The following is a 57671-nucleotide window of genomic DNA, read 5'->3' as shown; positions in this document are numbered from 1 at the left end:
GGCGATGCCGTAGAATTGGGCGATGAACAGGCTGGCCACCGCCGGATAGATGGCGGCGCACCCGTCCATCTTGGTGGTGGCGCCCAGCGGCACGGCGAAGGCGGCATAAGGGCGCGGCACGCCCAGCCGCTCGGTCACCGCCTCCGTCACCGGCAGGGTGCCGATCGAGGATCGCGATACGAAGCCCAGCTGGATCGCCGGCCAGGCGGTGCGGAAGAAGTGCGCCGGGCTCAGCCCGTTCAGCGCCAGCAGCGCGGGATAGACGCCCAGCAGCACGATCGCGAGGCCCAGATAGATCGCCCCGGCAAAGGCGCCGAGCTGGGCCAGCGTCGTCCAGCCATATTGGGCGACGGCGGTGCCCAGCAGGCCGATGGTGCCGATCGGCGTCAGCCGGATCACCCAACTCAATATCCGCCGGGTGATCGCCAGCAGCGAACGGATGAAGGCCAGGAAGGGCGCCGCCGCCTCGCCGGATCGCAGGGCGGCGATGCCGATCACGATCGATATCACCACGATCTGCAGCGTGTTGATGGAAAGGCTGGTGCTGGCGCCGCCATTCTCCAGCTTGGTGGCCGCCGTCAGCCCCAATATGTTGGCGGGCACCAGTCCTTTCAGGAAATCCAGCCAGCTCGCGCTCGATGCCGCATGGGCGGCGGCCGTCACCCCTTCGGCATGGGCGTGCGCGCCGGGCTGCAATATCGTCCCCAGCGCCAGGCCGATGGAAACCGCGATCAGCGCGGTCAGCGCGAACCACAGCAAGGTCTGGCCGGCCAGCCGCGCGGCATTCTTCATCTCGCCGAAATTGGCGATGCTGGCGACGATCGCGGTGAAGATCAGCGGCGGCACCAGCACCTTCAGCAGCTGGACGAAGATGCTGCCGATCGTCGCCAGCGTCTGCGCCAGCGCATTGGGCACGCCGTCGGGCGATCCGATCGCGCGCGCGATCAGGCCCAGCAGGACGCCGATCGCCATCGAAGCCAGCACCTGGGTGCCGAAGCTGGGGCGGAAACGGGCGCGGGTGGGTTGGGGCATGAAACTCATCAGATTCCGATTATTCGACGATGGCAAGCTCGGGCGCGGCGGGCAGCACCTCGGCGCCGGGCGGCACGTCGCGGGTCAGCCACACATGGCCGCCGATCACCGCGCCCCGGCCGATGGTCACGCGGCCCAATATGGTGGCGCCGGCGTGGATCACCACCTCGTCCTCCACGATGGGATGGCGCGGCTCGCCGCGCGCGGCGCCGGTCGCGTCGATCAACAGGCCGATCGCGCCCAGCGTCACCCCCTGATACAGGCGCACGCCTTCGCCGATCACCGCCGTCTCGCCGATCACCACGCCGGTGCCGTGGTCGATGAAGAAGCGCGCGCCGATCCGCGCGCCGGGATGGATGTCGATGCCGGTGCGCGAATGGGCGATCTCGGTGATGATCCGCGCCACCAGCGGCGCGCCCAGTTCGTGCAGGCGGTGCGCCAGCCGGTAATGGATCACGGCGGTGATGCTGGGATAGCAGATCAGCACCTCGTCCACGCTGCGCGCGGCGGGATCGCCCTGCCAGGCGGCCTGCACGTCGCTGTCCAGCAGCGCGCGCAATCCGGGCAGCGCGGTGGCGAAGCCGCGCAGGATCGCCTGCACCCGCGCCTCGATCGCGTCGTCCGCCGCATCCCGCTGGTGATAGCGCAGCTCCAGCCGCACCTGCGCCGCCAGCTGCAGCAGCGTCGTCTCCAGCGTCGCCTCGATGAAGGCGTCCTCGTTCGCCGGGTTCAGCTCCGGCGGCCCCAGCCGCAGCGGGAACAGCAGCGCGCTCAGCGGCGCCAGGATGCGGCTGATCGCCTGCCGCTGGGGAAAGCCGTGGCCGCCATGCTCGGCATGCCGCTCATGCGCCGCCCGCCAGCGCAGCCGCTGCGCGCGCAGGCCGGCGATGATGGGGCCAAGCTCCCGGCTGGGATCGAAGGGTTCGATGGCGGTCTGGGTCATCGGCGGCGGCTCCTCATGGATCGCCACCCCTGTCCGCTCCCGATGGCCGGGATCAAGACAACAATTTCTATTGATACGATAGAAAAACTGTAGGAAGGAACAATTCACGCTGGGTCCGGCATCTGCCCTGGGCCACGCAGACGATTTCCGGAGCCAGTGACCGGCAACTGTCAGGCGACCAGAAAGAAGGGCTGGCAGGACAGCAAAGTCCGAGGGCGGACTATCCGATGTCGGACTGCCAGCGGCGGGAGCGGCCGCTCAATCAACCCGTTTCTCAATGCCGACAAGTCTGATCGTCCCATCAAATAGCTCCGCGATGTAGGCCGAGATCGTGTCGGAAAATTCGTCCATAAGATTCAGGCCCTCGGGATCATAATTGTTCTCCGCGATCAGCCGGAGTTTTCCGCCGTCAAACGAACAAATCACGTTGTTCTCGTGGGGATAGTGAAGGCGGCACTCCCCTGTGATATCATGGGCCGCTTCCTCGCCAACCGTTGCGGGCACCCGCCACATTCCAAAGTTATGCGATATATGAAACGGGCCTCTAACTTACAAAGTCGCCCGATGTTTCGCTCGTGGGTTCTCCCAACTCCGAAACGAAACTTCTAAATATCTCTCGGATAGCGGCATCACGGTCACGTAGCCCTTCCTTGGCAAGGGCGTCGGCGATGTGATTGGCAACATCGGCAAGAATGATGCCCCACGCCGCGTCTTCGGGCAGCGGACCATTCTCTTCATACACACCAACCTTGATTGAGCAGTGGAGCTTTCGCTCCGCGACCCACACACGAAGGGGTTCCCAAGCATCGTTATCGCGTAGTGCTGCAGCAGGGATAAGCCGTTCGTCCATGATCACGCTCCGAACTCCGATCAACGATCGATCACACATCGTCCAAGCGGCCGCAATTAGGAAAGAACGAAGCTCTCGCGAATGGCCATAATGCCTCGTGTCCGGGCAGGCAGGCCGGCTTTGGTCAGAACCGCCGATGATCGAACCATCGCTGTCCAAACAGCCCAATTTGTCTATGTGTCCTGGTCATTGTTCACCGCCCGCCCCGCCGGCGCAGCCTGCCCGCAAAGGGAAGCGCCTATTTCATGCCGAACGGGTCGCTCACCGCCGGATTGCCGACATTGTTCCAGAAGTTTTCGAGCACGAACCCATATTCGGAAAGGTTCTGCTTGAAGGGCGCGAGCATCGCGTCCGCCGTCGGCAGCTTCCAGTCCGCCTGAAGCTCGCAGCCGAGCGCGAAGGTGGTGACCAGCTCGGCCCCCGCATTGGCCATGCGCGACATCGCCGCTTCGGCTTCGTAGCGGTTCCAGGCCCCACAGGCGTCGATCACCGGAAACACCTTATAGCCGTCGTTGAGCAGGGAGAGCGTCGGGAAGGCGCAGCAGGTGCCGATGGTCACGGCCGCGATGATGATGTGCTTGCGGCCCGTCGCGGCGACAAGGTCCTCAAATGCCTTGCGGAAGGTCGGGTCCTCATAGGCGTTGATGATCCCCGTGCGGCGATGGATCGGATGCTCGGGGAACAGTTCCTTGATCTCCGGCAGCGTATCGCCGTTCTGCCATTGGGCGTTGGAAGAGGTGATAAGGGTCGGGATATCCAGCGCCCTGGCGATCCGCGCCAGGCCGACGACATTGCTTTTATACTCGGCGGTCGAGGTGAAATCGCGAACCCCGGCCATCAGGCCGATCTGGTGGTCCACCAGAAGCAGGATGCTGTTCCGCGGGGTCGGCTTGTCATGGCCGAAGCGCCCGGCCGCCCGGGCATCGGCTGCGGAGACCCTGTTGGGCAGGATGGAGTCCGTAATCGGGCTGACGATGTCGGCGGGACGCGGGGCAGTGTCGCTGGGCATGGCAGGCTCCTCCACGGTTTGCCGGCCCCAACGCACATGGCGGCACATATTATCCGCCACCCTCCGTCCGTCGATAACTTCGCAAATCGGCATGAACCCAAGTCACTGAATTGAAACGGCAACGTCGCGATCCGGACGGCGCGGCCGCCATCCATGCCCGGCCCCCTGTTCCTCCCCCGTGCGTTCGTCGCGTCGATCGCCGGAAAATGGGTTGCCTCGCTTTCGCGGTGGCCGGAGGCCGGCCTTCCGCCACTTCCGCCCCGCATCGGCTTGCCTCTTGCCCCGCCGCGCACCATCTCGGGGCCGAACATGGCCGATAGCGGCTTGCCGCGTGCGAACAAATATGGAACATTTGCCCTCATGCTGACTCACATTTCCGTCCGTGGCGCGCGCGAGCACAATCTCAAGGGCGTGGATGTCGATATCCCGCGCGAAACGCTCACGGTCATCACCGGCCTGTCGGGCTCCGGCAAGTCCAGCCTCGCCTTCGACACCATCTATGCCGAAGGCCAGCGCCGCTACGTGGAATCGCTCTCGGCCTATGCGCGCCAGTTCCTGGAGCTGATGCAGAAGCCCGACGTCGATCATATCGAGGGCCTCTCCCCCGCCATCTCGATCGAGCAGAAGACGACCTCGCGCAACCCGCGCTCGACGGTCGCGACCGTGACCGAGATCTACGATTATATGCGCCTGCTCTGGGCGCGGGTCGGCGTGCCTTATTCGCCCGCCACCGGCCTGCCGATCAGCGCGCAGACGGTCAGCCAGATGGTCGATCGCGTGCTGCAATTGCCGGAAGGCACGCGCTTCTACCTGCTCGCGCCCGTCGTGCGCGGCCGCAAGGGCGAATATCGCAAGGAACTGGCCGAATGGCAGAAGCAGGGCTTCACCCGCGTCCGCATCGACGGCGAATTCTACGAGATCGAGGACGCCCCCGCGCTCGACAAGAAATACAAGCATGACATCGAGGTGGTGGTCGATCGCCTCGTCGTGCGCGAAGGCATGGAAACCCGCCTCGCCCAGAGCTTCGAGACCGCGCTGAAGCTTGCCGAGGGGCTGGCCTATGTCGATCTCGCCGACGGCGTCGTGCCGGGGCGCGAGGCGGAGGATGCCGGCGGCCAGATGAAGGGCGCGGGCGTGCCGGCCAACCGCATCACCTTCTCGGAGAAATTCGCCTGCCCCGTCTCCGGCTTCACCATTGCCGAGATCGAGCCGCGTCTCTTCTCCTTCAACGCCCCCCAGGGCGCCTGCCCCGCCTGCGACGGCCTGGGCGAGAAGCTCTATTTCGATCCCCAATTGGTCGTGCCGAACGAGAATCTCTCGCTCAAGCAGGGCGCGGTCGTCCCCTGGGCCAAGTCCAACCCGCCCTCGCCTTATTACATGCAGGTGCTGGCCAGCCTCGCCGCCCATTTCGGCTTCAGGCTCGATACGCCGTGGAACCAGCTCACCGACGAGCAGCGCGAGGCGATCCTCAACGGCACCGGCCGCACGCCGATCGTCCTCACCTTCATCGACGGGAAGAAGAGCTACCAGGTCACCAAGCCGTTCGAAGGCGTGATCGGCAATCTCAACCGTCGCATGCTCGCCACCGAAAGCGCGTGGATGCGCGAGGAGCTGGCCAAATACCAGTCCGCGGCCCCTTGCGAGGTGTGCCACGGCGCCCGCCTCAAGCCCGAGGCGCTGGCGGTGAAGATCGCGGGCGAGGATATCTCCCAGTCCACCCGCCGCGCCGTCGGCCCCGCGCTGGCCTTCTTCCGCGATATGCCCAACCATCTGAACGCCCAGCAGAATGCGATCGCCGAACGCATCCTGAAGGAAATCGTCGAGCGGCTGGGCTTCCTCGACAATGTCGGCCTCGATTATCTCAACCTCGATCGCACGTCGGGCACCTTGTCCGGCGGCGAAAGCCAGCGCATCCGCCTGGCGTCGCAGATCGGTTCGGGCCTGTCGGGCGTGCTCTACGTGCTCGATGAACCCTCGATCGGCCTCCACCAGCGCGACAATGATCGCCTGCTTATAACCCTCCGCCGCCTGCGCGATCTCGGCAACACGGTGATCGTGGTCGAGCATGATGAGGACGCGATCCGCACCGCCGATCATGTCATCGACATGGGGCCGGGCGCGGGCGTCCATGGCGGGGCGATCGTGGCGCAGGGCTCGCTCGCCGATATCCTCGCCACCGAAGGCTCGCTCACCGGCGACTATCTCTCCGGCCGCCGCGCTGTGGACGTGCCGAAGAAGCGCCGCAAGGGCAATGGCAGGAAGCTGACGGTCAGGGGCGCGCGGGCGAACAACCTGAAGGACGTCACCGCCTCCATCCCGCTCGGCACCTTCACCTGCATCACCGGCGTCTCGGGATCGGGCAAGTCCACCTTCACCATCGACACGCTCTACGCCACCGCCGCGCGGGTGCTGAACGGCGCCCGCATGCTCGCCGGCCATCATGAGAAGATCGAGGGGCTCCAGCATCTCGACAAGGTGATCGATATCGATCAGTCGCCGATCGGCCGCACCCCGCGTTCCAACCCCGCCACCTATACCGGCGCCTTCACCAACATCCGCGACTGGTTCGCCGGCCTGCCGGAGGCGCAGGCGCGCGGCTACAAGCCCGGCCGCTTCAGCTTCAACGTCAAGGGCGGCCGGTGCGAGGCGTGCCAGGGCGATGGCGTGCTGAAGATCGAGATGCACTTCCTGCCCGACGTCTACGTCACCTGCGACGTCTGCCACGGCAAGCGCTACAATCGCGAGACGCTGGAAGTCACCTTCAAGGGCAAGTCGATCGCCGACGTGCTGGACATGACGGTCGAGGACGCGGTGGAATTCTTCAAGGCCGTGCCGCCGATCCGCGACAAGATGGCGATGCTGGCCGAGGTCGGCCTCGGTTACGTCAAGGTCGGGCAGCAGGCGACCACGCTCTCCGGCGGCGAGGCGCAGCGCGTCAAGCTCGCCAAGGAACTCAGCCGCCGCGCCACCGGCAACACCCTCTACATCCTCGACGAGCCCACCACGGGCCTGCATTTCGAGGACGTCCGCAAGCTCCTGGAGGTGCTCCACGCGCTGGTGGAGCAGGGCAACAGCGTGGTCGTGATCGAGCATAATCTGGAGGTCATCAAGACCGCCGACTGGATCATCGACCTCGGCCCCGAAGGCGGCGACAAGGGCGGCGAGATCGTCGCCGCCGGCACGCCCGAACAGGTCGCGAAGGAACCCCGCAGCTACACCGGCCGCTACCTCGCCCCCCTGCTCGGCCTGCAACCGGCAGGAGAACAGGTCGCGGCGGAATGATCCCCTATCACCCGGAGTGAGGCCGCTTTGCGCGCTTTCGCGCGGGCGAGCGAAGCGCTCCGGGCATCGGGAGGGGAGCCGCCCGTGCTGGTCGGCGGTGCCGCCGTCGAGCTTTATTCCAGCAGTGCCGTCAACACCGGCGATTTCGATATCGTCACTCCGCGTCAGCAATGGTTCGAGGAGATTCTGCAGCGCCAGGGCTTCGTGAAGCCGGCCGGACCGGGCATGGCGACGCGGGGCTGGATACATCCCGATCTGAAGCTCGGTTTCGAGATCGTTTCATCCTCCCTTCTGGATGGTCTTGCCGATCGGGAGCGCATTCTCTTCCTCGATTTCGGAACCGAAGGGCGCGCGGCCATAATCTCGGTAGAGGATATCATTGCCGATCGCATGGGCCAGTTCGCCAGTGGTGCCGCACCGGAAATGTGGGAACAGGCACGCTCCCTTCTTGTCCTTCACAGCGATCTGGATCGCGCTTATCTTGATCGCCGTATTCGAGAGGAGACAGGCGGTGACTACGGCATCGCGGACATCGAAGGATAAGGCCGTCGCCTTCGACGATTTCGCACGCGACATCGCCCGTCGCCGCGCCGAAACCGGCCAGCCCGATCTCCCACACAACAGCGGCAAACGTCGCACGGCCAGCAAGAAGGCGTTGCTCGAGGCCGTCGAGCAGGCAGGCGGACGCTGGTAAGCACGCACCGGCTGGCAAGGCCGCCGCAGCGAGATAAGCTGCCCCCATCTTCTCCGGGGAGAAAATAAGCAAGGCCGCCAGCGTGCGCCCTCTGGTGCCCATCATCCGAGGGGACGCGCAAGAGAGTGCCCCCGACACCTGCCCACCGCATCGCGACTGGACGCCGAGCGCCAGTCCTCCTTCCTGGTCGCGGGCCGGGCAGGAGCCGTTCTCCCGCGCCGGCGCTCACCAACTCGCCCCGTCGACCTTCCGCACCTCGACCGCGTCTGGATCGAACCCGTCCAGCAGCCGCGCGTTCATCCCCATCTTGCCGAAATCCTCGCCCAGCGTGCGCCAATGGGTCAGGCAGCCGCAGACCGGGCAGTGGTGGATGCCGATCGTCCGGTCGCCCCACACATAGGCGCGGGTCTCGCCCGTCACCTTCACCGCGCCATCGGGATAATAGGCCATCAGCGCGCCCGTCCTGCGGCACAGCGAGCAGTTGCAGCTATTCACCCATTCAGGGGCGTGGGGCACGGTGAGCGTCACCGCGCCGCAGTGGCAGCTTCCGGTGATGGGCGTGGGGGCGGCTTCGGGCATGGTCGCAGTCTGATCCAATTTTCCTTGTCATCCCAGCGCAGGCTGGGATCGCTTTCCTCCATGTTTCGCCAAAAGCAGGCGATCCCAGCCTGTGCCGGGATGACGGCTGGAGGGGATGCCCTGTCCTACATATAACCATATAGGTTATCTTGCCGGCATGACCGACCTCGCCATCCCCTCCGCGCCGGCCGCCTCCCCGGCCGCCCCCGCAACCGCCCTTCCCCGCCGCGACGGCTGGACGCCCGAACGCCAGCGCGCCTTTCTCGAGGCGGTGGCCGAAGGCCATACGGTGGAGGCCGCGTGCCGGATCGTCGGGCTCTCCGTCGCCTCGGCCTACGCCTTCCGCCGCCGCGCGAACGGGGCGGCCTTTGCGCTCGGCTGGCAGGCGGCGGCGTTGCAGGCGCGGGAGAAGCTGGCCGATATCCTCCTCTCCCGCGCGATCGACGGGCAGGTCGAAACCGTCACGCGGGCCAATGGCGACGTGATCGAGCGGCATCGGTTCGACAATCGCCTCGCCACCGCGATGCTCACCCGCATGGATCGGCTGGCCGATGCCCGCGTGGCGGAGGGCACGCACCAGGCCGCGCGGCTGATCGCGCAGGAATGGGAGGCGTTCCTCGATCTGGTCGGCCGCGATTGCTCGCCCGCCCGCGCCGGCCTGTTCCTGGGCCTGCGCGTCGCCGATGGCGGGGAGGAAGGCGGCGCCGGCCATGATCTCGCCCCCGTGGTGGCGCTGGCCCGCGCCGATCGCTGGCTGCGGGGCGGCGGCGCGCTGGCGGGCGATGTCGATATCTCCGATCTCGACATGGACGGCCGGGCGGGCTGGACGGCGGACCAGTGGGCGCGGGCCGAGGCCGCCGGCCTGATCCGCGTCGCGGCGCCCGATGCCGGCCCCGACGGCGCCGATGGCAATCCTCAACTTCCTCAACTTCGCGATGGCGCGGACGCCGGCCTGGCGGCGGAGGACGAACCCGTCTGGTGGGATGCGGAGGAGGAAAGCTGGTTCACCCGCTTCCCGCCCCCGCCCGGCTTTCGCGGGCCGGAGGACGGCGAATATGGCGACCCGGATTATTGCCGCACCCTCTCCCGCGCCGAACGCGCCGTGGTGGAGGCCCGCCACCGATATTTCGTCGATGGCCGCATCGCCGCCGACGCGCCCGATCGCGATCGCTGGTTCGGCTTCGTCCCCTCCGGCCAGCCCGAGGAGGAGGAGGAGGAGGAGCAACCCGACGACCCCGAAGGCAATGCGGAGGATGCGCATTTCCGCCGGCAATGCGCGCAGCATGATGCGGCGGTGAACCGGCTCAATCGCCTGCTCGGCCTCTATGACGCGGACGAGGCGTGGCGCCGGGGCAAGGGGCCGGACCCGCTGGGGCTGGAAAATAGCCGCGCCATGTTCCCCGATTTCAACGCCGGGCCGCCAGCGGCGCGCCCGGCCGCGGCCCCGCTTGCTCCGGCCGGCCCCACCGGCACCGGCCCCGCCGCTTCCGGCCCCACGGNCCCCGGCCCGGCCCCATCCGGCAAGCCACCGCCCGACCAGCCACAGCCCGGCGCACAGGCCCCGCCGCGCGATCGCCCGCCCGCCGCCGTCCGCGCGCTCTGAACCGCGCCGTCACCGCCGGCGGTTCCAAGCCGCCCCGATTCGCCCTACAGCCCACGGGCAAACACAACCGCACCGATCAGGAGGATCCATGGCCGTCCGTCCCCGCCGCAGCGCGCTCTACATGCCGGCGTCCAACCCCCGGGCGGTGGAAAAGGCGCGCGCGCTCGATTGCGATGTCGTGATCCTCGATCTCGAGGATGCGGTGGCGCCCGATGTGAAGGCGGATGCGCGCGCCGCCGCCGTGGCGGCGGTTGCGGCCGGCGGCTTCGGCCGGCGGGAACTGGTGGTCCGCGCCAACGGCATCGATACGCCCTGGGGGTTCGATGATCTCGCGGCGCTCGCCGCCGCCCGCCCCGATGCCGTGCTCGTCCCCAAGGTGGATGATGGCGCGGCCGTCGCCCGCCATGCCGCCGCGCTCGCCGGCGCCGCCCCGCTCTGGGTGATGATCGAAACCGCGCGCTCGATCTTCCGGCTGGAGGAGATTGCCGCCGCCCTGGCCGATGCCGGTCCCGGCGGCGGCTTCGTGCTCGGCACCAACGATCTCGCCAAGGAAATGGGGGCGCGGCCCGGCACGCTGCGCGCGCCCTTCCAGGGGATGCTGGGCATGGCCGTCGCCGCCGCGCGGGCGCACGGGCTGGTCGTGCTGGATGGCGTGTTCAACGCGATCGACGACGATGCCGGCTTTGCCGAACAATGCGCGCAGGCGGTGGAATTCGGCTTCGACGGCAAGACCCTGATCCACCCGCGCCAGATCGCCGCGTGCAACGCCGCCTTCACCCCCGATGCCGATGCCGTGGCCTGGGCGCGCGCCATCGTCGCCGCCTTCGCCGATCCGGCCAATGCCGCGAAAGGCGCGATCCGGGTGGAAGGGCGGATGGTGGAACGGCTCCACCTCGCCCAGGCCGAACGCGATCTCGCCGTGGCCGAATGGGCGGCGGCGGGTTAATCCTCGCGGGGGTCGCCGCGCAGGGCGGCGTCCAGCGCCGGCTTGTCCAGCCCGCCCTCCCAGCGGGAAACGACGATGGTGGCCACCGCATTGCCGATGAAGTTGGTCAGGCTGCGGCATTCGCTCATGAACCGGTCCACCCCCAGGATCAGCGCCATCCCCGCCACCGGCACCGCCGGCAGCACGGAAAGGGTGGCCGCCAGCGTGATGAAGCCCGCGCCCGTCACCCCGGCCGCGCCCTTGGACGAAAGCATCGCCACCGCCAGCAGCAGCAGCTGGTCCCCCAGCGAAAGGTGGATGCCGGTGGCCTGGGCGATGAACAGGGCGGCCAGCGTCATGTAGATGTTGGTGCCGTCCAGGTTGAACGAATATCCGGTCGGCACCACCAGGCCGACCACCGCCTTGGGGCAGCCGGCGATCTCCATCTTCTGGATCAGCGCCGGCAGCGCCGCTTCGGAGGAGGAGGTGCCCAGCACCAGCAGCAGCTCGGCCCGCAGATAGGCGATCAGCCGGAGGATGGAAAAGCCGTTATATCGGGCCACCAGCCCCAGCACGACCAGCACGAACAAGGCGGAGGTGAGGTAGAATGTCGCCACCAATGCGATCAGGTTGGCCAGGCTCGCCAGCCCGTATTTGCCGATGGTGAAGGCCATCGCCCCGAACGCGCCGATCGGCGCCGCCCGCATCAATATGCCGACCAGCTTGAACACCGCCTGCGCCACCGTCTCCAGCAGGTCCACCACCGGCTGGGCGCGGCCGCCCAGCATGGTCAGCGACACGCCGAACAGGATGGCGACGAACAGCACCTGCAATATCTCGCCCCCGCTCAGCGCGCCGAGGAAGGTGTCCGGGATGATGTGCATCAGGAAGGCGACGAGCGACTGGTCGTGCGCGGCCCGCGTGTAGGTGGCCACCGTCCCGCTGTCGAGCGTCGCCGGGTCGATGTTCATCCCCTCGCCGGGCTGGACGACATTGGCGACGATCAGCCCCACGATCAGCGCGAAGGTGGAGAAAGTGAGGAAGTAGATGAAGGCCTTGAGCGCGACGCGGCCCACCACGCCCAGCTCCTTCATCCCCGCGATGCCGGTGACGATGGTCAGGAAGATGACCGGCGCGATCACCATCTTCACCAGCTTGATGAAGGCATCGCCCAGCGGCTTCAGCGACGCGCCGACCTCCGGCCAGAAATGACCGATGACGCTGCCCGCGAGGATCGCCGCCAGCACCTGGAAATAAAGCTGGCCGGCCAGTCTCCGCCGGCGCGGCGCCGCTTCCTCCGGCTGGCTTTCGACGACGATCATGGGTGCGGCCCTCTCCCCTCAACGGCCCTTCTCTGCCGCCGGAAGGATGGGAAGTCGAGGGGGGGGAGGCCGCGCCCGCTCAGCCCGCCTTGGCGATCACCTCGTCGGCGAAGCGGCGCAGATCGGCCTTCTTCTCGTCGAGCGGCTGGCGGTCCTCCTCCACGGCATAAAGGTTGCGGAAGGCGACCGCGATGTCGGTGACGCCCGCATCCTCGAGCTTGCGGACGTCGTCCAGGCCCAGCATCCCGCCCATCGCCGTGGTGAAGATGCGGTAGGGCCGCCCCGCCGTGCCCAGCTCGGCCCGATAGGCGGCCAGCTTCTCCAGCAGCGGCAGGGTCTGTTCATAGCTGCCGCCGGCGCACAGCCAGCCGTCATGCCTGGCCGCCCGCTTCAGCGCCGCGTCGGAATGGCCGCCGATCAGGATCGGCAGCGGCCTGGTCGGCACGGGATTGAGCTTAACCGGCGCGAAATCGTAGAATTCGCCCTGGAAGCCGAAATAGCCCCCGTTGGTGAGGCCGCGGACGATCTCGATGCACTCGTCGAACCGCTTGCCGCGCTTGGCGAAATCCACGCCCATCACGGCATAATCCTCCTCCCAGACGGAAAGGCCGACGCCGAAGTTGAAGCGGTTGCCGGTGATCGCCGCGACGGATGCGGCGAGCTTCGCCGAATATACCGGCGGCCGCACCGGCAGCTTCACGACATTGGTGGTGAGTTCCAGCTTCGTGGTCGATGCCCCCAGCGCCGTCGCCAGGATGAAGCTTTCGACGAAAGGCTTGTTCTCCAGGAACTCGCGCCCGCCGTCCGCCGTGTAGGTATATTTGCTGTCGGTTTCCTGCGGGTAGATCAGGCTGTCCGGGATCATGTAGCCGGCATAGCCGTGCGCTTCGGCATCCTGGGCCAGCGGCACCAGATTTTCGAACGGCGTCATCGATTCGGCGTGGTGGAAACGCATGGCGGCCGGCCCTCTCTATCCTGTCCTACGGCAGGCGGAGTAGCCGATGCCGCCCCAAACGACCAGAATCGCCAAGGCGCCAGCTTGGGCGGAAGGGACGCGGATCGATCAGCGAATCCGGTCCCACGCCTCGGCGATGTCGGCGATGATCGAGCGCGCGGTATCGAGCGGGGCGGCGTCATTGTCGTTCACCGCCCGCAGGATGAGCCGGCTGGCCTCGGCATAGACGGAAGCCAGCAGCGGCGCGACATCGCCGCCCTTGTCATGGTCCAGCCCGTTCTCCAGCGCGGCGAGGATCGCCAGCGACCGCGCCTGCGCATCGGATCGGCGCGCATGATCCCCGTTGACCAGCCCCGATTTGAGCAGGGCCATCCGGGTCAGCAGCTCCTCATACAGGATCGAAACCAGCCGATGCGGCCCCGCGCCCTCGATCCGCGTCGCGATATCGACGCTCTGATAGCGGGCACCGGCGGGGGCATAGCGGGCGCGGGCGGCGGAACCGAACATGCATCACTCTCCTGTCGCGGCGGGCGGGGCCGCGCGATGTTCCGAAACGAATTGAACCATGGAACCGGCGGCGGATCAGTTGTTGCCGCTGGTCCACATCTTGATCTGCTGGTCGAGGTAGCTCTGCGTCGCCTTGAACGCCGCCACCCGGCTGTCCATCGCGGTGAACTGGCGGACGAGCTGGTCGTGATAGGCGCTCTCGCGCGTCTCCATCTTCTCCCGATCCTTGGCGATCGTCTTGCTCTCGGTCGCCAGCCGGGCCTGCGTGGTCGCCAGCGGCCCGCCGGACGCGCGCAGCGCATCGCGGATCGCCTGCAAGGCGCCGCCCAGGCCGAGATCGACCGTGATCGTGCCTTCGGCAAGGTTGCCGAGCGGTTCGATCACGAGTCCCTTGGACTTGGCCGCGATCGAGGAACTCAGCTGGCTGCCCGATACGACGCCCAGGAACCCTCCGATCTTGCCCGAAGCCGGATCGCCGGCCACGAGATCGCTCACCGTATAGGTGCCGGGCTTCACCGCTCCATAGGGGCTGACGATCCGGATCAGGGGGCTGGACGCCGTCTGGCCGGGGTTGAACAATGCCTCGACGCCATCGGGATCGGAGGCGAGGATCGAGGCCAGGCGCGCGCCGTCGACGGCCAGGGTCCCGTCCCGCTGGGTGCGGACGCCGATTTCGGCGAGCGTCGCCGGGCCGCCCGCGCTCGACAGCACGGTCGTGGGCAGCTTGGCGAGCTGGCGCTGCATTTCCCGCAGGCCGACATCGCCGCGCAGCGCACCGGCGCCCGCCGCCGTCGCCGCGTCCAGCATCGACTTGAGCTCGTTATAGGCCGCGACGAAATCGCTGACCGCCTGCGAGATCGCAGCGGTCGGCCGCGACGAGCCGATGGTGATGACGGTGCCGGCGGCCGCCTTCCTGAGATCGATCTTCACGCCGGGCACCAGATCGGAAAAGCTGTTCGACGTGCGCGTGACCTCCACGCCGTCCACCCGCACGATCGCATCCTGGGCCGCCTGGGCGAGACTCATGCCGGATGGGTTGCCGGCATCATAGCTGGCCGGATCGAAGGCGAAGGCCTGCAGGCCGGCATCCGCGCTCGGATCGACCGAAAGGCTGAAGGCCTGCGCGGCGCCGGTCGCCCCCTTGATGACGAGGCGGGATCCGGTCGTGTCCTGGATCACGCTGGCCGTCACGCCCGCGCCGGCCGCGTTGATGGCGCGGGCGAGCCCCGCCAGCGAATCGTTGGCGGCATCGACAGTAATGGCGAAGCTGCCCTTCGCGGTGGTGAGCGTCATCTGCCCCTGCCCGATCGGCGAGGTCGCGCCGGCATAGCTGCCCGAGGCGATGGACTGCGCGGCGGCAAGCTGGCGGACCTCCATCTGCACGGAAAGATTGCCGATCCGGGAACCCGCCAGTGCGCTGGCGGCGACGACGCCGGTGTCGGACGACGTCGCCTGGGTGAAAAGCGAGCCGCCGGAAATCAGCGAGGAGAGAGCGGAGGCGAAGGAGTCGATCGCCGAGGAGATGTTGCCGAGCGCGGAAATCTTGGCGCTGTTCGCCTCCTCCCGCTTGGCGATCAGATCCTCCTTGGGTTTCTTCGATGCCGCCGCGAGCTGCTCGACGAGCGTCGCCGTATCGATCCCCGATCCCACGCCCAAGGTTGAAGCAATCGACGTCACTGGCCATTCCCCGCTGATCCATTCGCAGGAACGACCGGATGGAGCCGAGCTTTAGGGCCATCGGGAAATTTACCCGCGACCCGAACGACCTTTCCAGTGCCCGTTCCCGCTTGCAGGAGAATGGAACCGGCCTAACGAGAGCGAATGGCCGATCCGCATATCCTGATCCCCCGCCTGCTTTCTCCATCCGCGATCGCCACCCGGATCGCCGACGGCCGGGTGATCGCCCTGGGCGGCCGGACGATGGGGACGAGCTGGTCGGCGCGGATCGCGGCGCGGGCTGCGCTGCCGGATGCCGGGCCGGCCCTGCAAGCCCTGCTCGACCGGATCGTCGCGGAAATGAGCCATTGGGAGCCGACGAGCGATCTCTGCCGCTTCAACCGGCTTCCCGCCGGCGCATGGCAGGCCCTGCCGGCCGATTTCTTCACCGTGCTCCGCCGCGCGATCGACATCGCAGCCGAAAGCGACGGCGCCTTCGATCCGACGATGGGCCGGCTGGTCGATCTCTGGGGCTTCGGCCCCGCCCCCGCCAGCCTCGCCCCGCCTTCGGATGGCGACATCGCCGCGGCTCTGGCGGCATCGGGATATCGGCGGATGGCGATCGACATCCATGGCCGGCGGGCATGCCAGCCAGGCGGCCTCGCGCTCGATTTTTCGGGCATCGCCAAGGGCTATGCCGTCGACATGCTCGCCGATGTCCTGCGCCAGGCCGGCCACCGCCACTTCCTGGTCGAAGTGGGCGGCGAGCTGGTCGGCGAAGGCGTGATGCCCGACGGCCAGCCCTGGTGGGTCGATCTGGAGGCGCCGCCGGAAGCCCCCGTGCCGCCGGCGCGGATCGCGCTCCACGGCCTCGCGGTGGCGACGAGCGGCGATTATCGCCGCTTCTTCGATCATGATGGCCGGCGCTACGCCCACAGCCTCGATCCCCGCACCGGCCGGCCGGTGGAAAACGGCGTCGCGGCCGTATCGGTAGTCCACGCCCGTTGCATGGACGCCGACGCCTGGGCCACGGCACTCACCGTGCTGGGCATCGAAGCCGGCATGGCGCTGGCCACGCAAAAGCGGCTGGCAGCACGCTTCATAAGCAACGAGGGCCGGGAAGCCTTCTCCCCCGCCCTCGCCGAAATGCTGGACTGATGGCCCGCCCGGACTTGCCGGGCGGGTGACCGATCAGAAGCTGTAGAAGAGGCTGAGACGCGCGGAGCGTCCCTCGCCCGGCATCGCCCATCCGCCGCCTACGACGCCATTGGCCCCGAGATTGTTGCGGATATTGGTGTAGTATTTCTTATCGAAGATGTTCTGCACGTTAAGCTGCGCGGTAAGGCCATTGCCGAACGCATAGGAAGCCATAGCGCGGTGCACCCAATAATTGTCCGTGTTGTATTGGGTCGGGTTGTTCGCATTGGCAAAGTTGGTTGCAAAACTTCCCTGATAGGTAAAGCCATAACCCAGCTGGAGCCCGAAATCGAAGGCATAGGTTGTCCACAAGCTGCCGGAATGCTTCGGCGTCTGCGTCAGCCTGTTGCCGCGCTGCGGATCGACGACACCCTGCTCCAGATCAAAATCGGAAATGCTCTGCCGCACCTCGCTGTCGAGATAGGTGTAGTTGGCGAAGATCGACCACGCTTCGGTGATCCGACCAGTCGCTCCGAGGGCAATGCCATCCACGCGGGATTTGCCATCCAGCACCTGCAGGGTGGCAGGCAGGGACGGGTCGTTCGACGCGACGCGGAAATTGCTGCGTTCGTTGCGGAACAAGGCCGCCGTCAGCTGCAGCCCGCCACCCAGCACATCAGCCTTGGCGCCGATTTCGTAATTGCGGGCCTTTTCCGGTGCGACCGCACACGGATCTGCCGCGCCCGGCGCCGAAATCGTGCCGCAGCCCGTGCGCACCGTGGCTGACGAGGGCGTCTTCGAATTGGCATAGGCGATATAGATGCTGGTATTCTCGGTAGGTTTGAACACGCCGCCAAACCGATAGGAGAACAAGTTTTCGCTGTTTCGCTGTGTGGCAAGCTGCGCCGGCGTCAGCGGGGTCGTCCCCGGCGGATAGTCAATCGGCAAGTTGTTGTAGCGGCCCTTGTTATGCTCGTAACGAATGCCGGCATTGAGCTCGAACTGCCCCAACTCGACAGTATCGAAGGCATAAATCGCCTTGTTGCTCGAATGGCTCTTGGCACGTGCCGTCAACACATAATGCGGGTTCGCATATGAGAAGTCGGGATGGATATAGTCCACCTGCGGCAAGGTAGCTGCCGAACCGTCCGCGTTACGGATCATTGATCCGGTATCGATATTGTAATCTTCCCAGGTCAGCGCGCCGCCGACAACCAGCGTGTTGCGAATCCCACCTTCTTCGCCGCTGACGATCCGGAGATCCGTCTGGTTGTAGAAGAGCTGATTTTCCTGATCACGCACATAACCCCGCGGGCCGCCCTGCGCCCACTTTCCGGGTGCGAGGCCATTAGGGCAAGCTTGGCCGTTCGGCTGGACACCGCTCACGAGGCAGATCGCGCCCTGCGGAGCGCTCGTCACGCTATACTGCTCCACCCGCTGCCAACGCGTCAGATTACGGACGGAAATGGCATCGCTGAAATCATGATCGACGCGCATCGTCGCCTGATCGAACGTGATCTTCTGCTTATCCAGATTGACGATGCCATAATAATCCGAGGAATCGATACCGGCGATCGGTCCGTCATTCGTATCGGTGATGTAGAATGGAACGCCATAAGTAGGCGTGTTATTATCCCGCTGATGAACGTAGCTCAGCGTCAGCCGGGTCGGTGAATCGACGCCGATCGTAACGGACGGCGCGATGCCCCAGCGCTTATACTTCTCAACATCGCGATCCGGATAATCGTTGCGGTGGAACATGCCGTTCAGGCGGAACGCGACGAGATCGGACGCACGCACATTGCTGTCCACGGTGGCGCGATAGTAATTATCGGTGCCAATGCCCGCTTCCAGCACCGTAAGATCGTTCGCCTGCGGGGTCTTGGATACGAGGTTGATCGTGCCGCCAACCGAACCCGATCCATTGAAGACCGAGTTGGCACCGTTATAGACCTCGATCTGCTGGAGGTTGAACGGATCGGTCCGGCTATATTGGCCACTGTCGCGCACACCATCCTGAGTGATGTCGTTGTTGGCCGAATAACCACGCAGGTTGATGCTATCGCCGAAACCGCCACCGCCCTCGCCGGCGCCGAAGGTGATGCCCGGAATGGTCGAAAGCGCATCGCGCAGCGTGAGCAGGTTTTGCTGCCGGATCGTCTGATTGCTGATCACCGTGATCGTCTGCGGCGTATCCAGCAGCGGCGCCGTCGCCTTCGGCGATTCCACGCGATCGACCTTGATGCCTTCCTCGATCGCCTCTGCCTCGACGGTGACGCCGCCGAGCTTGCCGCCCTCGGCCGTGCCGCTGGACTGTGCTATAGCGGGCGCGGAGGCGATGAAGCCCACGCAGCCGAGGGCGATGAAGGCAGGCGTGGCTACGGAACTGCGGAAATCCGAACTGGCCATGGATGGCTCCCCTTTTGCGCCGCTCTGCGCGGCCCGAACTTATCGGGGGAGGCTATTGCTAGTCATTCTCAATATTGTCAACGTCGATTATTGAGATCGACAGGCACGTTCAAACAGCCAGACGCGGATGGCGCTGGCGAGGTTTGGAGGATCGGGATCGAGCACCCGATCCGCATCGATCCGCGCGACCAGGGCGTTGAGAGGGATATCCTCCGCCCGCGCGGCCGCGACGAGGGCATCCCAGAAAGGTGGTTCTAGGCTGATCGAGGTGGAATGCCCCGCGATCATCACCGAACGTTTGACCGGCCCCGACATCAGGGCCGTCCGGCGCGGATGGCCGCGGGGAAAAGGGCCGGTGCCGTCAATACATGTGCTGCCCGCCGTTGATCGACAGGGTGGAGCCGGTGATGAAGCCCGCATCCTCGCTGGCCAGGAAAGTGACGCCCCGGGCGATCTCCTCCGCATGGCCGAGCCGGCCCACCGGCACCTTGGCGACGATCTTGGCCAGCACTTCCTGCGGCACCGCAGCCACCATGTCGGTATCGATATAGCCCGGCGCGATCGCGTTCACGGTGACGCCGAATTTCGCGCCTTCCTGCGCCAGCGCCTTGGTGAAGCCGTGGATGCCGGACTTGGCGGCCGCATAGTTCACCTGGCCATATTGCCCGGCCTGACCGTTGATCGAGCCGATATTGACGATCCGGCCCCAGCCGCGATCCCGCATCCCGGCGAAGGTGGCCTTGGCCATGTTGAAGCAGCCGCCCAGATTGGTGCGGATCACCTCGTCCCACGCCTGCCAGTCCATCTTCAGCAGGGTGCCGTCGCGGGTGATGCCGGCATTGTTGACGACGATGTCGATCGGGCCGAGATCGGCCTCCACCTGCCTCACGCCGGCAAGGCACGCCTCATGATCGGCGACGTCCCACTGATAGGCGGGGATGCCGGTGCGATCGGTGAAGGCGCGGGCCCGTTCGCTGTTGCCGGCATAGTTGGCCGCAACCGTGACGCCCTTGGCCTGGAGGGCGAGGCTGATGGCCTCCCCGATCCCGCGCGTTCCACCCGTCACGATCGCAATTCTGGCCATTTGCGTACTCCCACGGCAATTTCGCGAAAGTCTAGAGGCCCGCCCGCCAGCCTTCAAGCTCGGCACCCAGGAGTTTTTTCAACATTTCGATGCCGGCACCACTATCGTTGAGGCAGGGAAGATAAGCGAACTTCTCCCCGCCCGCCGCGAGGAAGCCGTCGCGACCCCTGATCGCCAGTTCTTCCAGCGTTTCGAGGCAATCGGCCGCGAAGCCCGGCGCCACGATCGCCACCTTGCGGATGCCCCGGCCCGGCAGGGCCGCGAGCGTCGCGTCGGTGGCTGGCTCCAGCCATTTCGCCCGGCCGAAACGGGACTGGAAGGTGACGATGAGCTCGCGTCCCAGCGCCTCCCCCAAAAGCCGCGCCGTCTTTTGGCACTGGCAATGATAGGGATCGCCGAGACGGAGCGTGCGTTCGGGCATGCCGTGAAAGCTGGCGACGATCGCCTCGGGCACGAAATCCAGCGCCGCCAGCGCCCCCTCGATACCGGCCTTCAGCGCGGCGATATGATCCGGATGATCAAAATAGGGCGGCAGCGTCCGGATGGCGGGCTGGAACCGCATCGCCGCCAGGGTGGCGAAGGCGCGGTCATTGGCGGTCGCCGTCGTCGCCGCGCTATATTGCGGATAGAGCGGGGCGAACAGGATACGGTCGCAACCGGCCGCCACCAGCGCGCGGATGCGATCGCCGATCGCGGGGCGCCCATAGCGCATGGCATGATCGACGATGACATCCGGCCCGAAGGCGTCCGCCAGCGCCGCCGCCTGCGCCCGCGTGATGGCCGCGAGCGGGGAACCATCCGGCCGCCAGACCTGGGCATAGGCATGGGCCGATTTCTTCGGCCGCGTCGGCAGGATCAGGCCGTGCAATATCGGCTGCCAGATCAACCGGGGGATTTCGACCACGCGCGGATCGGAGAGGAATTCCCGGAGATAGCGCCGGACCGAGGACGCATCCTGCGCATCCGGCGTGCCGAGGTTGACCAGCAGCACGCCGATGCGCCGCTGGGGCACGGCGGGATGATCGGCGGGCGGGTTCACTGGCCGCCGATGGCCAGCGGCAGCGAGCGCAGGCGCTGCCCCGTTGCGGCGAAGATCGCATTGGCCACGGCGGGCGCCACCGGCGGCACCGCGATCTCGCCCACGCCGCCGGGCGCCTCCTTGCTTGGGATCAGCTCCACGCGGATATCGGGCGTGCCGGCCAGCAGCGGCAGGTTCAGCGCGTCGAAATTGCGCGCCTCCGCCATGCCGCGGGCGAAGCCCGTCGTCGCGCCGAAGGCAGCCGCCAGCCCCCAGACGATCCCGCCTTCGATCTGCTGGAGAACGATATCGGGGTGGATGATCCGCCCGCAATCCACCGCCGCCGCCACGCGATCGACGACGATGCGCTGATCCTCGCCGACATGCGCCTCCACCAGCATCGCCACATGGCTGCCGAAGCTGGAATGGCATGCCAGCCCCTGATTGCCGCCGGGCATGCCGCCATCCCACCCGCCCATCGCCGTCACCGTCGTCAGGCAATGGGCGAGGCGGGGATTGCCGCCCAGCATCTGCATGCGGAACGATAGCGGCTCGATCCCCGCCGATCGGGCAAGCTCATCGATGAAGCATTCGGTGAAGAAGGCGGTGTAGCTGTTCGCCACCGATCGCCAGATACCGGTGGGTATCCCGATATCGACCGGCAGGTGATCGATCGCGATCGCCGGAATGGCATAAGGCGGCAGCGCCCCTTCCACGGCGGACAGCTCCGCCTTCGCGCCCGGATCGCCGCCGCCGGCCATCAGCCGCGATTGCATGGAGGCCATGGCGGCGGGGGCCGCGATGCGCGCCTGCCAGCCGACCACCTCACCCCGCTCGCCCAGGGCCGCCGCCATCCGTGCGCGGGCGGCCGGGCGGAAGCGATCCTGCTGGATGTCGTCGCGACGCGACCAGGTGAGCTGGACGGGGCGCCGAACCTCCCGCGCGATGATCGCGGCCTGGACGGCGGCATCATTCTCGATCTTCCGGCCAAAGCCGCCGCCGACCAGCATGGGATAGATCGTCACCTGCCCCTCGCTCATGTCGAGCGCGCGGGCGACGGCGGCGCGGGCGAGGCCGGGCGCCTGCGTGGGCATCCACACCTCCATCCGGTCCCCGATCAGCCGCGCGGTCGCGGCCAGCGGTTCCATCGCCGCGTGGACGGCAAGCGGCACCGAATAATCGACCTTCAGCCCCTGCTTGCCGACAAAGGCCGCATCGACATCGCCGATGGCGACGAACCGCGTGGCCTCGCCCCCGTCGAGCGCGGCATTGAGCGCCTGATCGATCGAGTCACTGTCCGGGAAAGGGCCGTCGGTGGTGAAGCGGGGACGCATCGCATCCAGCGCGCGCTCGGCCGCCCAGCCATTGGTGGCGACGGCCCCGGCCCAGCCCGGATTCTGGACAACCGCGATGACCCCCGGCACCTTCTCCGCGGCCGCCTTGTCCACGCCCGTCAGCCGGGTGGCGCCGTGCGGGCCGTGGCGGACCGCCGCGAACACCATATCCGGCAGGCGCACGTCGCCGGCATAGCGGGCCGATCCGTCCACCTTGGAAGGCAAGTCGATGCGCGGCACCGAACGGCCGGAAAGCCCACCCGCCCCCGGCGCGCGCAGGGCGACGCCGCCCGGCGCGTCGAGCGACGCCGCCTCCGCCGCAAGCTCGCCGAAGCGCAGGCGATCCTCGCCGCGCGTGACGAAGCCGGCCGCCGTATCGCAGGCCCGCCAATCGGCATCCCAGCGCTTTGCCGCCGCCGTGCAGAGCAGGGCGCGGGCAACGGCGCCGGCCTCGCGGAAGCGGGTTTCGAACCCCCGGATCGAGCTTGATCCCCCCGTCACCATCAGCGCGGACCGGATGGCATATTGCCGCGCGGCCCAGCCGCCCACGCCCTTCAGCAGATCCGGCAGCATGCCCTGGGCGGCCTCGCCGATCAGGAAATCATTGGCGTAGAGCGGGCTGATCGGCGCGGGTTCGACCGCGATGGTCCGCCAGTCCGCCCCCAGTTCATCGGCCAGCACCTGCGGCAGCGAGGTCCACACCCCCTGCCCCATCTCCGCCTGCGGCACCACCACGGCGACATGGCCGTCCTCGCCGATCTTCAGGAAGGCGTTGAAGATCGCCTCGCCCGGACTGGCGACGAGATTGGGGCGATAGCTGCGCGGCCACAGCCCCCAGGCGAGGAGCAGGCCCGCCCCGGCGCCGCCACCGACCAGGAAATTGCGACGGCTTATCGCCATGGAAGGCCCCGAGATCCCATCATCACCCGGCTGAATAAGGAGGGCGCGCCGCGAACGCCAGTGGCTTGAGGGCGATCAGGCCGCGCGGGCGTCCGCTTCCATCTGTCTGGTGAAACGCTCCCGCAGCGCCCTTTTGTCGATCTTGCCGGTGCCGAGGCGCGGCAGGGGATCGTCCGAGAACCAGAGATGCGCGGGCAGCTTGAACCTGGCGAGGTGCCCGCCGAGGAATTCCAGCAAGGTCACCGCATCCACCGCCCCGCCCCGGCGCATCCGCACCACCGCGCCGACGATTTCGCCCAGCCGCTCGTCCGGCAGGCCGAACACACTCGCCTCGGCCACGTCGGGATAGGCGTAGAGCGCGGCCTCCACCTCGATGCAGGAGATGTTCTCGCCGCCGCGGATCACGATATCCTTGGCGCGATCGACGATGAAGAGATAGCCGTCCTCGTCCAGATAGCCGACATCGCCCGTCAGGAAATGCCCGTCCGCCGTGAAGGCCGCGGCGGTCGCCTCCGGATTGTTCCAATAGCCCCGGATGTTGGCCGCGCTGGCGATGCCGATCATGCCCCGCTCGCCCGGTGGCAGCGCATTGCCGTCGTCATCATAGATGGCGACATGGACGAAGGGCGCCTGCGCCGGACCGGTCGAGGAAGGTTTCGCGGCGTAATTGCCCCGGCAGTTGGTGCAGCCGACCGCGTTCGTCTCCGTGAGGCCATAGCCCATCATCGGGTTGCTCTGCGGGAAGGCCTCCATCAGGCGAGGCACATGCGCCGCCGGGCGGGGCGCGCCGCCGGCCGCGATGTCGAGCAGGGTGGAAAGGTCGTAACGGCCGCGATCGGGATGCTGCATCAGCTCCAGGCTCATCGTCGGCACGCCGACGAAATAGCTCACCTTCTCCGCCTCGATCAGCCTGAGCGCCTCGGTCGCATCCCATTTGGGCATCAGCACCAGCTTGCGCGCGATCACGATGCTGGCGACGAACACCGGTATCTCACCGGTGACGTGGAACAGCGGCACCGTCACCAGCGCCGCCGGCGCGCCCGGCAGATTGTTGCGATCCCCGCCATAGAACGCGCCCAACAGCGTGGCAGTGAGCGCCACGAAGCAATAGGTGGCGGTCGTCACCGCATGATGGGTGGAGACCGCGCCCTTGCACTGGCCGGTGGAGCCCGAGGTGAAGAGCAACGTGGCGTCGTCCTCGGGCGACACCGCCGGCAGATCGCCTTCGGCCACGCCGTCGATCAGCGGCGCCAGCGCCTGCGCGATCGGCAGGTCGATCAGCAGATCGGCCACGCGAACCTCGATGCCGGTATCGGCGATCCGCTGTGCGCGCGGGCCGTCCGCGATGACGAGGCTGGGGGTGGAAAGCTGCAGGCTGTGCGCCAGTTCCTCCGGCGTCCACCAGCCGTTGATCAGCGTGACGATCGCGCCCGCCTTCGCGGCCGCCATATAAGCGACGATCCAGGCCGGCGCGTTGCGCATGGCGATCGCCACCCGATCGCCCTTGCGGATGCCATGCCCACCGGCAAGCGACCGGGCCAGCCGTTCGGACCACCTGTCCAGATCGGCGTAGGTCAGCCGTTCCTTGCCGGCGACGAGCGCGGTTTCCGCCCCATATTGGCCACAGGCGAAGCGGAAGAGATCGGGCAGCGTGGCCGGCAGCTTCGCGGCCACCGCAAAGCCGCGCGCGTCATGCGTGATCTCGACAAGGCCCCCCGGCCCGGTAACCGCATCCATCACCGCTTGCATGCGGGCGTCCTGCTCACTAGGCATCGGCCGCTCTCTCCTCACGCTTTGCGTTTCTCGTTGCCCCCTTTATGAGGGCCAAAATCCTCGGGGAAAAGCCTTGATCCTGACCTTCCTCGCTGACGCTACGGCAGCCTTGCGGTTTGACCAGCTTGGCCTCTCCCCTGTGGCGCTCGACCTCGGTTTCTTCCAGCTCCGCTGGTATTCGCTGGCCTATATCGCCGGCATCCTCATCGGCTGGTGGTATCTGCTCAAGCTGCTGGACCAGCCGGGCGCGCCGATGGCCCGCCGCCATGCCGACGACATGGTGTTCTACGCCACGCTCGGCATCCTCATCGGCGGCAGGCTCGCTTATGTCACATTCTACCAGCCGGAGATATGGCAGCACCCGCTGGACGTGCTGAAGCTGTGGGAAGGCGGCATGTCCTTCCACGGCGGGGTGATCGGCGTGTCGCTGGGCATCATCCTGCTCGCGCGGAAATATCAGCTCAACTGGCTGCGCATCCACGATTATGTGGCCTGCTGCGTGCCGTTCGGCCTGTTCTTCGGCAGGCTGGCCAATTTCGTGAACGGCGAATTGTGGGGCCGGGCGGCCGATGTGCCGTGGGCGATGATCTTCCCGCGCGGCGGCGACGTCGCCCGCCACCCCAGCCAGCTCTACGAGGCGGGGCTGGAAGGGATATTACTGTTCGCCGTCCTGTGGTTCCTCTTCTGGAAGACGGATGCCCGCTACCAGCCCGGCAAGCTCGTCGGCACCTTCCTGCTCGGCTACGGCCTCAGCCGCTTCTGCGTGGAATATTTCCGCGAGCCGGACGCACAGCTGATGGAATTCGCCGCGCGCACCCACCTCAGCATGGGCCAGTGGCTGACGGTGCCGATGATCCTGGGCGGCCTCTACCTGATCCTCACCGCCAGGGGCCGCCGCCAGCGCGTGGAGCCCGTGGCAGGCGACCAGAGCGTCGCCTGAGCCGGCGCGGGTTCCGATGACGAGCCCCAGCTGCGAAGAACGGCTCGCCCGCCTGATCCGGGCGGTCGGCCCGATCCCCATCGCCCAGTTCATGGCCGAGGCCAACGGCGCCTATTACGCGTCGCGCGATCCGCTGGGGGCGGCGGGCGACTTCGTCACCGCGCCCGAAATCAGCCAGATGTTCGGGGAGTTGATCGGCCTCTGGCTGGCTGACCTCTGGCAGCAGGCCGGGGAGGAGCCCGCCTGCTATGTCGAGCTGGGGCCGGGCCGGGGCACGCTGGCCGCCGATGCGACGCGGGCGATGCGCGCCGTCGGCCTCCAGCCGGCCGTGCATTTCGTCGAGACCAGCCCGGCGCTCCGGGCCGCGCAGGCCGAACGCTTCGCCAATGCCGCCTGGCATGACGATCTTTCCACCCTGCCCGCCGGCAAGCCCCTGCTGCTGGTCGCCAACGAATTCTTCGACGCGCTTCCCATCCGCCAGTTCGTCCGCACCGTGAACGGCTGGCGCGAGCGGATGGTGGCGCACGGCCCGGACGGCTTCGCCCCCGTGCCCGGCGAAGTGCCCGTCGACGCCCTCGTGCCCGATCGCCTGCGGGATGCGCCCGCCGGCTCGATCCTGGAAAGCGCGCCCATGGGCACCGCCATCGCCCGCGACGTCGCCGGCCGCATCGCCGAGCAGGGCGGCGCCGCGATCATCATCGACTATGGCTATGCCGGCCGCGCGGCGGGGGACACCTTCCAGGCGGTCCACGCCCATGCCTATGCCGATCCGTTCGCCCGCCCCGGCACGCGCGACCTGACCGCCCATGTCGATTTTTCCGCGATCCGCCAGGCCGGCGAGGCGGAGGGCGTGCGCGTCCACGGCCCCGTCGGCCAGGGCGCATGGCTGGAAGCGATCGGCATCGGCGCGCGGACGGCGGCGCTTTCCCGCGGCTCGCCCACCCGCGCCGAAGAGATCGAGGCCGCCCGGCACCGCCTCACCGACGCGGGGGAGATGGGGGAGCTGTTCAAGGTGATGGCGTTCGTCGCCCCCGGCTGGCCGGAACCGGCCGGATTCGGGGCACCGCCGGCCTGACGGTTCATCGGCATGGCGCGGGCTGTCCAACCGTACCCATCGGTGTAAGAAGCCCGCCATGACGCAAGCCATCGATCCGATCCGCGCCGCCTCGCTGGGCGATATCCCCCACGCCTTTTTCGGCCGGCGCGGCGGCGTTTCCACGGGCATCCACGCCGGGCTGAACGTAGGGCTGGGATCGGACGACGATCGCGATGCCATCCGCGAAAATCGCAGGCGCGCCGTCGCCGCCGTGCTGCCGGATGCGCAGCTGGTAACGCTGCACCAAGTCCATTCGGCCGATGCGGTGAAGGTCGACGCGCCCTTCCCCGACGATGCCCGGCCGCATGCGGACGCGCTTGTCACCGATAAGCAGGGCCTGCTGCTCGGCATATTGACCGCCGATTGCGTGCCGGTGCTGTTCGCCGACAGCAAGGCCGGAGTGATCGGCGCGGCCCACGCCGGGTGGAAGGGCGCGATCGGCGGCGTCACCGATGCGACGATCGCGGCGATGGAGGCGATCGGCGCCGATCGCGGGCGGATCGTCGCGGCGATCGGCCCCTGTATCGCGCGCGCATCCTATGAGGTCGACGAAGCCTTCCTCCGCCGTTTTGCCGAGGACGATGCCAAAAATGAGCGCTTCTTCACCGATGGCGTGCGTGCCCGCCATTATCAGTTCGACATCGAAGCCTATGTCACCGCCCGCATCGCCGCCGCCGGCATCGGCCGGGTCGAGGCGCTGGGCCTCGATACCTATGCCGATCACGACCGTTTCTACAGCTTCCGCCGCGCCACCCATCGCGGCGAGCCCGGCTATGGCCGGCAGATATCGCTGATCGGGCTGCCGCCCCACGCCTGAGCGGCCGCCCGGCGCATCACAATTCCCGAAGCGCGCGGGCGGGCCGCGCCGCCAGCGCCGGCAGCGATCCCAGCAGGCCCAGCGCCAGCGTGCCGAAGCCGCCGATCGCCAGCGTCGCGCCCACCACCGTCCAGTCGGGCGCCCAATCGAGCTCGAACACGCCCGTCACCACATACCAGCCGGCCAACGCGCCGAACAATGCGGCCAGCAGGGAGAGGATGGACGCGAGGATCGCATATTCGATCGCCTGCGCGACCAACACCTGCCGGCGCGTCGCGCCCAGCAGCTTGAGCAGCACCGAATCGTAGATGCGCGACCGGCGCGAAGCGGCGATGGCACCGACCAGCACGGCGATGCCCGCCGCCAGCGCCACGGACGCGGCGGAGCGGACCGCGGTGGAAAGCTGGCCCAGCACGTCCGCCACCTGGCCGATCACCTCCTTCACCCGGATGAGCGACACGGACGGGAATTGCCGGGTGATCTCGCGGTTGAGCGCGGCCTCGCCCTTTTCCGGCATGGCGATGGTGGCCATGTAGCTGTGCGGCGCGCCCTCCAGCACTCCCGGCGAATAGACCAGCACGAAGTTGAAGCCCATCGTGTCCCACTTGATCTCGCGCAGCGAGGCGATGGTCGCGGGCACCTCGACGCCCAGCACCGACACGGTGATCTCGTCCCCGACCTTCAGGCCCAGGATGCGGGCGGCCTCCACGTCCAGCGAAACGAGCGGCGGCCCCGAATAATCGGGCGGCCACCATTGGCCTTCGACCACGCGGCTGCCTTCGGGCGGCGTGGCGGAATAAGTGAGCCCGCGATCGCCGCGCAGGATCCAGGCGCCCTCGGGCAGCGTATCGAGATCGGCCACGCGCTTGCCGCCGAAGGACACCACCGGCCCCCGCAGCGACGGCACGGTGCGGACCTCCGCCCCCGGCGCGCGGGCGGCCACCAGCGCGCGGAACCGATCGATATCGTCGACCGGAATGTCGAGCGCGAAGAAGCTCGGCGCCTTGGCCGGCACGGTGCTGTCGATCTGGCCGGAAAGATTGGTCTCGATCACCGCGAGCGTGGCGAAAAGCGTGAGCCCGAGGCCGAGCGCCACGACGAGCCTGCCCGTCTGCGCCCCCGGCCGGTGCAGGTTCGCGATCGCCAGCCGCAGCAGCGGCCTGCGCGGGCGCGGCAGGCGTGCGGCGATGCGCCGCACCGCCCAGCCGATCAGGGTGAGCAGCAGCAGCAGCCCCGCGACGGCGGCAACGAACCACGCCGCGAACAGCGGTTCCCGCGCGGTGCCGACCGCCAGCGCGACGATCGCCGCAAGCGTGATGGCCATCGCCGCGAAGACGGGAAATGCCGGCCGCCCCGCCGTCTCCACCCCGCCGCGGAACAGGGACGCGGCGGTCACGGCACGGGCGCGGGCGAGCGGCGCCAGCACGAACAGCAGCGCGATCAGCAGGCCATAGAGCGCGGCCAGCAACAGGGGCCGCGCGTGAATGGCGAAATGCGGCTGCACCGGCAGGGCATCCCCGGCAAGCGCGACGACGGCGGACGGAACCAGGCTGCCCGCAACCACGCCGGCCAGGATTCCCGCGCCGGCGACCAGCCCGATCTGGATCAGATAGGAAAGGAATATGGTGCGCGAGGAAGCGCCCAGCACCTTCAGCGTCGCAATCGCGTTGCGCTTGCCCTCCAGATAGGAGGTGACGCCGTTGCCCACGCCGATGCCCGCCACCGCAAGCGCCGTCAGCCCCACCAGCATCAGGAACTGGCCCAGCCGTCCGATGAAACGCCGGGTGCCGGGCGCGGCGTTGCTGCGATCCTGCACCTCCCAGCCGGCGCCGGGAAAGCGATCGGCGATCTGCTTCGCGACATTCGCGGCGTCCTGCCCATCGGGCAGGCGGATGCGGTAGCGGCTGGTATAAAGGCTGCCCGGCTGCACCAGCCCGGTGGCGGCAAGGCCATCCATGTCCACCAGCGCCGCCGGACCGAAGGTGAAGCCTTCGCCGACCCGATCGGGTTCTTCGGCGATCAGGCCGATCACCCGCAGCTCGGCATCGCCAATGCGGACCATGTCGCCCGGCTTCACCGCCAGCCGATCGGCCAGCGCCGGGGCGATCGCGACTTCCTTCCCCCTGGGCCGCGCGCCGAGCGCGCCGGGGGCGAGCCTGAAATCGCCATAGAGCGGATAGGCGCCGTCCACGCCCTTCAGCTCGGCCAGCACCGCCTGGGCGCCATCGGGACGCGAGGCCATGGCGCGCATGCGGATGGTTTCCGAAACGCGGCCGGCCGCCGCGAAGGCCGCGCGCTCCCCCGGATCGGCGGTGCGCTGGACGATCGACATCTGGACGTCGCCGCCCAGGATCGACTGGCCCTGCAACGCCAGTTCCGACGTAATGGCGCTGGAAAGGCTGCCGACGCCCGCCAGCGCCATCACCCCCAGGAACAGGCAGATGGCCAGCAGCCGCAGCCCGGCAAACCCGCCGCGCAGGTCGCGCAGCGCCAAGGCCCAGGCGAGCTTCATGCCGCCCGGCTGTCGCTGACGATGCGCCCGTCCAGCATTTCGATCACCCGGCCGCAACGATGGGCAAGCGCGGGATCATGCGTGATGATGAGCAATGTCTCCCCCGTTTCGCGCTGGCGGCCGAACAGGAGATCCATGATCGCCGCGCCGGTGCGGGCATCGAGATTGCCGGTCGGCTCGTCGGCGAACAGGATGGCCGGGCGGGGCGCCACCGCACGCGCGATCGCCACGCGCTGCTGCTCACCCCCCGAAAGCTGGGCCGGATAATGGCCGGTGCGATGGCCGAGGCCCACCGCCTCCAGCTCCACGCGCGCACGGGCGAACGCATCCGCCTGGCCGGCCAGCTCCAGCGGCACCGCCACATTCTCCAGCGCCGTCATCGTCGGCAGCAGGTGGAAAGCCTGCAGGATGATGCCGATCCGCCCGCGCCGGGCCCTGGCCAGCCGATCCTCGTCCATCGCCGCGAAATCGGCGCCCGCGACATGCACCTGGCCGGCATCCGCGCGCTCCAGCCCGGAAAGCACGGCCATCAGCGATGACTTGCCCGAACCGGATGGGCCGAGCAGCGCGACCGTCTCCCCCTCGGCGATCGAAAGATCGATCCCCCGCAGGATTTCGACGCGCGCTTCACCCCTGCCCAGCGCCAGCGTGACATTCCGGGCTTCGATGACGATATTGGCGGCTGACATAGCGAAGGAAGGTTTCCCCTTGAGGCCCGATTGTTACGCATATGGAGTGCGGCGCCTGATTGTCCATGCCGCCGCCCTCATGACATTGTTCGTAACCTTCCCCGCGCTGGCGGCGGACAAGCTGGTCGTCGCCTTCGGGGACAGCCTGATGGCCGGCTACCAGCTCAAGCCCGGCGAAGGCTTCGCCCCACGGCTGGAGGCCGCATTGCGGCGAAGCGGCATCCCGGCGCGCGTGCACAATGCCGGCGTCTCGGGCGATACCACCGCGCAGGGCAAGGCCCGGCTCGGCTGGGTATTGGGAGGGCTCAAGGCCAGGCCCGACCTCGTGATCGTCGAGCTCGGAGCCAACGACATGCTGCGCGGCCTGCCCAACGCGCAGACCCGGGCCAATCTGGATGCGATCCTGGCAGAGCTCAAGCGGCGGCGCATTCCCGCCATGGTCGCCGGCATGCAGGCGGCGCCAAATCTGGGGCAGGCCTATGCCCGAGAGTTCAACGCCATCCATCCGGCGCTCGCCCGCAAATATCAGGTGCCGCTCTATCCCTTCTTCCTGCAGGGCGTGGCCACCAACAAGGCCCTGCTGCTGAAGGACGGCATGCACCCCAATCCGCGCGGCGTGGACGTGATCGTGGCCAACATCCTGCCGTCCGTCCGCAAGGCGCTCGGGCGATAGCATCGCGCTGCGGAAGGCTGATCGATCCCGCACTGCCACCTTTGCGCCCATTGAGGGCGCCTTGCGCTCGCGGGCAATATCGGCGCGTGGCAATGATCGGGTGCCGGGATGCGGGTGGTGCATGATGCGGGGGCCATGCCCTTCGACCAATGGGTGATGCTGGCCTTTCCGCTGGCCGGAATCGCGCTCACCTTATGGCTGTGGAAGACGGCGGAACGGCGGCTGTGGTGGAAGCTGGCCGCCGGCTTCGCCCTGTTCCTCGGCCTGCTGACCGTCGCCCTGCCCTATGCGGACCATGATCGCGTCCAGGCGCGGGCAATTGCGGGCGAGGTGACGACCGTGGAAGGCCCGATCAACGGCCATCGCCGCTGGACCGAACGGAGCTTCGCCGGTTCGTCGCGCGGCGTGGGCGTCACCACCTTCGATCGCTATAAGGAGACGACCTACGAATATTTCTACATCGGCGATATGCCGTTCACCTTCATCGTCGGCGGCTATCCCAGCCATGCCTCCTTCACCAACGCGGCCGACCCGCCCGTCGCCATCGCGGACGGGATGTGGGCGCGGGCGAAGTTCTTTCGCGACGATTGGTATAATGACGAACGGCGTATCACCCGGCTGGAACTGGCGCCGGCTCCACCGGCCGGGGCGCGGCCCCTCTCCCCGGTTTCCGTTCCGCAAGCGCCCCCCGCGAAGGCCGGATCGAACCTGCCGCCCGATTTTGCCGCCTTCTGGGAAGGGTTCGCCGCCGCCGTCGGCCGGGGCGATGCGGCAGCCGTCAGGCCGCTCGTCGCCTTTCCGTTCCATTTCGACAGCCACGAACTGGGCGCGGACGAGTTCGGCAGCCTGTGGATGAGCCTGTTCGCCGCGCCGCTCCGCCCCTGCATCGCCGCCGCGGCGCCAGTGCGGGAAGGGGATCGCTATGTGATCTTCTGCGCCGGCTATGGCTATTATTTCGCGAAGACGGCCAGCGGTTGGAAGCTGGCCGAATTCCTTGCCGATGGCGAGGCCATGCAATGATCCGCGTGCCGGCGGGACGGGGCCTGCCCCGTTCCGCCGGCGCCCGCGCTTACTTGCAGCGCACCTCGCCGCGATCGATCTCGCGGCCCAGCAGCGCGCCGCCGGCACCGCCCAGCAGCGTGCCCAGCATGCGATCGCCGCTCGTGTCCACTGTCCGGCCCAGCAGCGCGCCGGCGGCGGCGCCGATAATCAGGCCAGTCGTGCCGTCGTCGCGCTTGCAATAATAGCGCCCGTCGCGCCCGCGATAGACATGGTCGTTGCGGCTCAGGCGGCGGCCGTCATAGCGGCCGTTATTATAATAGCGGTCGCCCTTCCAATAATTCTTGCCGCGATTGCCGTTGTTGTATTGCTTGCCGTGATGACGGTCGCGGCCATGATCGGCCAGGACCGGGCTTGCCGGCACGGCAACGGCGGCCAGCACGGCGGCAATGATGAACTTACGCATATCTCGTCCCCTTGGGTGTCCTTTGCATATCGTTCATGACATGCCGAAGCTGAATGGCGCACTACGCCATATTCATGAAGCGGAAGGGAAATCCCCGCGGGTCGCCGGCGTTACGGCACCTCGCCGTCGGGGCCGGGGCGATCCCGGATCACGCCGTCCCCCCTCAGGCCGGCAAGCTCGGATGTGCCGATCCCCAGCCATTCCTCCAATATCTCGCTGCTATGCTCGCCCAGATAGGGCGCGCGGCGGCGATAATCGGCCGGCGTTTCGGACAGCCTGGCGGGATAGGCCACCGTCGGCACGGCCACGCCATCCTCCCGCACGAAATTGTGCACCGATCCCCGCGCCGCCACGAACGGATCGCCGAATATCTGGTCGATGCGGTTGACGGGGCCGCCGGGTATGCCGTTTTCCTTCAGCATGGCGATGACCTCCGCCGCGCTGCGCGTAGCGATCAGTCCCTCCAGGACCGGCTCCAGCACGTCGCGGTTGGCGACCCGCGCGGCGTTGCGGGCAAAGCGGTCGTCCGTGCCCAGATCCGGCCGCCCCAGCGCCGCGCACAGCGACCGGAACTGGCCGTCATTGCCGACGGCGACCACCACCGGCCCATCCGCCGCGTCGAACAGGCGATAAGGCACGATCGTCGGATGGGCGTTGCCCAGCCGGCCGGGCACGACGCCGCCCACCAGCCAGGACATCGCCTGGTTGGCGAGCATGCTGATCTGGGTATCCAGCAGCGAGCAATCGATATGCTGGCCCTGCCCCGTGCTTTCCGCGTGGCGGAGCGCCATCAGGATCGAAACGGTGGCATAGATGCCGGTGGTGATATCGGTGATCGCCACGCCGACCTTGGTGGGCGGGCCATCCGGCTCGCCGGTGATGCTCATCAGCCCGCCCATCGCCTGCGCCACGAAATCATAGCCGGCCTGATCGGCATAGGGGCCGTCCTGACCGAATCCCGTGATCGAACAATAGACGAGCTGCGGATTGATCGCCCGCAGGCTCTGATAGTCGAGCCCGTATCTGGCCAGCCCGCCCACCTTGAAATTCTCGACGAGGATGTCGGCCTCCGCCGCCAGCCGGCGCACGATCGCCGCCCCCTCCGGCGTCGAAAGGTCGAGCGCCAGTGAGCGCTTGTTGCGGTTGCAGCTCAGATAATAAGCGCTCTCGCCCGGCCCCGGCTCGTCCGGGGCGGGATCGAGGAAGGGCGGTCCCCAGCCGCGCGTGTCGTCGCCCCGGCCCGGCATTTCCACCTTGATCACGTCCGCGCCGAAATCGGCCAGGATCTGCGTGCACCACGGGCCGGCGAGGACGCGGGAGAGATCGAGCACCTTCACGCCGGCCAGGACCTGCGGTTTCGCGCCCGTCGCGCCTGCCTCCATGCCCGTTACTCCACTGCGATCCAGACCGGCGCGGGCCTAGCACCGCCTTTCCGGGCCGACAACGCGGATGGGTCGCTGGAAGGCGGGGGTTCAGCCGGCGGAGGCCCCAATCGTCAGCGCCTCCGGCTCCGGCACCGATGCGAGGATGCGTTCCACATCCTCCCGGCAGCACAGGTCGGTCCCCGGCGTCAGCACCGCCGCCGTGCCCGCCGCAAGCCCGTATCGGAATGCCTCCGCCGCGCTCCATCCGCGCGCGAAGCCCAATGTCATCGCCCCGACGAAGCTGTCGCCGGCCCCCACCGCGCTGCGCGCCTCCACCGGCACGGCCGGCAGCAGGAAGGCCCCGCCGGCATTCACCAGCACCGCCCCGCGATGGCCCATCGTCACCGCGACATGCTCCACCTGCCCGCCCGCCACGAAGGCAGAGGCCGCCTCGGCAATGGCCGCGACGTCCGCCAGCTTGCGGCCGATCAGCTGCTCCAGTTCGCCCTGGCTGGGCTTCATCAGGAATATGCCGCCGTCCACCAGCGTGCGCGCCAGCGCCGCCCCGGACGTATCGACCACCAATTTCACCCCGCGCGGCGCCATCGCGGCGCGCGCCCGCCCATAGAAATCGTCTGGCACGCCGCGCGGCAGGGAACCGCTCACCACCAGATAATCGCATTCCGCAACCGTCAGGCGTTCGAGGGCCGCCTGCCATTCCGCATCGCCGACCAGCGGCCCTTCCGGCACGAAGCGGAATTCCTGGCCGCTGGCCCGCTCGTGCACCGCAAGGCTCACGCGCGTGTGATCGTGAATGTCGATCCGCGTCCGCGCGATGCCCGCCTTGTCGATCAGGCTGTCCAGCACCGCCCCGGTGACACCGCCGGCCAGATAATAAGCCTCCGCTTCCCCGCCGAGGCGCGCGACGACGCGCGCGACGTTGATGCCGCCGCCGCCGGGATCATAGCGTTCGTTGTTCGTGCGGATCTTGTGCGTGGGAAAGACGCGCTCCGCCTCGCACGCCCCGTCGATCGCGGGATTGAGGGTAAGGGTGGCGATCCTGCGCATGGCGGGCGATCCTTGCTGCAACCGAAAAGCGATCCTGTGATGCCGGCCCGAAAGATTTCACGCAACCCGACGGCCACTCCACCTTCACGGGATGCCGCCGGAAAATCAGGAAAAACGCCATCTGGAAATATCGAACGTCGCCTTTTCCGAAAATAAATCTGAAAAAGGTGCGGAAAAGACGTGCCGTGCGGATGTGGGGATCGGCGGTTCGCGCGTATCACCCTCATGACCACAAGTCGAAAGCAGGCTTGCGGCATGAGGAGGGGCATTCATGAAGCGGAGTTTTCTGCGGGGATATCTGTATTCTGCGACGGCCTTTGCCAGCATCGCCACCGCATGCGCGGTGCCGGCGTCGGCCCAGACGAGCGAGCAATTATACGATTTCAACATTCCCAGCCAAAGCCTGGGCGGCGCGCTGAACGCCTTCGCCCGCGCATCCCATCAACAGATCACCTTCGATCCCGCAGCGGTCCGCGAAAAGCAGAGTCCCGCCCTTACCGGCCAATATAGCGCGCGCGATGCCCTCGACCGGCTGCTCGCCAATTCGGGCCTCACCGTCCGCGTCGGCCGCACCGGCATCTTCATCGTCGAAAAGCCGGCGACGCCGAGGCCCAGCAAGGCGGAAGCCCAGAACCCCGATCTCACCCCCGCGGAGACGCTCGACATCGTGGTGACGGCGCAGAAGCGTGAGGAGAAGATCCTGGACGTGCCGATCGCGGTATCGGCTTTTTCGGGGACCCAGCTCGATCGCCAGAAGATCGAAAGCGGTGCCGATCTGGTGCGCGGGGTGCCGAACCTGAACTTCTCGAAAAGCTTTTCGAGCATGTACAATATCGGCATTCGCGGCATCGGCACCAAGGCACTGAACTCGTCGAGCGATCCGGGCGTGGCAGTGAGCTACAACAATACGCCGCTGATCCGGAATCGCCTGTTCGAGCAGGAATTCTTCGACACCTCCCGGCTGGANGTNCTGCGCGGCCCGCANGGCACGCTCTACGGCCGCAACGCCACCGGCGGCGTGGTCAACATCTTCCCCGCGCTGCCCACCGGTGAGTTTGAGGGCGANCTGAANGGCGAGGTGGGAAACTATGAGACCCGCCGGGTGAGCGGGATGCTCAATATCCCGCTGACCGATACGTTCTCGATCCGCGGCGCGGGCGCCTACACCAAGCGCGAGGGTTTCGATTATAACGAGTTCACCCGCAACCGGGTGAACGGGCGCGATCTCTGGTCGACGCGCCTTTCCGCGCAATGGGAGCCCAGCGATCGCTTCAAGGCGAACGTCATCTGGGAACATTTCAACGAGGATGACGACCGCTCCCGCACCGGCAAGGCGCTGTGCACCACCGATCCAGGCCCGGAAATGGTGGGCAGCGCCATTGTTCCCGATCGGTTGCGCAGCCGCCTAAGTCAGGGTTGCTTGCCTGGATCGCTTTACGACGATGCCGCCTTCGGCGTGCCTAATGCCGCAAGCCAGACCGCGCTCTATTATGCCCAAAGCGTCGGCATCGGATTTACGCCGGGGCCAGCCGGAACGATGATTCCCGGCGATATCATCTATCTCGTAAAACCGGGAGACCCCTATGCGGGAATCGTTCAATCGCGCGACCCGCGTAAAATTTCTACCGCTGTCGACCCCACCTTCCGGGCCAAAAACGATATCGTTCAATTGAATCTGGAATGGAAAGCGGCAGAAAATCTCACTTTAATATCCCAAACTGCATACAGCCGCGACCGCTGGTATTCATCGCAGGATTACAACAGATTTGTTTCAAATCCTCTATTCGGTGACAGTATAGGTACCGTTAATGTTCTGAACTCCCCCTTTGCGGATGATGGTCCCGTTCCAGGTGGCGTCTATACCGATCCTCAGCTTGGGCCATCGGACAGGCTTTTGACTGTGGACTTGAATCGAACACGCACTCGCCAATGGACACAAGAAATTCGACTTCAATCTGATTTTTCCGGCAAAATCAATTTCAACATAGGTGCGAATTATCTCAATTTTAAAACAAAAGATGATTATTACGCCTTTAGCAACCTGTTTAATCTTACTGCTACATTTGCATATTTGCGCGATTCCGATAAGGAATATGGCAATCCACCAATTTTAACATCCTTATATTGCCCGCCCGGAACTACGGATCCAGCTTGCATATATGGCCTATACCAAGACAGAAACTCCATCGATCAAGTCGATGACCAGGGCCACAATTACTTTCTTAGTCGCAATAACGTTAAAACAAAGTCATGGGCCATATTTGGAGAGACTTATCTGCAATTTAACGATGAACTAAAATTAACTCTTGGTGCTCGATATACCGACGATAAGAAATATCAAACGCAAATCCCTAGCCAGCTACTTCTAACCAGCGCTATCGTAACAGGCGGAACCGTTAACTATGGATATCCGTCTTTGCCGGATATCAATCAAAGCTGGGGTCGATTCACAGGTCGCGTTGTAGTTGATTGGAAGCCGAGCCTGTCATTCACTAACGACACTCTGGTCTACGGATCCATCTCCCGTGGATATAAAGGCGGTGGCGCCAATCCTCCTCGCGTTGATTTCGACCCCCGTATTGTTCAATACGTTCCGCTGCCCGACAGGTACAAGCCAGAATATCTGACGTCCTTTGAGGTTGGCACGAAAAACCTTCTGGCAAATAATAAGATAAGCCTGAACGCGACGGCATTTTTCTACGATTATGATGATTACCAGATATCTCAGGTAACAGATCGGATCACGTACACGGAGAATTTCGACGCACAGACTTGGGGCCTTGAATTAGAGGCAACCTGGCAACCTAATCGGAATTTTCGCTTCAACAGCAGCCTTGGGTACCTCAACACAAAATTGAAGAAGAACGCGAAATCGATCGATGTGATGGATCGCACTCAGGGAAATCCAGATTGGACGGTTGTTCGCCCCTGGCTACAAGTTCCAACGAACTGCATTGCACCGACAAAATATGTCGAGAAAGTGATCAGCACCTTTCCGAGCGAGCTGGCTCTCGCCGCACTGTGCCCAGGATCGACAGGTATTGGTTCATATAACCCCAACATACCGCCGGAAACCACCGTTCCATATTGGCAATATCTTGGATTTACCTACGATCCTCTGACGGAAGCTCCTAATGCCGGCCGAGGCTTTGACGCCGATCTTTCAGGGAACGATTTACCAAATTCGCCCCATATTACCTTCAATGTCGGCGCGCAATATACGATTTTCGTAGACAATGATGACTGGGAATTAACCCTTAGAGGTGACTATTATAGACAATCTAAGAGTTATGCACGAGTATATAATACTGAATTCGATAAATTGAAGGGTTGGGGAAATCTGAATCTATCCCTTACATTTTCTCGACCGTCAGATGAGCTATCATTCCAACTATATGTTAAGAATGTTCTCAATGATCAGCCCATCACTGATGTATTCCTAAGTGCTGATGACATTGGCATGCCAGCCAATACATTTTATCTTGACCCGAGGATCATTGGATTCAATGTTAGCAAAAGATTCTGAGATGTGCGTTTACTTAAACGAATCACTTGACTCTATCTTCAGATAGTGAAAATATAAATTTGCCTTACAAATAGGCAAACGGGCTTGTTGCAAACATATATAAATTATCTTCGGTATATGTTGCGTCACTTCTGCCCGATAATACGTTAGGAGAAGGAGACATTACATGAAGAAGATTTCTTTTATCTGCTCCGCTGCTCTTGTCATTGCGAGCATGGGCAATATCGCGAATGCTCAGACGGTCCGCAAATCCGGAAGCGGCATGGTTTTGAGCGGAACGTTCAATACGACTGTGCTTGGCGTAACGACCCCATGCACCATTACTGCGACTTACAACGTTCCGAACGTTGCCGACTCGCATTCAAATACCTCGACTCCCCCTTTTGAGCATTCGCTTTCGACCGATAATGCTCATGGTGGAGGGGTCACCCTGGCAAGCTTTGCAATGAGCGGCAGTGCAGCTTGCAGCTTGGCCACCCTTACCGGCACCCCGACCATTGCCGTTAGCCCGACCACCATCACGATCAGCGGTATCAATGCCAGGGCGATTGGCGGTCTAGTGACCTGTGCTGGTTCGATTACAGGCGCTTACCACCACGTCCCGGGCGGCAAAAGCTATGTGACTTTCACCAATCAGACGATCGGCGCCTGCACTTTCTCGGGAACTCTGACGGCGCAGAACAACGGCGAGTTCGATATCGACGCCACGCCCGCTACCCATCCGTAAGCGAACGAAATAGACTTCCTCCCTCAACGCCCAGGTGCCTATGGCATCCTGGGCGTCTTTTTCGTTTATGCTATGACTTGGAAAATCGGCCCTACTATAGTCCAGCGATACGGTGCTCCGAAATCCGTTCATGGCAACGGCGGCTGAGCGGCCGACCACACCACGGTTCTGCCAGGCTTCAATCCGGCCACAATCTCTACCCCATCCGGCCCGACTTGCCCAATCTGCACCTTGACTGGATTGTCCTTGCCTGTGCGTTCATCGCGCACCAGCACCGACGCGTCCGGCGCCGAACCGCGAATGGCTTGGGGTGGGATAACCAGTGCAGCAGAAGCTGTATAAGTCGTTATCGCTATAGTCGCCGTCATGCCGATCCTCACCTGCGCAGCCTGATCGGGCGTCAGGGGATCGAGGCTAGCCGTCGCTGTAAAGGACGCCTTACCCGGTGTCGCAACCCCGCCCGGATTGCTGGCCTCGCCAGCGATCGCACTGATCTTCCCCGGCAGTGACAGCCCTGGAAAACCGGGACCACTCACCATCAGCGGCTGGTTGAGCTTGAGGGCTGCCACGTCGGCCTCATCGATGTTGAAGGTAACGGCAAGGCCGCCGGCCTGCGCAATTATCCCGATAAGCTGACCACGGGAAACGCGAGCACCGACATGAGTATCGCTATCCACCGTCGCTACTGCCCTGCCTGCAGGGGGCCGCACAATGATTCCCGCATCCTTTGCGCGGATCACCGCTCCGGCGAATTGGGCATTGACCGCCGTTAGGCGGGCCCGGGCATTTTCCAGTTCCAGCATCGCCATGCGCCGATTGGGGCCGCCGCCACGTTCCATCGTGGCCCGCAGATCCTCGTTCGCTGACGTTACAGCCATGCGCTGCGTGCGCAGTTGCTGGAGCATGCCGTCATATTCGGTACGCGCCACCAGCCCGCGATCCAGCAGCGTCTTGGTTTCCGCCAGCTTTCGTTCCGTATCGGCCAGATCGAACCGGGCGCTTTCCACCGCGCGTCGCGCCCGCGAGACCTCCGGGCCGCTGGCCCATCCCTCCATGTCCCGCGCGGCCTGCATCGCCTTCAGATAGGCGCTTTCCGCCTCGTTGCGGCTCTGCTCCAGCTCCGAAACGTCGAGCACGGCGAGCATCTGGCCGGGCGCCACGGGATTGCCGTAGGCGAACCCCATTTCCTTCACCATCCCGTCGAACGGGGCGACGATGCCCGTGCCCTCGCCCGCCTTGATCGTGCCCGCGAAACTGATCGACGCGGTGAAGGGGCGCGGCTGGACGACCATCGTCTGCTCGGTAGTCTCGCCGCCCGCCTCCGGCTGTCCGGGGGATCGCCACCACAGGGCCAGCACGAAAAGGCCGCCGGCCGCGACGACCAGCCAGCCGAGGGACCGCCGGTCCATCCGCTTCAATCGTTCAGGGATATGCGCCATGTTTCCAACGTGTTCCCGATTTGCTGATCCAGGCTCGTCAAAGCGTTCAGATATCCGATGCGGGCTGTGAGTTCCTGCGTGTCCGCCGTGCGCAGGTCCGCCTGGAAGGAAAGCACCTCGAAATTCGATGCCCGGCCGACCTTGAGCTTTTCCTGCTGCAATTCCAGCGCGCGCGCCGCCAGAGCGCGGGCGCGGCGGGCGGCCGCCAGCTGCTGCCAGCTCGCCTCCACCGTCTGCACCGCATCGCGGATCTGCGTTTCCACCGATTGGGTGAGGTCCTGATAACGCAGCTCCGCCGTCCGCAGGCTGGTGGTCGCGCCGATTTCCCGCTGGCGGTAGGAAAAATCCCCGATCGGGATGGAAAGCTGCACGCCCACATTATGGTCGGTCGGCGGATCGAGCCGCCCCAGGATCGGATCGTCCACCCGCTGGCGGGAGACGGAGCCGCCGATCGAAAGATCCCAGAGCCGGTTGTTCCGTGCGACGGCAAGGTCGATCCGCGTCTGTTCCAGCGCCAGGCGCTGCCCCAATATGTCGACGCGCGACGAAAGGCCGAGGTCGACCACGCGATCGAGGTCGATATCGGCCTGCTCGGCATCGGGTTCGTCCGCGGCCACCACATTGGTGCGGGGGTCCACCGCCAGCAATTGCAGCAAGGCGAGCTGCGCGCTCGCCAGCTGCTGCCGCGCCTGCAGCACGGCCACTTCCTGGTTGGCGACCCCGGATTCCGTCTGGACGATATCGGCGGCGGCCATCCTGCCGGCGGCGATCAGCGCCCGATTGGTTTCGAGGAGATCGCGCGTCCGTTCCAGCGAGAGTTCCGCAAGCTCCACCTGGCTCTGCGCCTGCGACAGGCGGCGATAAGCCTGGATGATGCCGGTGACGGTGTCGATCACCGTGGATTTCAGGCTCAGCTTGTTGATCTCCTCCTGCAGCCGGGCGATCCGCACCGGCGCCATGTTCACCTTCGTCCCCGCCCCGCGCAGCAGCGGCTGGGTGAAGGACAAAGCCGCCGTGTCGCTATGGTCCGTCCTTCCGGAATCGAGCTGGTCGCGCCGATCCCAGGAAAATTGCACGCGCGTGCCGATCGGCGTCAGCCAGGTGCCGGCCGCGCCGACGGAGGAGGTGTTGAAGGTGGTCCCGCCCACGCGCTGATGGGCGATATCGGCGGAAAGGTTCAGCTTGGGCAGGAACAGCGTGCCGGCCACGAACAGGTCGAACTTCTGCGCCACGCGCTGGAGATAGGCGGACTTGATCGTCCGGTTGTCCCGCAGGCCCAGCGCTACGGTTTCGGCGAGAGTGAGCGGCACCGGCTGCCCGCTGGGCACTGGATTTGCGGGCGGGGATCTTACCGCCGCGATCGGCGCGATCTTCTGGGCGCTTGCCAGATCCGGGGCGATCGCGCCACAAAGGCACGCAATCAGCAACCAGGGGAGGCGGCGATGATCGGCACCAGAATCAGCCTTTGCCTGTGCCTGCTGTTGCCCGCCGGCTGCGCGACGCCCCGGGAGTTGAAGGTGCCGCCGAGCGCCCCGAGCCTTGCCGAACCGCCCGCTTTGCCCGATCTGCCCGGCTATGCGCCCCCTATTCCGCACGAAGCGCCTCGATCGGCTTCAGGCGGGACGCGGTGATCGCGGGATAGAGGCCGAATATCAGGCCGACCAGGCCGGCCACGCCCGTCCCCAGCGGCAGCACATAATAAGCGATGCTGAAGGTCCAGCCCGAGCTTCGCGCCACGAAATAGGTCGCCAGCAAGCCCAGCAATGCGCCGAACAGGCCGCCGGCCACCGCCAGCGTCGCGGATTCGACGATGAACATCGTCCGCAGGTCGCGCGGCGTGGCGCCGATGGCCGCGCGCAGCCCGATCTCGCGCCGGCGCTCCATCACGCCCATCAGCATCACGTTCATCACGCCGATGCCGCCCACCAGCAGGGAGATAGCGCCGACGGCGGCCAGCATGCGCGAATGCACCGCCTTCTGCGCGTTCATCGTCTTGATATAGGTCCGCGCGCTGATCACCTGGATCGCCGATCGCGGGTTGGCCAGCATCGCCGACAGCCGCTGCCCCACGATATCGGGGTCCGCCGTCGGGCGCAACTTGGCGAGCACGATATTGGGCACGCCACCCGCCACCACACGGCGTGAGCAGGCCAGCGGCACGATGACGGATTCGTTGTAATCGCTGGGATTGATCGCCTCGAGGGCGGTCGGCATCAGGATGCCGATCACCGTGAAACCGTAATTGCCGACGATGATGGCAGCGCCCGGCAGCAGCTCCGCCCCCGGCGCGGACAGTTTCTCCGCTGTCCCCTTGCCGACCAGCGCGACGGGGCTGCAATTGTCGATCGGCCGGAACAGCCGCCCCAACCGTGGGGCGAGCCCCACGGTCGCCGCGAAGGCCGGGGGCATGCCGACGATCCCCGCATCGGTGGTCTGGCGGCCAGCGCTGATCGAGGCGCGGCCGGTGATGATGGGAACGGCGCGCAGCACATCGGGATCGCGCGCCGGCAGCTGCGCCACCACGTCCGGATCGAAGCCGGGCGGCATTTCCCCTGTGGGCGTCGCCTGCAGCTGCACCGTATCCACGCCCAGATGGCGGAACAGCTTCAGCGTCTCGAGCTGCGCGATATGGCCGATGTTGAGCAGTGCCACGATCGATGCGGTGCCGATCAGGATGCCCAGCAGCGCCAGCGCCGATCGCCGCCCCTGCACCCGCAGATTGGCGAACGCCTCGCCGATGATCTCGGCCAGCGGAATTCCCGAAGTCGCAGGCGCGCGCTGCGTCACATGGCCACCGTATCGGCGATCACCTGCCCGTCGAGCAGCTCGATCCGCCTGTCGCAGCGTTCGGCCAGCTGGCGATCATGGGTGACCATCACGATCGTCACCGCCAGCCGGCGGCTGAGATCCTTGAGCAGGTCCATCATCTCCAGCGACGTTCCGCTGTCGAGGCTGCCGGTCGGCTCGTCCGCCAGGATCAACTGGGGATCGCCGATCAGCGCCCGTGCCAGGGCGACCCGCTGGCATTGACCGCCCGAAAGCTCGGAAGGCAGGTGATCGGCCCTGTGCCCCAGCCCCACCCGATCGAGCAGCGCCAGCGCCTTCGGCCGGCGATCCGCCTTGGGAATGCCGCGATAGAGCAGCGGCAGGGCGACATTCTCCCAGGCGCGGAGGCGGGGCAGCAGCTGGAAGGATTGGAAGACGAAGCCCAATAGCCGGTTGCGCAGCCGCGCCGTTTCCTCCGCCGAGGCGAAGTTCACCGCATTATCGCCCAGCAGGACCTCCCCGCGATCCGGGTGATCGAGCAGGCCGATGATGTTGAGCAGGGTGCTCTTGCCTGATCCCGAAGGCCCCAGGATCGCGCAGAAGCTGCCATTTTCTATCGAGAAGGAAATGCCCTTCAGCACCGGAATCGGATTCGCGGCAACGCCATAGGCCTTTTCGACCTCTTTCAGCCGCAGCACCGCATCCCCTCCATATAATCATATGGATGGAAAATACTCATATGAGTCAATAGAAGGATTATACTTCCGCAGTGCAGCATAAGCGCCTGCAAACTCTCTGCGATGAACGGCACCAGACCTCGCGAGATTTGGCAATGTCATGGCGGCAATCTGGCGATCGGCCGGCTCCAATATCTGGGCCCGCCGGATATTGGGTCATTTGCGATATCCGATCCGAACAGAGCGATCCCGTTTCCCGGCATGCCCGACCAGACGATGCCTTGCGGATATATACGTTTCAGCCATGCAAAGACGCACCCGCCGCCACCGACGGATCGGGGCGGCGGGTACGTTTTCCCGTTCGTGCATGCCGGCAGCGGCGCCCCTGGCGTGGACTGCCCACGGCCCGGACAGCGTGGAAAATTCAGATTTGCGTCAGCGATAGCGGGAAGGCCGGCAATGTGCCTTTCCGCAGAAAAAGCCTGCCTGGCCCGATCCGTCACTCCCGCGAAAAGGGGAAGGACGGAGGGAGGCTGGCGAAATGCCTGCGCTCCCCCGGCATTTCGGCCGTCAGGTAGCTCCGCGGCGCGCCGAAACCCGGCCGTCGCTTCAGCCGGGTTGCCCTAGCGGCCTTGTCTCACTGGCAGGCGAGGCACTCGTCATAGTCGGTGGTCGTGGCCAGCTCGATCTTCTTGAGGTCGGGCGTATTGTCCGCCTCCACGCCGCCGGCAAAGCCCGCGCGCTGGATCGATTTCGACCGCAGATAATAAAGCGACTTGATGCCGAGCTCCCACGCGCGGAAGTGCAGCATCAGCAGGTCCCACTTCTCGACGTCGGCGGGAATGAACAGGTTCAGCGAGGTCGCCTGATCGATATAGGGCGTCCGGTCCGCCGCCAGCTCGAGCAGCCAGCGCTGATCGATCTCGAAGCTGGTCTTGAACGTGTCCTTTTCCTCCTGATTGAGGAAATCGAGATGCTGGACCGAGCCGCCCTGCTCGAGGATCGAATTCCACACCGCGTCCGAATCCTTGGACTTGGCCTGCAGCAGCTTCTGCAGATGGACGTTCTTGATCGAGAAGCTGCCCGACAGCGTCTTGTGCGTATAGATGTTCGCGGGGATCGGCTCGATGCAGGCGGAGGTGCCGCCGCAGATGATGCTGATCGACGCGGTCGGCGCGATCGCCATCTTGCAGGAGAAACGCTCCATCACGCCGCGATCCTCGGCATCCGGGCAGGCGCCGCGTTCGGAAGCGAGCAGCATCGACGCTTCCTGCGCCTTGGCGGCGATATGCTTGAACATGCGCAGGTTCCAGCTCTTGGCCATCGCCCCTTCGAAGGGCAGGCCGCGCGCCTGGAGGAAGCTGTGGAAACCCATCACGCCCAGGCCCACGGAACGTTCGCGCATCGCCGAATATTTGGCGCGCGCCATCTCCGGGGGCGCACGATCGATATAGTCGGTCAGCACATTGTCGAGGAAGCGCATCACGTCCTCGATGAACTGCTTATCGCCGTTCCACTCGTCCCACGTCTCGAGGTTGAGCGAGGACAGGCAGCAGACGGCGGTGCGATCGTTGCCGAGATGGTCGCGGCCGGTGGGCAGGGTGATTTCGGAGCAGAGGTTGGAGGTCGAAACCTTCAGGCCCAGTTCGCGATGATGCTTCGGCATCGCCCGGTTCACCGTATCGGCGAAGACGATATAGGGCTCGCCCGTCGCCAGCCGGGTTTCTACCAGCTTCTGGAAGAGGGAACGCGCATCGACCTTGCCGCGGACGCTGCCGTCCTTGGGGCTGGTCAGTTCCCATTCGCGGCCGTCGCGCACCGCTTCCATGAAGGCGTCGGTCAGAAGCACGCCATGGTGGAGGTTCAGGGCCTTGCGGTTGAAATCCCCGCTGGGCTTGCGGATTTCAAGGAACTCCTCGATCTCCGGGTGCGAGATATCGAGATAGCAGGCGGCCGAGCCGCGACGCAGCGAGCCTTGCGAAATCGCCAGCGTCAGGCTGTCCATCACCCGGACGAAGGGGATGATGCCGCTGGTCTTGCCGTTCAGGCCGACCGGTTCGCCGATGCCGCGGACATTGCCCCAATAGGTGCCGATGCCGCCGCCGCGCGAGGCGAGCCAGACATTCTCGTTCCAGATCTCGGTGATCGCCTGAAGGCTGTCGTCCACCGAGTTCAGATAGCAGGAGATGGGCAACCCCCGCCCGGTGCCGCCGTTGGAGAGCACCGGCGTGGCCGGCATGAACCACAGCTTCGAGATATAGTCGTAGAGGCGCTGGGCGTGCGCGGCATCGTCGGCATAGGCCGAGGCCACGCGGACGAACAGGTCCTGATAGCTTTCACCCGGCAGCAGATAGCGGTCCTTCAGCGTCTCCTTGCCGAAATCCGTGAGGAGCGCGTCACGCCCGTGATCGACCTCGACCGGATAGGGCCGCTTGAGCACGCCGTGCGGGCTGTCCGTCCCGGCTTCGGCCCTGGTCGCTTCGAGGGTGGTGGCCACGTCGCTCGCGCCCGCTTCGTTGTTGCTGCCTGAAAGGTCCATCGTCGCGTCGCCCTTGCCCGGTTATCCGTCGTCAAAAATCATGGCCATCCGGGGTGCCGGACGGGCCTTTGCGGCCCGATCGTTCCCAGAATGTTCGGCCGGGAAGCCACGCTCCCCAAGCCTAGCATGCCGGGGGGCGGAAGGGGACCGGCTTTCCGCCGCGATCCCACGTCAAAGAGACGCAAACAGCCGTTCCGCAAATATAGGGTACGGCACGGGTTTAACAATCTCTTGGGGCCAGCCCCCTGGCACGACCACTATCCATAGTGCCCGATCCCCGTCCGGACGCAAGATGTAAATTCGCTTGGCGCCTCCACGGCTCATCGCCGCTCCGATTCGGTTCGTCGCACCCGCCGGCGGGAAAATGGCTTGCGACGCGCGGATTTTCCTGCACTCCGCGCCGCCGCAAGAGAATGAAAGAGGAACAAAAAAATATTCCCGAAAGGGCCGGTGCGGCCGCAATCGGCGGGCGCTCGGCCTCGGGCAATTTCGGCTTCCCGCGTGGCGCCGGCAGGCGTAGGATCGGGATCGACCTCCGGCCTGCCTCGGGTCGCCGGCCGCCGGTCCGTTTGCTGATCCAATTGCCGCTCGAGGGAAGGGCGCAGCCCGTCCCGCCATCAGGAGGGCCGCCATGGTCGCGATCACACCCGTTTCCGAAGAGGCGAGAATCCCCGACGTCCGCAGGATCGGCATGGCCGATCTGCGCTGGGCGCTCGCCGAAGGCTGGCACGATTTCCGGGAGAAGCGGGGCGATATCCTGCTGGTCGGCTTCATCTATCCGCTGGTGGGCTTCATCGCGGCCTGGTTCGCGCTGAACGGGGAGCTTATCCCCCTGCTCTTCCCGCTGGTCGCCGGTCTGTCGCTGCTGGGGCCGACGGTCGCCTCGGGCTTCTACGAGCTTGCCCGCCGGCGCGAGCAGGGGCTGGAATCGGGCTGGACCCATTTCTTCGATCCGTGGAGCGGCCCGCGCGGGCGCGAGCTGCTGCTCGCCACCCTCACGCTGGCCCTGCTGTTCGTCGCCTGGGTCGGCACCGCCTGGCGGCTCTACCAGGGCGCCTTCGGCCTCAGCCAGGGCCTCACCATATCGGCTTTCCTCGAACAGCTGTTCACCACGAACGAGGGCTGGCGGCTCATCATCTTCGGCAATCTCGTCGGCCTCGGCTTCGCGGTGATCGCGCTGGCCAGCAGCGTCGTCACCTTCCCGATGCTGGTGGACCGGCCCGTCCATGTCGGCACCGCCATCGCCACCTCCTTCAAGGCCGCCACCCAGAATCCGGTCGCGATCGGCACATGGGGCCTGATCGTCGCGGCGCTGCTGGTGATCGGCTGCATCCCCCTGTTCGTGGGTCTGGCGGTGGTGCTGCCGGTGCTCGGCTATGCCACCTGGCACCTCTACACCCGGCTGGTGGAACGATAGGGCATGCCCGGAACGGGTCGGGGCGGCGGAGGAAAGATGCCGATCCGGCCCCTACCCCTTATGGGCCGCGCATTGACAGCATGACGCCATCGGGACCACGCTTCGCCCGATAACAGGGGCTCGAACGCCTTTCGGATCGCTCAACGATGCCCCGCCGGCACGCCCCGGCGGCGGCTATGGAGGAGGGGTTCGAAATGAGCAGCTTTCCCAAGCGGATATTCCTGTCCGGCGTGGCTGTCCTGACGCTCGGCATGAGCGCGGCCGGCGCCAGGGCGGAGATCATCGGCGGAGTCGAATTCCCGCAGGGCGCCCTTTCCTTCGCCGATGCCGTGGTCTCCTACCAGCCCGGCCTGGAGGGCAATGCGCCGACAGCGCCGCACCAGGGCGCCGCCAACGCGCTCGGCGTGCCCGATTATAACGGGGTGAATTCCTGCGCGTCGCAGGATGCCTGCTCCTTCGTCTCGCTGGGCGTGGGCGGGCGGATCGTGCTCCGCTTCGTCGATAATCTGCTGACCGGCAGCGATTCCGATGCGGACGATCTGTGGATCTTCGAGGTCGGCCCCGATGTCGAAGGCACGATCGTCGATATCAGCGTCAACGGCATCGACTGGCTCTCGGTCGGCGCCATCGGCGGATCGACGCGGGGCATCGATATCGATGCGTTCGGCTACGGCTCCTCCTCCGCCTTCGCCTATATCCGCCTGACGGACGTGGCCAATAATGGCGGCACGACAGGCGCCACCGTCGGCGCCGACATCGACGCGGTCGGCGCGATCTCCACCCGCGCCGCGCCGCCGCTGGTGCCGGAACCGGCGACATGGGCGATGATGATCGCCGGATTCGGCCTCATCGGCGGGGCGCTCCGGCACGGCAAGCCGCTGCCCGCATAGCGGGTCGGCCCGCATAGCGGGCCATCAACCGGGGACCGCCGGTTGGAATGGGTGCGCGAAACGCGTAAGGCCACCCCCGAACGACGCGATTCCCGCGTGGGATCGCGCCCGATGTTTCGCGCCACGTCCCACCCGTAGAGGGAGCCCATGACCGTCATCATCAAGGAAGCCGACCTGATCGAGAGCGTCGCCGACGCGCTCCAATATATCAGCTACTACCACCCGATGGATTATATCCGCGCGCTGGGCGATGCCTATGAGGCCGAGCAGGGGCCGGCCGCGAAGGACGCCATCGCCCAGATCCTGACCAACAGCCGCATGTGCGCGGAGGGCCACCGCCCGATCTGCCAGGATACCGGCATCGTCACCGTCTTCGTCAAATGGGGCCAGCAATGCATGCTGGACAGCGACAAGTCGCTCCAGGAGGTCGTCGATGAAGGCGTGCGCCGCGCCTATCTGAACCCGGAGAACCGGCTGCGCGCCTCGATCCTGAAGGACCCCGCCTTCGGCCGCGTCAACACCAAGGACAACACGCCCTGCGTGATGAACGTGGAGATGGTGCCCGGCGCCAAGGTGCATATCGACGTCGCGGCCAAGGGCGGCGGCAGCGAGAACAAGTCCAAGTTCAAGATGCTGAACCCCAGCGATTCCATCGTCGACTGGGTGCTGGAGATGGTGCCGCAGATGGGCGCCGGCTGGTGCCCGCCGGGCATGCTGGGCATCGGCATCGGCGGCACGGCCGAAAAGGCGATGAGCCTGGCCAAGGAATCGCTGATGGGCCATATAGACATGGCCCAGCTCAAGCAGCGCGGCCCCCAGAACGATATCGAGCGACTGCGCATCGAGATCTTCGACAAGGTGAACGCGCTCGGCATCGGCGCGCAGGGGCTGGGCGGGCTCGCCACCATCCTCGACGTGAAGATCATGGATTATCCGACCCACGCGGCTTCCAAGCCGGTGGCGATGATCCCCAACTGCGCGGCCACCCGCCACGCCCACTTCACCCTCGACGGTTCCGGCCCCGTCTATCTCGATCCGCCGAGCCTGGACGAATGGCCCAAGGTGGAATGGACGCCGAGCAAGGAGGCGATCAAGGTCGACCTCGATACGCTGACGCCGGAAATCGTGGCGAGCTGGAAGCCGGGCGACCGCCTGCTCCTGAACGGCAAGATGCTCACCGGCCGCGACGCCGCCCACAAGCGCATCCAGGACATGCTGGCCAAGGGCGAGGAGCTGCCCGTCAGCTTCAAGGGCCGGGTGATCTATTATGTCGGCCCGGTCGATCCGGTGCGCGACGAGGTGGTCGGCCCCGCCGGCCCCACCACCGCCACCCGCATGGACAAGTTCACCGACATGATGCTGGAGCAGACCGGGCTGATCGCCATGGTCGGCAAGGCGGAGCGCGGCCCCGCGGCCGTGGAATCGATCAGGAAGCACAAGGCCGCCTATCTGATGGCGGTGGGCGGCGCCGCCTATCTGGTCGCCCGCGCGATCAAGGGCGCCCGCGTGGTCGGTTTCGAGGACCTCGGCATGGAGGCGATCTACGAGTTCGACGTTCAGGACATGCCGGTGACGGTGGCGGTAGATTCCACCGGCCAGAACGTGCACCATATGGCTCCGCTCGTCTGGCGGGAGAAGATCGCCAGGGAAAGGCTGCTCGAAACCGCATGACGATCGCCCTCCTCCCCGCACTGCTGCTGGCTGCCGCCCCCGGCGCGGCCGGTGCCCCGGATTTCAATCCATCGGCGGTGCGGGTGGAGGATGTCGTCGCCTGCAGGCTCGATGCCCGCCAGTTCAACGGCTTTGTCGCCTGGGCGACGGGGCCGGACAATGGCGGCGCATCGCGCGGCTGGGCGCGGGTGGACGGCGGCGAGCCCACCATCGTCGAATTCAGCCTGCCCGCCCCCATCGCCGCCTTCGGCCGCACCACCGACCGGATCGGCTTTGCCGGCACCGCCGTGCTGGCGATGCTACCGGAAGTCGCCCCCGCCACGATCGCCGGCGAGGTCGGCATCGCCAACACGATCCCGGACGACACGCGCTTCTTCGGGGAGAAGCTGGTCGATCGCCGGGTGGAGCATGATGCCGATCTCGGCATGTCCTATACCTATAAGCGGGTGATGATCGTCACCGCCTTCCCGTCCCATCCCGGCGCCACCTTCGCGGGATGCAGCTATCGCGCGGAGGAAGGCGACAGGTGAACCGCCCCGCATGATCCCGGAACTCACCGGCCGCGATGCGCGCTATCGCGTGCCGCTTTCGCCGGAAGAATGCGTCGACAGGCTGGCGCCGCTGCTCGTGGCCGGCGGCGACGTGGCCTTCACCCATGGCGGGCCGGACATGGTATTCGCCGGCAGCGTCGGCCGCGATGCGCTCCATATCGCCTGCCGCCATCGCAACCGGCGCGCCGACAGCGAATTCGCGCTCCATGCCCGCCTCTATCGCGACGGCGCCAACACCCAGATACGCGGCCGCTTCCGCGTGCCGACCGACACCAGCCGCTACATGATCGGCTGGTTCGTCTCGATGGTGCTGTTCTCCATCTATATCGGCTGGACAAGCATGGTGACGCCGCTGGTGCGGGTGCTGCTGATGGCCGCGCCACTCGGCATGATGGCGATCGTGATCGGCCTGTCGCTGCTGCATCGCGGCCGGCTGAAACGCGACGAGGCGGCGATCACCGCCCTGCTCGCCGAAACGCTGGGCGCGCGCCGCTATCGGCTCAAGCCCGCCGGGCGGCGCGCGAGGAAGCGTTGACCGCTTGTTAGGCATCTCCGGCATATTCTCCGTATATTGAACGGGGATAGCCGGATGCAGATTGCACAGACGGTCGTGAAGGCGGCGAAGCTGTCGGGCGACCTTGGGATAAGGACGCTCGATCTCCAGGCGGATATCGCGGCGCTTGCCGAACGGGTTACGGAACAGGCCAATACGGTGGAACGGATCGGCGCGGATGCCGATCGGCTGGAGCGCGATCGCTCGGCCGTGTCGCTCACGGCGCGCGACGCCAAGGAAAAGGCGTCGGCCGCCCGCGACGTGATCGCCGATTCCAGCGCGCGGCTGGATGCCGCCACCGACAATGTCGTCGACCTGATCGAGCAGGTCAGCCAGATCCATGCGGGGCTGGGCAGCTTCAACGCGGCACTGGCGACCGTCGCCAGCGTGACGGAAGCGATCAGCGAGATTGCCGGCCAGACCAACCTCCTGGCGCTCAACGCCACGATCGAGGCGGCGCGCGCCGGCGATGCCGGGCGCGGTTTCGCCGTGGTGGCGAGCGAGGTGAAGAAGCTCGCCCAGGAAACCGCCGCCGCCACCGCCAAGATCAACGAATCGATCGGCGCGCTCACCGCCGAGGCGCAGGCCATGCTGGCGCGGATCGGCACGGGCGTGGACAAGGCCCGCTCCGCGCACGAAGGCACGCGCGAGATCGAGACCCTGGTCAGCAGCCTCGCCACGCTGATGCGCGGCCTTTCCGACAATAGCGACGCGGTGGCCGGTAGCCTCGAATCGATCGTCGGTTCGGTATCCGGCATCCGCACCGGCCTCGATGCGCTCACCAGCACCTCCAGCGCCAATGCCGCCGATCTCGTGCGGCTCAGCGATCGCCTCAGCCATGTCAGCGACGATACCAACGTGCTGCTGCAGCACATGGCCGAAACCGGGGTCGAGATACCGGACAGCCCCTATGTCCGCTTCGCGCTGGATGCGGCCGGCACCATCGTCGCGGCGCTCGAAGCCGATATCCGCAACGGGCGTATCTCGGCCGAAGCGTTCTTCTCCGATCATTATGAGCCGATCCCCGGCACCGACCCGAAGCAATATCAGCATCCCGCGACCGACCTGATCGTCGCGGCCGCCCGCCCGCATCAGGAAAAGGCGCGCGCGCTTCCGGGCTTCTTCGGCATGTCGCTCACCGATCGCAACACCTTCGGCGCGGTCCAGATGCCCGAACGCTCGCTGCCCCGCCGCGACGACCCCATCTGGAACGCGGAGCACAGCCGCCATCAGGTGTTCTTCGATTATGAGGACCAGCGCATCCAGTGCCGGCTCACCGAGCCCTTCTGGCTCAAGGCCTATCGCCGGCCGGTGGCCGGCGGCGGCGTGATGCTGCTGAAGCAGGTGATCGCATCGATCCATGTCGCCGGCCGCCACTGGGGCATCCTGCAGCTCGCCTATGAGGATCGGGGCTGAGGCATGTGAGTTCCCGGCGGGGGCGACCGCTGGGCCTCGAAGTGCCGCGCCCGGCCTAAGATCGGAAGGCCGGGGAAGCAGATATTTCGCCGCCCTTCCCCACCCGTCATTCCCGCGCAGGCGGGAATCGATGGTTGGCTCGATAGAGTCGATGGCGCCCGACACAATGGATTCCCGCCTGCGCGGGAATGACGGTTTTTGGCGGTATGTCCGGGCGGCCGCTATCCGATGAAGATCGCGGGGTAGCGGCCATCGATTTGGCCACACGCAGCCGGGACCAACCAGCCCGGATACGAAAAAGGGGAGGGGCACGCCGGGCGCCCCTCCCCTTTTTCCTTACCGTCCGAAGATCGCTTAGCGGTAGGTGACCTTCTTGACCGCCGCCACCACATCGTCGGCCTTGATCAGCGCGGCCTTTTCGAGGTTCGCCGCATAAGGCAGCGGCACGTCCTCGTTGGTCACGCGCAGCACCGGCGCGTCGAGATCGTCGAAGCCGTCCTCCATCGCGATCGCCGCGATTTCCGACGCGATCGAGCAGACCGGCCAGCCTTCCTCGACCACCACCATCCGGTTGGTCTTGGCGAGCGACTTCAGCACCGTCGCCTTGTCGAGCGGGCGCAGCGTGCGCAGGTCGATCACCTCGGCGTCGATGCCCTCGGCCGCCAGCTTCTCCGCCGCGTCGAGCGCGACGCCCACGCCGATCGAATAGCTGACGATCGTCACGTCCCGGCCCTCGCGCACGATGCGCGCCTTGCCGATCGGCAGCACATAATCGTCGAGCTTCGGCACCTCGAAGCTGTGGCCGTAGAGCAGCTCGTTCTCGAGGAACACCACCGGATCGGGGCAGCGGATCGCCGCCTTGAGCAGGCCCTTGGCATCGGCCGCGTCATAGGGCGCGATCACGATCAGGCCCGGCACGCTGGCATACCAGGGGCCGTAATTCTGGCTGTGCTGCGCGGCGACGCGGCTGGCGGCGCCGTTGGGGCCGCGGAACACCACCGGGCAGCGCATCTGGCCGCCAGACATATAGTTGGTCTTGGCGGCCGAGTTGATGATGTGGTCGATCGCCTGCATGGCGAAGTTGAACGTCATGAACTCGACGATCGGCTTCAGCCCGCCCATCGCCGCACCGGTGCCGACGCCGGCAAAGCCATATTCGGTGATCGGCGTGTCGATGACGCGCCGGTCGCCGAACTCGTCGAGCAGGCCCTGCGTCACCTTGTAGGCGCCCTGATACTGCGCCACTTCCTCGCCCATCACGAAGACGCGATCGTCGGCGCGCATCTCCTCCGCCATGGCGTCGCGCAGCGCCTCGCGCACCGTGGTCTTCACCATCTCGGTGCCCGCGGGGATATCGGGATCGGAAACCGTGGCCGCCTTTTCGGAGGCGAGCTGCCTGGTGCCGGTATCCGCCTTGCGCGGCCCGCCATCCTCGCCGGCGGCGGGCGCCGCCTCGGCCTTGGGCGCTTCCACCTCGGGCTCGGGCGCCTTGGCCGGCGCGGCCTCGACGGCGGCGGCATCCTCGCCCTCGCCGGCGATCAGCGCGATCACCTCGCCCACCTTCNCGCCATCGGTGCCCTCGGGGATGACGATCTTCGCGATCGTGCCTTCATCGACCGCCTCGAACTCCATCGTCGCCTTGTCGGTCTCGATCTCGGCCAGGATGTCGCCGGACTTGACGGCATCGCCTTCCTTGACGAGCCACTTGGCAAGCGTCCCTTCCTCCATGGTGGGGGAAAGCGCCGGCATCTTCAGTTCAATCGCCATCAATACTGTCCCACCAGCACGTCGGTATAAAGTTCGGAAAGCTCGGGCTCGGGCGCCTGCTCGGCGAAGTCGGCGGCATCCTGCACGGTCTTGCGGATGTCCTTCTCAAGCTGCTTCAGCTCGTCCTCGGAAACGCCGGCCGCTTCCAGCTCGCGCTTCAGATGCTCGATCGGGTCGGATTTGTCGCGCACCGCCTGCACTTCCTCGCGCGAGCGATATTTGGCCGGGTCCGACATGGAATGGCCGCGATAGCGATAGGTCTTGAGCTCGAGCAGGATCGGCCCCTTGCCGCCGCGCACCCATTCCAGCGCTTCCTCGGCCGCGCCGCGCACCGCGAGCACGTCCATGCCGTCCACCTGGATGCCGGGGATGCGGAAGCTCTCGCCCCGGCGGTAGAGCTGGTCCTCCGCCGAAGCGCGGTTCACGCTGGTGCCCATCGCATATTGGTTGTTCTCGATCACGAAGATGATCGGCAGCTTCCATAGCTCCGCCATGTTGAAGCTCTCATAGACCTGGCCCTGGTTGGCCGCGCCGTCGCCGAAATAGGCCAGGCACACGCCGCCGTCGCCGGCATATTTGTGCTTGAAGGCGAGGCCGGTGCCCAGCGACACCTGCGCGCCGACGATGCCGTGGCCGCCGTAGAAGCCATGTTCCACCGAGAACATGTGCATCGAGCCGCCCTTGCCGCGCGAGATGCCGGCTTCGCGGCCGGTCAGCTCCGCCATGATCACCTTGGGATCGATGCCATAGGCCAGCATGTGGCCATGATCACGATAGCCGGTGATGACGCTGTCCTTGCCCACCGTCAGCGCCGATTGCAGGCCCACGGCCACCGCTTCCTGGCCGATATAGAGGTGGCAGAAGCCGCCGATCAGCCCCAGGCCGTAAAGCTGGCCGGCCCTTTCCTCGAACCGGCGGATCAGCAGCATCTGCCGGTAGAAATCCAGCATCTCCTGCTTGGAGGCCTTGTAGCGCACGGGTTCGGCCGGGCGCTCGCGGTTGGATGCGGGGACGGCGGATGCCGCCGGCTTCCGCGCGGCGGCGGGCGCCTTGCGGGTTCGCGGCTGTGCTGCTTTGGCCAAGCTGGAACGCTCCTGTGGAGAGATACGGATGTCGGGCCGTCTATAGGCCGCGAACACCCGATTCCGCAACGGCACTCGGGGGTTTCGAACGCCATGACAGCGTTGGGAAAGATTCCGTCACGACGACTGGGAAAGGCGTAACGATCTAACGAAAACGAGTCCGAAACGGGCGCGGAGAAGGCGCCCGCCGCCAGCGGAGCATCACTTCGTCACGATGACATATTCGTCCTGGCCGACCATGTCGGTCGCGCCGCGGGTAAGCTCGTCGGCCAAATCGGGATCGCCGTGGGAAAGCAGGCGCTTGCGATTCAGCAGCCGCTGCTTCTCGGCCTCCACCTGGGCGAGCTTCACCTTCGCGTCGGCCAGCTGCTTATGATATTCGCCGCGCGCCAGCAGGCCGTTCGAACCGAGCACCGCATAGCCGGCGAACATCAGCATCACCAGCACCGCCAGCGTCGGCGCGGCGGCGGTGGCGAGAAGGCGGAAGGGAGAGCGCTTGCGTATCACCCGAATCAGGAATCACTAACACGCCGCCAAGGCAAGCCTGAATCGGCGGAGCGGCTATTTTTACCCTATGAAGTCGCCACCCCATGCACGCCCCCCGGCGAAGGTTGACTCTCTTACAGTCAACGCCGAGAGCCTTGTATTTTAATCAGCTCGGGGGGGCCACGCATGGATTCCTTAAGTTCCATACGACAGATTTTACTTACAGCGATGCCGGCATGTGCGCTTTTCCTATCATCCTGCGGGGGCGGAGATAGCGATAGCACTACAACGCCCACGCCCACACCCATAGTGGATACATATCCGTCACCGACAGATTATGCTCAGGATTTTTCGTTCACATCCGACCTTGGCTATGCGTTCACACGCTTTAGAGTCGATGAAGTAGATTATATAATTGCCTCAAACCTAAGAGCCCGATCGGAAATTAAGTTGAGTGGTATCAGCAGGTTAGCTTGACGGCTGAGCCTGTCGTTGATTCAGGGGTTTCGCCAAAAACTGCCGTGGATT

General features: G+C 66.0%; 47 protein-coding genes (1 of these 47 cut by a window edge). 18 read left to right on the top strand and 29 right to left on the bottom strand.

The features are described from left to right. The 5 genes from BHE75_RS03825 to BHE75_RS03810 all read right to left on the bottom strand — a co-directional run. Positions 1–1041, bottom strand: partial view of a dicarboxylate/amino acid:cation symporter gene (locus BHE75_RS03825; RefSeq protein WP_070932521.1) — the 5' portion only. Its footprint begins 294 nt before the window's first position; 1041 of the gene's 1335 nt are visible here — the first part of the coding sequence; it begins with the start codon at positions 1039–1041; the stop codon falls past the left edge of the window. A gap of 10 nt (positions 1042–1051) precedes the next feature. Beyond that, a complete protein-coding gene (epsC, locus tag BHE75_RS03820) occupies positions 1052–1975 on the bottom strand; it encodes a serine O-acetyltransferase EpsC (RefSeq protein WP_070935464.1) in 924 nt (307 codons plus the stop codon). A 258-nt stretch (positions 1976–2233) separates the two neighbouring features. Then, positions 2234–2479 (bottom strand): hypothetical protein, encoded by a 246-nt coding sequence (locus BHE75_RS03815; protein WP_139181634.1) that lies wholly within the window; start codon positions 2477–2479, stop codon positions 2234–2236. A 40-nt stretch (positions 2480–2519) separates the two neighbouring features. After that, entirely contained in the window at positions 2520–2825 is a 306-nt protein-coding gene (locus BHE75_RS23055) for a DUF5076 domain-containing protein (RefSeq protein ID WP_084653441.1), read from the bottom strand. A gap of 238 nt (positions 2826–3063) precedes the next feature. Further along, on the bottom strand, positions 3064–3834 hold the full coding sequence (locus BHE75_RS03810; RefSeq protein WP_070932519.1) for an isochorismatase family protein: 771 nt from the start codon (positions 3832–3834) through the stop codon (positions 3064–3066). A 360-nt stretch (positions 3835–4194) separates the two neighbouring features. On the opposite strand from BHE75_RS03810, the gene uvrA reads away from it, so the two are divergent. From uvrA to BHE75_RS03795, 3 genes are all read left to right on the top strand, one after another. Next, the gene (gene uvrA, locus BHE75_RS03805) at positions 4195–7116 is read left to right on the top strand and encodes an excinuclease ABC subunit UvrA (RefSeq protein ID WP_070935462.1); all 2922 of its coding nucleotides are present in this window, start codon (positions 4195–4197) and stop codon (positions 7114–7116) included. Positions 7117–7200: 84 nt separating this feature from the next. After that, positions 7201–7659 carry a hypothetical protein gene (locus BHE75_RS03800; RefSeq protein WP_254684356.1) on the top strand — a complete coding sequence of 153 codons (459 nt, stop codon included), beginning with the start codon at positions 7201–7203 and terminating at the stop codon, positions 7657–7659. Next, a complete protein-coding gene (locus tag BHE75_RS03795; protein WP_070932515.1) occupies positions 7628–7810 on the top strand; it encodes a hypothetical protein in 183 nt (60 codons plus the stop codon). The genes BHE75_RS03800 and BHE75_RS03795 overlap by 32 nt, the downstream gene beginning before the upstream one ends. A 225-nt stretch (positions 7811–8035) precedes the next feature. Here the strand turns inward: BHE75_RS03795 and BHE75_RS03790 are convergent, their stop codons facing one another. After that, on the bottom strand, positions 8036–8407 hold the full coding sequence (locus tag BHE75_RS03790) for a GFA family protein (protein WP_254684355.1): 372 nt from the start codon (positions 8405–8407) through the stop codon (positions 8036–8038). Positions 8408–10080: 1673 nt separating this feature from the next. Here BHE75_RS03790 and BHE75_RS03780 point away from each other — a divergent pair. After that, positions 10081–10938 carry an HpcH/HpaI aldolase/citrate lyase family protein gene (locus BHE75_RS03780; protein ID WP_070932512.1) on the top strand — a complete coding sequence of 286 codons (858 nt, stop codon included), beginning with the start codon at positions 10081–10083 and terminating at the stop codon, positions 10936–10938. Here BHE75_RS03780 and BHE75_RS03775 read toward each other — a convergent pair. The 4 genes from BHE75_RS03775 to fliD all read right to left on the bottom strand — a co-directional run bounded on the left by BHE75_RS03775 (position 10935) and on the right by fliD (position 15378). Next, positions 10935–12239, bottom strand: a complete 1305-nt coding sequence (locus tag BHE75_RS03775; RefSeq protein WP_070932511.1) for a dicarboxylate/amino acid:cation symporter — start codon at positions 12237–12239, stop codon at positions 10935–10937. The two genes, BHE75_RS03780 and BHE75_RS03775, sit on opposite strands and share 4 nt — an antisense overlap. Positions 12240–12318: 79 nt before the next feature. Next, positions 12319–13194 (bottom strand): LLM class flavin-dependent oxidoreductase, encoded by an 876-nt coding sequence (locus BHE75_RS03770; protein WP_070932509.1) that lies wholly within the window; start codon positions 13192–13194, stop codon positions 12319–12321. Between the two features lie 108 nt (positions 13195–13302). After that, positions 13303–13701: a flagellar export chaperone FliS gene (fliS, locus tag BHE75_RS03765; RefSeq protein WP_015459354.1), complete on the bottom strand. Its 399-nt coding sequence runs from the start codon at positions 13699–13701 to the stop codon at positions 13303–13305. A gap of 75 nt (positions 13702–13776) precedes the next feature. Next, positions 13777–15378: a flagellar filament capping protein FliD gene (gene fliD / locus BHE75_RS03760; protein ID WP_070932507.1), complete on the bottom strand. Its 1602-nt coding sequence runs from the start codon at positions 15376–15378 to the stop codon at positions 13777–13779. Positions 15379–15522: 144 nt separating this feature from the next. On the opposite strand from fliD, the gene BHE75_RS03755 reads away from it, so the two are divergent. After that, positions 15523–16515 carry an FAD:protein FMN transferase gene (locus BHE75_RS03755; RefSeq protein ID WP_070932505.1) on the top strand — a complete coding sequence of 331 codons (993 nt, stop codon included), beginning with the start codon at positions 15523–15525 and terminating at the stop codon, positions 16513–16515. Positions 16516–16548: 33 nt separating this feature from the next. Here the strand turns inward: BHE75_RS03755 and BHE75_RS03750 are convergent, their stop codons facing one another. The 6 genes from BHE75_RS03750 to BHE75_RS03725 form a co-directional block, all read right to left on the bottom strand. Continuing rightward, positions 16549–18903 (bottom strand): TonB-dependent receptor, encoded by a 2355-nt coding sequence (locus BHE75_RS03750; protein WP_070932502.1) that lies wholly within the window; start codon positions 18901–18903, stop codon positions 16549–16551. An 87-nt stretch (positions 18904–18990) separates the two neighbouring features. Further along, entirely contained in the window at positions 18991–19218 is a 228-nt protein-coding gene (locus tag BHE75_RS03745) for a ribbon-helix-helix domain-containing protein (RefSeq protein WP_070932499.1), read from the bottom strand. Positions 19219–19264: 46 nt separating this feature from the next. After that, a complete protein-coding gene (phbB, locus tag BHE75_RS03740) occupies positions 19265–19987 on the bottom strand; it encodes an acetoacetyl-CoA reductase (protein ID WP_015459349.1) in 723 nt (240 codons plus the stop codon). A 31-nt stretch (positions 19988–20018) separates the two neighbouring features. After that, positions 20019–21026, bottom strand: a complete 1008-nt coding sequence (gene hemH / locus BHE75_RS03735; protein ID WP_070932498.1) for a ferrochelatase — start codon at positions 21024–21026, stop codon at positions 20019–20021. Further along, positions 21023–23239: a xanthine dehydrogenase family protein molybdopterin-binding subunit gene (locus BHE75_RS03730; protein WP_070932496.1), complete on the bottom strand. Its 2217-nt coding sequence runs from the start codon at positions 23237–23239 to the stop codon at positions 21023–21025. Before BHE75_RS03730 ends, hemH begins: the two co-directional genes overlap by 4 nt. A gap of 75 nt (positions 23240–23314) precedes the next feature. Beyond that, positions 23315–25012 (bottom strand): class I adenylate-forming enzyme family protein, encoded by a 1698-nt coding sequence (locus BHE75_RS03725; protein WP_254684354.1) that lies wholly within the window; start codon positions 25010–25012, stop codon positions 23315–23317. Between the two features lie 73 nt (positions 25013–25085). Between BHE75_RS03725 and lgt the strand changes: the two genes are divergently transcribed. The 3 genes from lgt to pgeF are packed head-to-tail and all read left to right on the top strand — an operon-like array spanning position 25086 to position 27865. Then, the gene (gene lgt / locus BHE75_RS03720; RefSeq protein WP_015459345.1) at positions 25086–25952 is read left to right on the top strand and encodes a prolipoprotein diacylglyceryl transferase; all 867 of its coding nucleotides are present in this window, start codon (positions 25086–25088) and stop codon (positions 25950–25952) included. Between the two features lie 16 nt (positions 25953–25968). Next, complete coding sequence (locus BHE75_RS03715) at positions 25969–27027, top strand: class I SAM-dependent methyltransferase (protein ID WP_070932492.1); 1059 nt, start codon at positions 25969–25971, stop codon at positions 27025–27027. Positions 27028–27085: 58 nt separating this feature from the next. After that, positions 27086–27865, top strand: coding sequence for a peptidoglycan editing factor PgeF (gene pgeF, locus BHE75_RS03710; RefSeq protein WP_070932490.1), 780 nt, complete (start codon positions 27086–27088; stop codon positions 27863–27865). Positions 27866–27881: 16 nt separating this feature from the next. Here the strand turns inward: pgeF and BHE75_RS03705 are convergent, their stop codons facing one another. Continuing rightward, positions 27882–30377, bottom strand: a complete 2496-nt coding sequence (locus BHE75_RS03705) for an ABC transporter permease (protein WP_070932488.1) — start codon at positions 30375–30377, stop codon at positions 27882–27884. Further along, entirely contained in the window at positions 30374–31066 is a 693-nt protein-coding gene (locus BHE75_RS03700) for an ABC transporter ATP-binding protein (RefSeq protein WP_070932486.1), read from the bottom strand. The genes BHE75_RS03705 and BHE75_RS03700 overlap by 4 nt, the downstream gene beginning before the upstream one ends. Before the next feature lie 79 nt (positions 31067–31145). On the opposite strand from BHE75_RS03700, the gene BHE75_RS03695 reads away from it, so the two are divergent. Both BHE75_RS03695 and BHE75_RS03690 read left to right on the top strand, forming a co-directional pair. Next, positions 31146–31739 (top strand): arylesterase, encoded by a 594-nt coding sequence (locus BHE75_RS03695; RefSeq protein WP_070935460.1) that lies wholly within the window; start codon positions 31146–31148, stop codon positions 31737–31739. A gap of 117 nt (positions 31740–31856) precedes the next feature. Further along, the gene (locus BHE75_RS03690; protein WP_139181633.1) at positions 31857–32759 is read left to right on the top strand and encodes a hypothetical protein; all 903 of its coding nucleotides are present in this window, start codon (positions 31857–31859) and stop codon (positions 32757–32759) included. A gap of 49 nt (positions 32760–32808) precedes the next feature. Here the strand turns inward: BHE75_RS03690 and BHE75_RS03685 are convergent, their stop codons facing one another. From BHE75_RS03685 to BHE75_RS03675, 3 genes are all read right to left on the bottom strand, one after another. Then, a complete protein-coding gene (locus tag BHE75_RS03685; RefSeq protein WP_070932482.1) occupies positions 32809–33204 on the bottom strand; it encodes a glycine zipper 2TM domain-containing protein in 396 nt (131 codons plus the stop codon). Positions 33205–33314: 110 nt separating this feature from the next. Continuing rightward, positions 33315–34586 carry a CaiB/BaiF CoA transferase family protein gene (locus BHE75_RS03680; RefSeq protein WP_070932480.1) on the bottom strand — a complete coding sequence of 424 codons (1272 nt, stop codon included), beginning with the start codon at positions 34584–34586 and terminating at the stop codon, positions 33315–33317. Between the two features lie 90 nt (positions 34587–34676). Further along, positions 34677–35636, bottom strand: a complete 960-nt coding sequence (locus BHE75_RS03675; protein ID WP_070932478.1) for a 1-phosphofructokinase family hexose kinase — start codon at positions 35634–35636, stop codon at positions 34677–34679. Between the two features lie 271 nt (positions 35637–35907). Here BHE75_RS03675 and BHE75_RS23050 point away from each other — a divergent pair, with 271 nt between their 5' ends. Together BHE75_RS23050 and BHE75_RS23905 are read left to right on the top strand one after the other, a co-directional pair. After that, on the top strand, positions 35908–39162 hold the full coding sequence (locus BHE75_RS23050) for a TonB-dependent receptor domain-containing protein (protein ID WP_084652904.1): 3255 nt from the start codon (positions 35908–35910) through the stop codon (positions 39160–39162). Positions 39163–39328: 166 nt separating this feature from the next. Beyond that, a complete protein-coding gene (locus BHE75_RS23905) occupies positions 39329–39889 on the top strand; it encodes a hypothetical protein (protein ID WP_139181632.1) in 561 nt (186 codons plus the stop codon). Positions 39890–40017: 128 nt separating this feature from the next. Here the strand turns inward: BHE75_RS23905 and BHE75_RS03665 are convergent, their stop codons facing one another. The 5 genes from BHE75_RS03665 to BHE75_RS03645 form a co-directional block, all read right to left on the bottom strand. Then, the gene (locus BHE75_RS03665) at positions 40018–41328 is read right to left on the bottom strand and encodes an efflux RND transporter periplasmic adaptor subunit (protein WP_254684353.1); all 1311 of its coding nucleotides are present in this window, start codon (positions 41326–41328) and stop codon (positions 40018–40020) included. After that, entirely contained in the window at positions 41304–42656 is a 1353-nt protein-coding gene (locus tag BHE75_RS03660; RefSeq protein ID WP_254684352.1) for a TolC family protein, read from the bottom strand. The genes BHE75_RS03665 and BHE75_RS03660 overlap by 25 nt, the downstream gene beginning before the upstream one ends. Positions 42657–42912: 256 nt before the next feature. Next, on the bottom strand, positions 42913–44115 hold the full coding sequence (locus BHE75_RS03655) for an ABC transporter permease (RefSeq protein WP_015459331.1): 1203 nt from the start codon (positions 44113–44115) through the stop codon (positions 42913–42915). Continuing rightward, positions 44112–44792 (bottom strand): ABC transporter ATP-binding protein, encoded by a 681-nt coding sequence (locus BHE75_RS03650; RefSeq protein ID WP_015459330.1) that lies wholly within the window; start codon positions 44790–44792, stop codon positions 44112–44114. The genes BHE75_RS03655 and BHE75_RS03650 overlap by 4 nt, the downstream gene beginning before the upstream one ends. Positions 44793–45408: 616 nt before the next feature. Then, positions 45409–47310: a ribonucleoside-diphosphate reductase subunit alpha gene (locus BHE75_RS03645; protein ID WP_015459329.1), complete on the bottom strand. Its 1902-nt coding sequence runs from the start codon at positions 47308–47310 to the stop codon at positions 45409–45411. Positions 47311–47941: 631 nt separating this feature from the next. On the opposite strand from BHE75_RS03645, the gene BHE75_RS03640 reads away from it, so the two are divergent. The 6 genes from BHE75_RS03640 to BHE75_RS03615 all read left to right on the top strand — a co-directional run bounded on the left by BHE75_RS03640 (position 47942) and on the right by BHE75_RS03615 (position 53808). Further along, on the top strand, positions 47942–48727 hold the full coding sequence (locus tag BHE75_RS03640) for a DUF2189 domain-containing protein (protein ID WP_070932471.1): 786 nt from the start codon (positions 47942–47944) through the stop codon (positions 48725–48727). 194 nt (positions 48728–48921) lie between these two features. Next, the gene (locus BHE75_RS03635; RefSeq protein WP_070935458.1) at positions 48922–49617 is read left to right on the top strand and encodes a PEPxxWA-CTERM sorting domain-containing protein; all 696 of its coding nucleotides are present in this window, start codon (positions 48922–48924) and stop codon (positions 49615–49617) included. A gap of 147 nt (positions 49618–49764) precedes the next feature. Beyond that, complete coding sequence (locus tag BHE75_RS03630; RefSeq protein ID WP_015459326.1) at positions 49765–51288, top strand: fumarate hydratase; 1524 nt, start codon at positions 49765–49767, stop codon at positions 51286–51288. Next, positions 51285–51818: a hypothetical protein gene (locus BHE75_RS03625; protein WP_070932469.1), complete on the top strand. Its 534-nt coding sequence runs from the start codon at positions 51285–51287 to the stop codon at positions 51816–51818. Before BHE75_RS03630 ends, BHE75_RS03625 begins: the two co-directional genes overlap by 4 nt. A gap of 10 nt (positions 51819–51828) precedes the next feature. Then, positions 51829–52374, top strand: coding sequence for a hypothetical protein (locus tag BHE75_RS03620; protein ID WP_070932467.1), 546 nt, complete (start codon positions 51829–51831; stop codon positions 52372–52374). Positions 52375–52428: 54 nt separating this feature from the next. Next, positions 52429–53808 (top strand): methyl-accepting chemotaxis protein, encoded by a 1380-nt coding sequence (locus tag BHE75_RS03615; protein ID WP_191225142.1) that lies wholly within the window; start codon positions 52429–52431, stop codon positions 53806–53808. Positions 53809–54162: 354 nt separating this feature from the next. On the opposite strand, the gene BHE75_RS03610 is transcribed toward BHE75_RS03615, so the two are convergent. From BHE75_RS03610 to BHE75_RS03600, 3 genes are all read right to left on the bottom strand, one after another. After that, entirely contained in the window at positions 54163–55575 is a 1413-nt protein-coding gene (locus BHE75_RS03610; protein ID WP_070932465.1) for a pyruvate dehydrogenase complex E1 component subunit beta, read from the bottom strand. Then, positions 55575–56657: a pyruvate dehydrogenase (acetyl-transferring) E1 component subunit alpha gene (pdhA, locus tag BHE75_RS03605; protein ID WP_015459321.1), complete on the bottom strand. Its 1083-nt coding sequence runs from the start codon at positions 56655–56657 to the stop codon at positions 55575–55577. The genes BHE75_RS03610 and pdhA overlap by 1 nt, the downstream gene beginning before the upstream one ends. 201 nt (positions 56658–56858) lie before the next feature. Next, entirely contained in the window at positions 56859–57164 is a 306-nt protein-coding gene (locus BHE75_RS03600; protein WP_015459320.1) for an FtsB family cell division protein, read from the bottom strand. Positions 57165–57671: the final 507 nt, after the last annotated feature.

Source organism: Edaphosphingomonas haloaromaticamans (assembly GCF_001853345.1).
Classification (GTDB): Bacteria; Pseudomonadota; Alphaproteobacteria; order Sphingomonadales; family Sphingomonadaceae; genus Sphingomonas_E; species Sphingomonas_E fennica.
Note: the sequence above shows the minus strand (reverse complement) of the source record. Positions and strands in the feature narration are given on the sequence as shown.

Bases quoted from the DNA above. Each gene is read 5' to 3' on its own strand.
- BHE75_RS03615 (WP_191225142.1), top strand. From the start codon at position 52,429: ATGCAGATTGCACAGACGGTCGTGAAGGCGGCGAAGCTGTCGGGCGAC.
- BHE75_RS03700 (WP_070932486.1), bottom strand. From the start codon at position 31,066: ATGTCAGCCGCCAATATCGTCATCGAAGCCCGGAATGTCACGCTGGCG.
- BHE75_RS03755 (WP_070932505.1), top strand. From the start codon at position 15,523: ATGGCCGATCCGCATATCCTGATCCCCCGCCTGCTTTCTCCATCCGCG.
- BHE75_RS03730 (WP_070932496.1), bottom strand. From the start codon at position 23,239: ATGGCGATAAGCCGTCGCAATTTCCTGGTCGGTGGCGGCGCCGGGGCG.
- fliS (WP_015459354.1), bottom strand. From the start codon at position 13,701: ATGTTCGGTTCCGCCGCCCGCGCCCGCTATGCCCCCGCCGGTGCCCGC.
- BHE75_RS03645 (WP_015459329.1), bottom strand. From the start codon at position 47,310: ATGGACCTTTCAGGCAGCAACAACGAAGCGGGCGCGAGCGACGTGGCC.
- BHE75_RS03680 (WP_070932480.1), bottom strand. From the start codon at position 34,586: ATGGAGGCAGGCGCGACGGGCGCGAAACCGCAGGTCCTGGCCGGCGTG.
- BHE75_RS03625 (WP_070932469.1), top strand. From the start codon at position 51,285: ATGACGATCGCCCTCCTCCCCGCACTGCTGCTGGCTGCCGCCCCCGGC.
- BHE75_RS03630 (WP_015459326.1), top strand. From the start codon at position 49,765: ATGACCGTCATCATCAAGGAAGCCGACCTGATCGAGAGCGTCGCCGAC.
- BHE75_RS03745 (WP_070932499.1), bottom strand. From the start codon at position 19,218: ATGTCGGGGCCGGTCAAACGTTCGGTGATGATCGCGGGGCATTCCACC.
- BHE75_RS03750 (WP_070932502.1), bottom strand. From the start codon at position 18,903: ATGGCCAGTTCGGATTTCCGCAGTTCCGTAGCCACGCCTGCCTTCATC.
- uvrA (WP_070935462.1), top strand. From the start codon at position 4,195: ATGCTGACTCACATTTCCGTCCGTGGCGCGCGCGAGCACAATCTCAAG.
- BHE75_RS03705 (WP_070932488.1), bottom strand. From the start codon at position 30,377: ATGAAGCTCGCCTGGGCCTTGGCGCTGCGCGACCTGCGCGGCGGGTTT.
- BHE75_RS23905 (WP_139181632.1), top strand. From the start codon at position 39,329: ATGAAGAAGATTTCTTTTATCTGCTCCGCTGCTCTTGTCATTGCGAGC.
- BHE75_RS03620 (WP_070932467.1), top strand. From the start codon at position 51,829: ATGATCCCGGAACTCACCGGCCGCGATGCGCGCTATCGCGTGCCGCTT.
- BHE75_RS03640 (WP_070932471.1), top strand. From the start codon at position 47,942: ATGGTCGCGATCACACCCGTTTCCGAAGAGGCGAGAATCCCCGACGTC.
- BHE75_RS03770 (WP_070932509.1), bottom strand. From the start codon at position 13,194: ATGCGTTTCCACCACGCCGAATCGATGACGCCGTTCGAAAATCTGGTG.
- BHE75_RS03695 (WP_070935460.1), top strand. From the start codon at position 31,146: ATGACATTGTTCGTAACCTTCCCCGCGCTGGCGGCGGACAAGCTGGTC.
- BHE75_RS03810 (WP_070932519.1), bottom strand. From the start codon at position 3,834: ATGCCCAGCGACACTGCCCCGCGTCCCGCCGACATCGTCAGCCCGATT.
- epsC (WP_070935464.1), bottom strand. From the start codon at position 1,975: ATGACCCAGACCGCCATCGAACCCTTCGATCCCAGCCGGGAGCTTGGC.
- BHE75_RS03685 (WP_070932482.1), bottom strand. From the start codon at position 33,204: ATGCGTAAGTTCATCATTGCCGCCGTGCTGGCCGCCGTTGCCGTGCCG.
- BHE75_RS03675 (WP_070932478.1), bottom strand. From the start codon at position 35,636: ATGCGCAGGATCGCCACCCTTACCCTCAATCCCGCGATCGACGGGGCG.
- BHE75_RS23055 (WP_084653441.1), bottom strand. From the start codon at position 2,825: ATGGACGAACGGCTTATCCCTGCTGCAGCACTACGCGATAACGATGCT.
- BHE75_RS03635 (WP_070935458.1), top strand. From the start codon at position 48,922: ATGAGCAGCTTTCCCAAGCGGATATTCCTGTCCGGCGTGGCTGTCCTG.
- phbB (WP_015459349.1), bottom strand. From the start codon at position 19,987: ATGGCCAGAATTGCGATCGTGACGGGTGGAACGCGCGGGATCGGGGAG.
- BHE75_RS03665 (WP_254684353.1), bottom strand. From the start codon at position 41,328: ATGGCGCATATCCCTGAACGATTGAAGCGGATGGACCGGCGGTCCCTC.
- BHE75_RS03775 (WP_070932511.1), bottom strand. From the start codon at position 12,239: ATGATCGTCGTCGAAAGCCAGCCGGAGGAAGCGGCGCCGCGCCGGCGG.
- pgeF (WP_070932490.1), top strand. From the start codon at position 27,086: ATGACGCAAGCCATCGATCCGATCCGCGCCGCCTCGCTGGGCGATATC.
- BHE75_RS03725 (WP_254684354.1), bottom strand. From the start codon at position 25,012: ATGCCTAGTGAGCAGGACGCCCGCATGCAAGCGGTGATGGATGCGGTT.
- BHE75_RS03780 (WP_070932512.1), top strand. From the start codon at position 10,081: ATGGCCGTCCGTCCCCGCCGCAGCGCGCTCTACATGCCGGCGTCCAAC.
- BHE75_RS03715 (WP_070932492.1), top strand. From the start codon at position 25,969: ATGACGAGCCCCAGCTGCGAAGAACGGCTCGCCCGCCTGATCCGGGCG.